Genomic DNA, 57,671 nt, shown 5'->3' with positions numbered 1-57,671 from the left:
CGGCATCCACGTGATGTCCCACGACCAGACCTGGTTCGGCGCCGTCGCACAATGACTGGTAACCACCCGGGCCGAGGGCTTGCGCGCACGACCCCGGTGGTGCTGCTGCGAAGCGCTGCGCAGCACGCGGTAAAAGCTCGATTCCGACGCGACATACACGCCGCGATCCGCCAGACTCGGCACGATCTGGCTGGGTGGCAGGCTGGCAAACTCCGCACAGTTTGCGACCTCCAGAATCTGCTGCCGTTCGGCCTCACTCAGTTTGTTTCGCGGCGGCGGCCGCCCGGTCATCGTGCGGCCATCGGCGAGCACCGCGTCGCCGTTACCCACCCAGCGCTGGAACGTGCGCAGGCTCAGGCCCAGCTCGTTGCAGGCCTGCTCCAGCCGGCAGCCTGACTGCGCCGCCTCGCGTATCAACGATACACATAACAGGCGATCCGGGACGTTGATCAATCGTCCTCTTTGTCTCCCCAGATCGCCTGGGCTTTTTTTCTCAGAATCAGCAGCGCAGCCGCTTCCGCCAGCGCCTTCTCCTTGCGCTGCAATTCCTTCTCGAGCTGCTGGATGCGCTTTTTGTCGTCCTTCGACTGCTGGCGCTGCTCGCGTGCCTGCTCCGTGGCATTCGCATTGGCCGAACGGCAAGCGGCCCGCCAGGCGGCTATCTGTTCTGGATAAAGACCCTTCCGGCGGCAATACTCGGCCAGCTCCGCTGCATTGAGCGGCGCGCTCTCCAGCACTACTGCAAACTTGTCCTCCGAAGACCATCCTTCGGGATTCTTCCCATCGCCAGGCACGACCAACCCTTGTCCTTTCGCCTGTCGGCGCCACGTGTACAACGTCTGTTCGGTAATTCCCGTTTCCCTGGCCAGCGCCGACACCAGCGCGTTTTCCGGCGGCATCATGCGCCGCACCAGCGCTTCTTTTCTTTCTGCTGAGTAGGCTTTCATTCACCCTGATTTTACCGCCCCCGGACCATGTCTATAGGAATCAGATAACACGACAAGTAGTCTGACGCCGGGGGATGACCGCGAGCTCGTAGCCAAATGTCGGGTCATAGCTGACACAATTGGGTACGCCCGACGCCCACAAAAGGGAATGGCCATCTTCGTGCTGCAGGCCTTCGCCGTTAAGCGTCGTGCGACCTGCCGTGCCGCCAAGCAGGAAGCCGCGTGAGCGCATGTACCGGCCGCCCATGCCAGATCGCCAATGCGTTGAAACCCAAACATCGAGTAAAAGATGTAGAACGGGATCATTATCTCGCCGTGTGTCGAATACGACGTAGCAGCCGCGATCCAGTCTGACATCCCTCCAGCTTCGTTTATTCCTTCCTGCAGAATCTGACCTGTTTCAGATTCACGATAGAACATCAACTGACCAGAGTCTTCAGGCTCATACTTCTGACCGTCCTGATTCCAGATACCAATCTGGCGGAATAAACCTTCCATGCCGAAAGTACGTGACTCGTCTGGCACGATTGGCACCACGCGCTTACCCAGTGCCTTATCTTTCAGAACGATGTTGAGGAAACGCACGAACGCCATTGTGGTGGACATTCCGCGTCCCTCGCCGCTTCCCTTTAAGAGGGCCTCGAAGGTACTCAATGCCGGAGTGGGTAAAGATTCAGCCTTTCTTCGACGCGATGGGAGATAGCCACCCAGGTCGTGACGACGAGCATGCATATACTTGTACTCCTTCGAGTGCTCGTCGAATGTAAGGATGTACTTCATGAACCTCGCTTGGTAGATCGACATGATGGGCCCAAGGCCCATCGACACAGTCGGGAATTGCCAGAAATCTGGCATGAGCCATGGATGCGGATACGATGGCATCCCTTGACCGCCCACTTCCTGCCGGAAATTCTCGAGTTGCGACTCCGTCAGACGGCCCTCAAGAAAGGCGCGCGAATACATCCCAGGCGACGAGTGACCCTGAAAGAAAAGCAGGTCGCCCCCGTGATCATCCGAAGCGGCATGCCAGAAATGATTAAAACCAACGTCATACAAGGTCGCTGCAGATGCGAACGAGGCAATGTGACCGCCCACGTTAGTCTCTTTTCCCGCTCGAAGCACCATCGCTATAGCATTCCAGCGAGTGTATGAGCGAATCGTATGCTCGATGGCCTGGTCGCCCGGAATCTTCTTTTGCATCCCTGTCGGGATGGTGTTGATATAAGGCGTACTGGCGGAAAACGGTAGATATTCACCATTCGCCCGAGCGAATTCGATCTGCTGCTGGATGAGAAAATGTGCGCGATCCATGCCAACGTGTTCGATGACACCGTCAAGAGCACCTAGCCATTCGGCAGTCTCTTGCGGATCATCATCATTCTGCGGGTCACGAACGTACGTCAACACATCATTCACGACTGCGGACATGCTCCCCCCTACACTAAGGAACGCTTTGTAACGGACAATGAAGGTTGATATTCGTGATTGGATAAGCGTTGCTTCTTTAGGTCTCCAGCTATTGAAAACCGCCCACACCATCAACCTGATGACGAGCATGGAAATGGGTTGGGCCCAGCCGGGGAAGCGGCGGAGTTGGCATTCGCCAAGTTATTCTCTTTCGCCTGTTATTACTGAATCGCTGTCTCGATGAGAGCAGCATAGGTTTGGCCGCAAGGCATATCCACTCTTCTAACGGATACGTCGCTGCAGCAATAGCGTTAGCTGCTCATACGGTCGTATAGCAGCGGTGGCCTGCCCCAAGAATTTCGGAAACTCTTCGGTTTGCGCCCGCCGGTTTGTACGAGGCAGGACGTCAATTCGCCTCGACATCCGCAAGGCAGACCATCGAATCAATCGGATATACAAGCGCATGATTTCGGCACGCCCTTTTGAAGGCAACGCCACCCGTTCGCACAGTGGTTTTCAGCGGCTGAACGGTCTACCTTGATTTCACGGCGAGCGTGATCATTTCGAGCGAGACGACCTAGAAGGCGTGCGGTGAATGCAAGGGAAACGGCAGATTCGAGCGCTTGTCCCGAAGGCATGCCGCGACGGGCTCCGCGTCGTACGAGAGTTCCACCAATGGCTGAACTAATTTGAGCGCCCCGCCAACGCCCGACACGCTTTCTGGCAACGATAGCAGCCGCCATGTCAATCCAAAGTTCAAGGGGTATCCCCAATCATGTTCAATATTCTCATCGTTCCGCTGGACGGCTCGCCCCAGAGTACCCACGTCATCGACCTGGTCAGCCGCGTCGCGGCGCCAGGTACGGCAACCGTACATCTTCTATGCGTAGTCGATCCATCCTACGCGTTGCCTCCCGGGTTCGAAAACGGTGTCGCGCCTGACGGCCTGATCTATCCGCCCGCACATGCGCAGACAGCATTCGCACAATCCGTCCTGGCTGCCGCAGCGCAACAGCTTGCCGACCGGGATCTAACGGTGGAGCAACACCTTTGCGCGGGATATCCCGCCGACGTTATCGTCGAACAAGCTCAGTTGCGGACCGCGGAGGTCATCGTGATGGGCCATCACCATTTGTCGCGCATACGCCGATGGGCCCACCCGTCGGCCTCCGGAGAAGTCATCGAACGGTCGCGCTGCGCGGTACTAATCGAAACGCGGGACGAAAGCTAATCCGATGAGCCGAGTTGGTGGTATTTGGGCGAGCTCGCATCAGAGCGATAAGCTCAAGAACACGGCCGGATTGCGAAATATCTTCACGACGAAGTCAACGCGATAGAGATCGCGAACGTGACGACCGACGACACCGTGCCCGCGAGGATGGACGTAGCGGCCTCGCTTCGATAAACACCCGCTTCGTTTGCAAACATCGCGGAAATGGTAGCCGAGGGCAACGCACATAGCAGAATCATCTGCTGAGCGAATTCGCCTTTGACTGAAAATAAAATGGTTGCTCCATACATCAATAGCGGCTGCGCTATGAGCTTGAGACCAAGATTGGCGATGACCTCCCGCGACATGGTGAGCTTCACAGCTGACATGATGACTCCGAGGCATAGCAACGACACGCCTGGCGTTGCCTTTCCTAACAGATCCAGAGCCGATGACAGAATAGCCGGAACCTTTATCCCCAACAGCGACAGCGCTATGCCAAGGGCAGGAGCCCACACGAGCGGCTTGGTAAGCATTTGTCTCAGGCTGCTCATGAAAGCAGCACCACCACTTACCCTTCCTTGCGTCAGAGTCAAAAGCATCGCGGTCAACGGGAGCATCAACAGCGCTGCGATGATATTCAGTACCAGGACGGAATAGATGCTTCCGGGCCGAACATGCTCAGGAGGATCGGGATTCCCATAAAGGCCGCGTCGGGGTAGGCACAAACAAGCGCCTTGATCGTTGCTGAGTCGAGTTTGCGAAGTTGCAACCAACCCAGTGCGAGAACGAGTAGGTACATGCCCATGATCCCTACAAACGTCGCTGCAACGAAATGGTAGTCAAGGATCTGTGCCCTAGGAGTGGTCGCCATTCCGATGAGGAGAAGCGAAGGAAATATCCACGTAAGAATAAGTCTGCTTATCAGAAGACTATCGGCATGACTGAGCCTCCGACGCTTTCCCGCGATGTAGCCCAAGGCGATAATCAACGCGACTGGAAGAAGCGGCCCAACGATTCGCTCGAACATGGATTCGCTTTACTGTAGTGGGCACATTCATCACCTGATCGACGATTTCATGTGCAGATTGATGATTGAGTAGCGGCGCAACATTGATCCTCCGCTTTACATATCATTTTTCAGTCTAGCATGCCGATCGAAAAACCTACTTTTGCATAACGGAAAATATCCACTCTATATTTTTCTACTCCCGCGAAGCTAAGCTGAATTTCCTCGAATAGATAATTAAATCCAGCCTATAGCCTATGAATCAGTCAAATTAGGATTTTCGTTCGTCAGGAAAGATTGCCTTTCCAACGTGAAAAAGATATTCGATCCAACAATTGTCTAGAATTCAAACAGGTGTAGGAGCCTAAAGATCTCTTCATATCGGCATCTACCCGCACCACGAGGTGGTCGAGGCCTCGAGCAATGCCTTGCCATTGCGAATTCCATCAGACAGAAAATCTTGTGACCGCGGTGAACAGCTGGGTGACTTGAAATGAAAATAGAAATGATTGAGACGTTTCCCCTACGTATTCCGTATACGGTTGACGGGAAGTCCGAGCCTGCGGCATGGGGAAGCGGAAATCTCAACGCCACTGACTCTCTTGTCGTGAAGGTAACGACGGACGACGGCATTATTGGCTGGGGAGAAACCTTTGGGTTTACCGCTATCCCTTCAGTGCGAGTGGCTGTCGACAAGATCGTCGGCCCCGAATATATCGGTCGTGACGCGTCCCAGCGTGAACTGGCGATGCTTGAGATTCAGAAAAAACTTCATGTATTCGGCCGTAGCGGCGCGTTGATGTACGCGATGTCGGCAATTGATATAGCACTCTGGGATATTGCAGGAAAGTCGATCGGGCAACCGGTCTATAAGCTGCTGGGTGGCAGTGCTCAGACACACTTGCCATGCTACGCAAGTTTGATTCGATACTCGGACCCCGAACTTGTCGCGCACAACGTAAAGCGTTCAATCGATGCTGGCTACGAACGCCTGAAGCTGCACGAGATTACGGTTGAAGCCGTGGCAGCAGCCAGAGAGGCGGCAGGTCAAGACGTGGAGATAATGCTGGACGTGAACTGTCCCTGGTCGGTACGGGAAGCAATAGACATGGCGGAGAAGTTTCGCCCCTTCAATCTGCGTTGGTTCGAAGAGCCGGTGTGGCCGCCAGAAAATTATTCGGGTCTCGCAATCGTGCGAAAGCAAGGGCGTATCCCTGTGGCCGCTGGGGAGAATGCCTCCACGTTGATGGATTTCCAGCATCTCCTCGAGGCTGATTCGGTTGACTTTATCCAGCCTAGTCCGGCGAAGATGGGCGGAATCACAGAACTGCAAAAGGTGTTTCCGCTGGCGGCAGCCCATAACGCGACCGTGATGGTACATACCTTCTACGACGGTCCCGGCCTGCTCGCGAGCGTTCATGCGAGTGCGGCGCTGGGTGGTGGAAAGTCGCTCATTGAGTGGCGTTCTTTTGACCTGATGGCGCAACTCTACGGCGACGCCATTATCCCGAAGGCAGGACACATTGCCGTGCCTCAGGGACCCGGACTTGGGCTGGAGCCGGATATGGACGTCATCCGCGACTATTCGATCGACCTGTGAGGTTCAAAGCTACCACTACGAGTCCGCGCCTCAACTACATCAATCTCGATCTGAGCGCAGCCCCTGCGCGCAATCGATGCACGTTGCCTTTCTGCGGTAACATCGTCACCACAACCCGGAGGCTCGAATGACGGCGAAACCACTTACGCTTGGGATCGATCACATCGGCTTGACCGTTCGCAATCTGAATCTCACTCGCGATTTTTTCATCAACTGTCTGGGATGGACGCAAATCGGCGAGAGACCGAGCTATCCAGCTGCATTCGTGTCTGACGGGCAGGTGATGCTGACGCTGTGGGAAGTGCAGAATCAATCGGGTCGGGTAGAGTTCGACCGCAAAACAAACGTGGGTCTGCACCACTTGGCATTGCGCGTCGGAAGCGAAACAGCGCTCGAGGACGTATTCTCGAAGGTGTCTAAATGGCCCGGCGTCGAAGTTCAATTTGCACCCGAACTCATGGGAGCCGGCCCAAAGCGGCACGCAATGATTTTTGAACCCGGCGGGATTCGGATTGAGTTTGACTTCGATCCTCGAACCCCTGCCGCTTGAGCACACGCTATTAGCCGGATCTCGCTGGACGATCCTCTTGCCGACCCGGCATGCAGCGCGGACGTTCAGTGAAACTCGGCGATCAAAAAGCATGACTCATCGCAAGCCTCTGGCTTCGAGGTTCCTGCTTGAAACGTGCCGTACAGCGGGTTCAGTGTGGTAAGCGGTCCGTGACTTTCGCCACGCCCGCGGCGGCACACACCTCATCCTTGTCACCGCCGGGCGCCCCGCCGACGCCGAGCGCGCCGACCATCTCTCCCCTCACCTTGAAGGCTACTGCCCCCGGCAACGCCATGACGTTGTGCACGGTTGCGAGTTGCGGCGCGTATGGGCTCGTCTTCATCAAATCGAAGAAGCCACTCGACCGGTCGAAGCCGAACTCCGGACCTAGCGTCACGACGGTGAACGCTTTACGCATGCTCGATTCAGCAGTGTGTACAGTGCTCCTGTCTCCGCGCAGTATCACTTGCGGTACGCCGTCCATATCGAGCACGGTAGCAGTCACCCAGTAATGCTTTGTTTCGCACACGCGAATCGCTTCTTTCGCGGCATCGAGAGCCACGTCGAGCGGCAATGTGTAGTGATAGCCCGGCGCCGGCGGCTCTTGCGCCTGAATTGCCGGTGATATTAACAATGCAACGCACAGCTGCCCGGTCAAACTAAAATTTTTCATGGTTATACCTCGCGGTGCCGCGGTAGACAGTTGCAACCGATCAGTAGGAGGCAGTAACGCGAACATCGACCCGTGCCTATGCAAGCTTCGCCGCGTCAGAGTACGTTTATACACTGCAATGTTCGAATACGGTGCGACCCGACGTCCTCAAGTAGCTGCGTGCGTCGCACGCCACCACCGGACCGAATTTCGTGCCTGTCTACGCTTCAACAATGATCACGTCGTAGTTCTCGTCTTCGAATGCGACGAGAAACTCTTCAGGCATCAGCCATGATTCGACGCTCACCGTCTTCGCGTCGGTGTCAACTTTGACCTTCGCGTCGCTATCGACGGTTCTCATCGCACGTTCGATTCCTGAAACATCGTCTGAGCGGATTTCATTTTCTATCGAGAATTTCATTTGCTACTCCTCCAGTCAAAAACGCTTGAATAAAGCAGAACCCATCGACACCTCAAGGAAACACTCCAATTGGTCGAGGCGCAACAGCAGGAAGCCTCGATTGTCTACAAACGAACCGTACTCGAAGCCTGGCGAGAGGTGAACGACGCTCTCATCGTCTATGACGCAAAACAGCGGCGGCGCGATTGCCCAACAACGATCGTTAGCCTGAACCAGCGCGCGCTGTCGATTGCGCAGCAACGGTCCCTTCGATCAAAGCGTCGGACGGCGCGACCATCCTTGCGGTACTCTTCTCTTCTCCGCGCGACGAGGCCTTCGCGAAAGCAGCTCTTCCCACATGCCCCGATACTTGCTCGCCGAGGGCGACCCGGGAAGGCAGCGCCCGCATCTTTGCCTTCAACGCAGCGAACGGAAGCTTACGCGAATCTCTTCCGAGAAAGCACGAGGCTGCTCCCAGGCCGCAAAGTGTCCACCTTCGGGAAGGCGGTTATAGTGAATCAGATTGGGATACGCCTTCGCCGCCCAGCTTTGCGGGGCAGCGTATATCTCATCCGGAAAGACGCTAACGGCAACCGGAATGACAACGTGCTTCGGGGCAAAGAAGTTGAGCTTGTTTTCCCAATACAAACGAGCCGAAGAAATTGCCGTGCTCGTGAGCCAATAGAGCGTCACGTTGTCGAGAACGTCGTCGCGCGAAAGCCCCTCGGTCTGACCGGCAAACACACGTGCGATAAGTGCCTGGCTGGCGGCGTCGTGATCGAGCATCCACGCGGCGAGGCCGACAGGTGAATCTTCAATTCCGTACAGCGTCTGCGGGCGGTTCGTCATTTCTTGTGCGTAACCGAGACCGTGCTTGTAGAAATAGTCGAGCTGATTGAACGCGTGCTTCTCGTCGGCTGAGAGGCCTGCAGGCGCCGGCTCGCCCAGCTTAAGTACCTCTGCAATATTGTCCGGTACGGTAGCCGGCATGTTGGTATGCATGCCCAGCAGTTCCGGCGGCGCCAGAAGGGACATTTGCTCCGTGACAGCATTTCCCCAATCGCCGCCTTGCGCGACATATCGCGTGTACCCGAGGCGCTTCATCAGTACGACCCATGCACGTGCGATGCGAGCAGGATCCCATCCAGTCGTTACCGGCTTGCCTGAGAACCCGTGACCCGGGAGAGACGGAATCACCACGTCGAAGGCATCCGATCCAGCCGCGCCATGTGCCGTCGGGTTTGTCAGCGGATCGATGATCTTCAACTGCTCAATAATCGAGCCGGGCCACCCGTGCGTGATGATGACCGGCAACGCATCTTTATGCTTCGAACGAACGTGAATGAAATGAATGTCGAGCCCATCGATCTCCGTGACGAACTGCGGCACGGCGTTCAATCTCGCTTCAACTTTGCGCCAGTCATAATCGGTCGCCCAATAACGCAAGAGGTTTTGCATCGTCGCGAGCTGAACGCCTTGCGATGCGTCAGTCACCGTCTCCCGCTCCGGCCACCTTGCCGCCTCAATACGCCTTTTCAGATCGACGAGCTGCGATTCCGGCGCATGTACACGAAGGGCGCGAATAGCGGCCTTGTCACCGTCTGTCGACTGTACGACCTCAGTGATGGATCGATTCGTTGCTGCGAACGCGAACTGACTCAATGAGCCCGTAACGGCGGCCGCTGCTGCCACACGAAGAAAGCGACGGCGCGACGATGTCGGGGGAAGGATGTCGTTTTGCATACAAGCTCCTATTTTCAATAAGTACGAGTCGGGGGGGAGCGATGAATGCCACAGCAACGCAATATCCCGGTTGGACGCTTTCACGATCGCTCAATTGAACAGTCCTTGCTGACGAACGGTAGGTGAGTCTCATATCGTTCCCACCGTGACAGACCACAAGCCGTAGTTCAGGTGGTTGAAGCGATTGTGCGGAAGCAAGCTCTCCGGGTAAACCGCCGGAGTAGAACAACTGTTGTGTCGCCCATGAATAAATCCGTTGTGCCCGGTTTTCTTCCTCCCAATCACAAGTGTTTGTCCAGCCCGAGTATTCAAACTCCAGGTCAAAAAGCCTAGATTGGGCCTCTACGCGAGCCGCAGGCCCAACCGGCAACAGATCCAACTCAATTGATTCGGAGGCTTTACATGAGCACGTCACACAAAGTCGTCGTCGTTACCGGCGCATCGCAAGGCATTGGCGCGGAAATCGTCAAGGCGTTCCGTGAGCTCGACTATCGCGTTGTCGCCACCGCTCGCGGCATCAAACCATCCGAGGATCCCAATGTCCTCACCGTTGCCGGCGACATCGCCGCCCCCGAAACCGCACGCGGGGTGATCAGCGAAGCCATGGTGCAATTCGGCCGTGTCGATACGCTCGTCAACAACGCCGGCATCTTCATCGCCAAGCCTTTTACCGCCTACACCGCGGAAGACTATGCAGCGGTCATTGGCGTGAACCTGAACGGCTTCTTCTACATCACCCAGCTCGCCATTGCAGAAATGGAAAAGCGTTTGAGCGGCCACGTCGTCAACATCACCACCACCCTCGCCGATTCCGCGATCGACGGCGTGCCGTCGGTACTCGCCTCGCTCACCAAGGGAGGCCTGAACGCAGCAACCAGGTCCCTTGCCATCGAATATGCAAAACGCGGCATCCGAGCGAATGCGGTCTCGCCTGGCATCATCAAGTCCCCGATGCATGCGCCGGAAACGCATGCGGCACTCGGCGCGCTCCACCCGCTTGGTCATATGGGCGAAATGAGCGATATCGTCAACGCGATCGTGTATCTGGATTCCGCGCCATTCGTTACCGGCGAGATCCTGCACGTCGACGGCGGCCAGAGCGCTGGGCACTAGGCGCAGCCACACACTACCAGGCAAACATCCCACGCGGCCGGCCGCCACCGCCTGATGGCGTCCGTGTCGTCAATCACGCAAGGAGAGCATCATGCCAATCGTCACGATTCAGGTGACCCGCGAGGGCGCCAAGCCGGGCGTCGACTCGGTCACAGCAGAGAAAAAGGCTGAGCTCATCAAGGGAGTCAGCTACCTGTTACTCGATGTGTTGAAAAAGCCGCTCGAAGCAACCTTCGTGGCTGTCCAGGAGGTGGAAACGGAGAACTGGGGCTGGGGCGGTCTGCCGACTGACCAATATGGCAAGCAGCGAGCCCTGAAATAGGGGTGTTCGCCCAGCGCGTGGCCCCGCGACGCCGTTACCAGTTCTACGCGCTGAGAGCCTCATTGAAACGAAGTAGCATTAATTTTCCTTCATCAACGCCATTGAAGCGATGAGCGCCATGGGCCGGCATAAGCGCCGGGGAGCGGCGCAGACGCCAACGGATCTTGCGTGACTGCGCAGATTCTGGACAGGCCTTCGCAAGGCGGCGCCTCATATCAGGCAGGTGGCCAGCGATGACCTGACAGACCGATCCCGGCGTCACTGCCCCACCGCTTCCAACGGCGAAGGTCGCCAATCGTAGTCTTCCCGATAGCCTTTTTCTGGCAAAAGCGTGGCTGCATCCTTGACGCCACATTGAGTCGACGATCTGAAAAACTGAGTGCAATAATCGACAAATGTCCTGAGCCTCGCGGGCAGCATCTCCCGATGCGAGTAGAACAGGCAGATCTCAACCTTGCTGTCGAATGTAGTGCACCGCGGCAAGATATGCGTAAGCTGGCACGCTTCGATATCTTCGCGCACCATGGATTCAGGCAATGCAGCGACGCCAGCCCCCAATAGCGCCGCCGTCCTGAGCAATATTTCATTCCCGTCCATCGACGACATTGGAGATACTGTTACGCGTGTTTCGCTCTCCAGCAGATCGACAACGTCTACACCTTTCTTCCGTAAACTCGCGTCCAACAGAAGAAAGTGATGGGTCAGGTCGGCGGCGCTTTGCGGAACACCGAACTGCTTCAGATAGGCGGGCGCTGCGACGAAAATGCGCTGTGACTTCGACAACGTCCGGCGAATCACTGCTGACTGCTCGACAAGGTGCGGCGGAAGAATTGCCATGTCAAATCTGCCGTCGTACAGGTTTGCGGCTCCCTCCTGGACGGAAACGATCAGGTTCACATTGGGAGCAATGGCGTGATAGCCCCGCACGAGACGTGAAAATGTTTCGCTCATCAGCATCGGGTGCACGATCAACCGCAGCTTTCCGCCGTCGACTTCACGCTCCCGCGTAATGCGCCGATTCGCCTCGTCGAGTTCCTCGAGCAGGCGGCAGCAACTGTGATAGTAGGTTTGTGCCGCCTCAGTCAAAGAAACAGACCTTGTTGTCCTGAGCAACAGCCTGGTCTGGATGCACTCTTCGAGCTTGGCGATCGCTTTCGATACTGACCCTGTGGTGACATTCAGCGATTCTGCAGCCTTGCTAAAGCTCTGATACCGTGCGGCAGCAACGAATGCACGTAACATGGAAAGCTGGTCCATCTCGCACCTCACTGGTCAATATAGAGTGAATATCCAGGTGCCATGATTCGTCTTTGACGACAAAATCTAAACAGCCGGGAAACGAATGCAGGGTAACCGCGAACGCGGCGTGGTGCCATCGTCCGATAAGGTGTAACGCACCGTGCGCTCGCGTGCGCATCTAATACGATCGGATGCGCGCATCCATTCAGTAGAATTGGACCTTCGAAAACTTTCGTGGTTGCAGGACGCCATCGCCCTTCATCATGGGCTAGCGAGGCGGGTTGGCACTCGGCGAAGGCGCGAATACAAGCCGCATATCGATTGGCGAAACGAAGAGCATCTACATCTGGCTTGTCTCCAGCGGTTCAATCGCGTTGAGGACCGATTCGAGGATCATCGCCCGAGCATTGACCGGTTCAGGTTTGGAGCGCTGCGGATGAAATATGCGGTCACCGCGCCTGATCCGTTGCCCGCTCAACGCGCATATACCTGATACCCTGGCCTTTGCGACCCGCCAGATCTGCGCGCCGTAGAAACAGCTCGTAGAATCGCGCCACGCAATCGTCACGGTTAGCGAGGTGGTTCGCTCAATCAGACTCAGGCGAGGCAACTGACTGGTGCTTGACGTGGCCCCACCGCCATAAAATGTCCCGCGCTTTACCACGGACATCCTATCGGTACCCGCATCTGGACATCGCAGTCCCGATGACAACAGCTGTATCGTCTGAGACCAAGGATCAACTCGGCTAATCAGCATGGCCCCGCTCCTTACGAATAGAACCGTGACGTTTCACTCTCGCCGAGCAGGACACCACGTTGGCACCAGCACTTTCAGCGCACCGAACGGATGCGTGTGACCCACCCGCATCCGGACGGCAGCTTGTGCGTCACGGCGAGATATCCGGTGTTCCACAGCGTCGCAGGTCGTTGGAATGGATGTACAAAACACTTCCATCGCTCAACCTCGTCATACGCTCGCACAAGTCGTTTCAGGTGCTGGCCATGCGTTCAAGGTGTCCGCGTCGCCGGTACCAGTACTGACCTTTTCAATCAGCAATCGACAGCTCGCAGTCTCGTCTTAATCGACACTGCCACATTGAACATGCCACCCGCCGTCATGGGGATATGCGGCAGAATTGATTCGATTTGGGCGACCGTCCCGCGGCTCTCCCTTTAGCTCTCTGCGATATTCGATGCAGCGGCCTGTCCACCTATCGGTTCTCGCGTCTGCGTATTTGCTCCAAGGACATGATAGGGCTACTCAGTTGAGGATAGAACGCGCGTTTAGGAAAAGGGTTCTTTCCGGGACAACACTTCCAGCATGGCCCCATATCCTTCGGTGCTTACATGCGCCCACGCCCAGCGTCGGCACCATCGGATTCTCGCGCGACGTGCCTACCTTCCAGACCCCGTTGGTTCGTTATGCGGCGAGGCGCATGAGCGTTTGTTGAACGCTGGCCGCCGATGTGTATCCCGAGCTGAGCAGCCCTATCTTTCCGTTCAGCTCTGCAAACAGCGAAGGGAAGCCTGACACACCCAGGCGCCGGGTCAGCGCGAAATCCTCACGAGTTACCCGCACCGCTTCCTCAGAAGACCAGACGGAGAGGAACGCATCGGCGTCGACATCAAACCCCACCGCCTTCAACGCCGACGCGCCAATCGCCGCCAGAACCTTAGCGTCGGTGGTATCCAGGCCATCAACATAGAAAGCCCGCTGGAATGCACCGAAGACCGTCAGCAGATTGGCCGAAGGCTCAATCAGACGTGCCGTAACCACAGCACGGCAAACTGGCTCAGTGTCATAGACAAAGTTCTTCCTCGCGAGCAACGCTTCACGATTGAATTGCGCACCGCTGAGTTGCTCGACGCGTGCCCAGTGACCCAAGCGGAACTGCTTACCCGCGTCGTCCAGAACCTGTGTGGAACCCGCGGCCAGGCCGCCCAGCACCACCTGCACTTCAAGGGTAGGCATCGCCTCTGCAATCGTTGTCATCTCCCGTTGGAAGCCATAACACCAGGAGCACATTGGATCGCCTACAAATATAAGTTTCATAACTAATTCCGCAAAATTTCTCTATTGCACAGGCCCATCTCGCCAGTCTTCAAGAAAACCGTGATATGCCTTCGGGTGACGTTCGCTGAGAGGATCATAGAGGTGAAGCGTGGCGCCACGAACCAGGCCAGGCTCAATTCACTTTTTACACCATGTAACCAAGACCAGCAGTATCGGGCGCCATCGCCACGTGATCGCGCATCATGACCAGCGAAGAGTTGAGGTGCGTAGAACCGCGAAATGAGACCAACCGTCAGTTCGTGTTCGCGGAACACGCGACCGCATCCCGAATCCGATCTCAAAGGAATGTCGTGGACTGCCGACTCTGGTTCGCCGAGAGGCGCTCGCATCTATCCATGCGATTTCATTAGAAATTCAAATCAGAGTAACGGTTCTTCCGCCGTGCGGACATGTATCGCCGCCAAAAACACTTGAAACGTCGAACCTCGAATTCAATGCGACGAAGCATCATATGGACACGGCCGAGGAATCCATGGACACGCAAGCTCAGACCCGACACTTTGAACCTACCAACGAGAGTGAATTGATTGCCTCGTCTCCGGGTCGCCCTTGCCGTCGCCTTACTCATCGATCGCTGCGTGCAAATACGTTTCCTGACGCGCTACGTGTATCGACCGGTAACCCGGCGCAGTTGATGCGGTTGCATCAGGTCCGATATAACGCAGCGTCGCAGGAGCCTTCACGATTTCCAGCATCTGCTCCAGCACATAATTCCGCGCACCCTGGTTTTTTGACTCTTCCTGACACCAGACGACGCACTTCAGATTAGGATAGCGCTCCAGCCCCGAACTGATTTGCTTTGCGGGGAACGGATACAACTGCTCAATGCGAATCAGCGCGATATTGTCCCTTTTAACCTTACGCTGACGCCCTAGAAGTTCGAAGTAGACTTTGCCCGAACACAGGATGACCCGGTCGACCCTGGACGCTGCTTCCGTCGTCGGCGGTTCGGCAAGAATTTCGTTGAATCGGCCTTTCGCAAGGTCCTCGAGGCTGCTGATAGCATCCGGGTGGCGCAGAAGGGATTTTGGCGTCATCACAATGAGTGGAACGCGATCGGGGAGCACTGCCTGCATCCGCAGCAGGTGAAAAATCTGCGCCGGTGTCGTGGGCTGAACAACCCTCATGTTGTCCTGCGCACAAAGTTGCAGGTAACGTTCGAGGCGTGCGGACGCGTGTTCCGGACCTTCCCCTTCCTGGCCGTGGGGAAGCAGCATTGTTACACCACTATGCTGCCCCCACTTTGCAGCGCCTGCCGACAGAAAATTGTCGATAACGACCTGCGCCCCGTTCGCAAAGTCGCCAAACTGCGCCTCCCATAATACGAGTGCGTTCTGTCGAACAATCGAGTATCCATACTCGAAGGCCAGGACCGCCGCCTCCGACAGAATCGAGTTAGTAAGCGCAAATCGGCCCTGGTCATCCGACACATTGTGCAGCGGGACGTACGTGCCTTCTCCGCGAATGGACCGCTTCTGATCGTGAATTACCGCGTGACGATGGCTGAACGTACCGCGTTCACTGTCCTGGCCGCTCAAACGCACGTCAATCCCCGCAGACAGAAGAGAGGCAAAGGCCAAATGCTCCGCCATACCCCAGTCCAGCGGACGCTTGCCTTCCGCCATCTCGCGGCGGGCGCTCATCACTTTCCCTACGAGCGGATGCAGTGAATACTGCTCGGGAACGCTTGTAATCTTGAATGCGAGTTTCCGAACGTGGTCCGGCAACGGTGGTGCGTAATAGATACGGCCAACGTTTCCATCGAGCACCTGCGGCCAGGTCACCTCTTCGCTCTTTGTATCGACCGGCTTCTTCTCTTCGTTGGCTTGCGCAGCGTCAAGATGCTCACGGTAATCGTGGACATATCTCTCCACGTCTTCCGTCGTCACGACCCGTTCGTCCACGAGCTTCTTCGCGTAGAGCGTGCGGACACCCGGATGACCTGCAATGGAGCGATACATCAACGGTTGGGTGATGTTCGGCGTGTCCTGTTCCTGGTGACCATGACGGCGGAAGCAGACCAGATCGATAACGACGCTCTTCCTGAACATCACGCGAAAATCGATAGCGAGGCGCGTCGCCGCAACAACCGCCTCAGGGTCATCGCCGTTCACGTGCAGGATCGGCGCCTCGATCATCTTGGCGATGTCGGTGCAATAGAACGACGACCGGACATCGCGCGGATCGGACGTGGTGAAGCCGACCTGGTTATTCACCACCACATGGATCGTGCCGCCGGTGCCGTAGCCTCTGGTATTCGACAGGTTCATCGTCTCCATGACGATACCTTGCCCCGAAATCGCGGCGTCCCCGTGAATCTCCACTGGCAGGACCGCAGCCGCGCCTTGCCCCAATACTTCGGCGCGCGCGCGAGCGATCCCTTGAATAACCGGGTTTACAATTTCGAGGTGCGAAGGGTTGAACGCGAGTGTGACTTCCGCTGGCCCGGTTGCAGTCGGGAGCAGGCCGGTAAAGCCCTTGTGATATTTGACGTCACCCGCCGGCAGAAGATGCGCGGTTTTTCCGTCGAACTCGTCGAACAACGCAGCCGGCGGCTTTCCGACAATATTGACGAGAACGTTCAGTCGCCCACGGTGGGCCATGCTGAGAATCGAGCTCTTGATGCCCTTGGTGGCGCCGTATGCAACCAGCTCATCCAGCAGCACGATGAGCGACTCGCCACCCTCGAGCGAAAAGCGTTTCTGACCGACGTAGCGGGCATGGAGGTATTTTTCAAGGCCCTCGGCCGCTGTCAACCGTTCGAGGATGTGCAGCTTGTCACCGGTGTCCAGGGTCGCCTTCGTACGCGAAGATTCGAGACGCATTTGCCACCAGCCTCGCTGATCGGGATCGGCAAGATGCATGAACTCGCCGCCCAGCGTCCCGCAATACGTTTCTGTCAGCGCCTGCACCAGATCGCCGAGCGTCGCGTCGTCGTCGGAAAAGTAAGTGCCCGACGTGCTGAACTTCGTATTCATGTCCGCGTGGGACAGATCGTAGTAACTCGGGTTTAATTCAGGCACCGGCACCGGCACGGCCCAACGTAGCGGATCCAGATGAGCATTGCGGGTGCCAACCATGCGATAGGCTGAAACCAGGGCCTGCACGGCGACCTGCTTCCGGGCGAAACGGAGCACGTCGCCCTCCGAGGGTCCTCGGGTTCGCGCCTGCCGGGCCAACTCGATAAAGCGCGACACGACGGGCGCGTGCGCGACATCACCCGAGTCTGATCCATCAGCCGCCGGCACTTCCTGCAACGCGTCGAAATAGCCACGCCATTCCTCCGACACCGTGTTCACGTCGGCAAGGTATGCCTCGTATTGCTCCTCGACATAAGGAGCATTGCCTCCAAACAGGAAGGAGGTACTCCGACTCCGCATCATCATGATGACCCTGTCCTCAGTCGGGCACATACCCGGTATCCGCCACGAATTTACCCAAGGCAATACCGGTCATCGCCCTGGTCAATCCAACACACCCGCGTGTACTCCACAACAAAGACCCGAATGAGCAAGTGGACTGTGTCCCGGGATGGGCGACTCCTGTGCAAGATCGGACGGCCGTCCCCTTTTGACGCGTGCGCGGGCCGCAGAGCCCCCACCGAAATGAAACTAGGCCTGCAGGAGCTTGATCAGTTCCCTCGCAGCCGGGCCAGATGAGGCAGGGTTCTGACCTGTGATCAGCCGCCCGTCGACGATCGTATAAATCGACCAGTCGGGACCTTTTTCATAGAGACCGCCTAGCCGCTTCAGTTCGTCCTCTACGAGGAACGGCACGACCGTAGTAAGTTGCACGGCTTCCTCCTCGCTATTGCTAAAGCCCGTGACGCGCTTTTCCTTGACGATGGGCTGCCCCTGATAGGTGACGTTTTTAAAGACGGCGGGAGCGTGACAGACGGCGGCCACTGGCTTGCCGGCGTTATAAAACTCCTCGATCAGAGCGATCGATTTCTTGTCGCCAACCAGATCCCACAACGGGCCGTGGCCACCAGGATAGAAGATCGCATCATAGCTGTCCGATGTTACTTCGGAAAGCTTGACGGTATTGGCGAGGACCTTCTGGTTTGCAGGGTCTTTCTTGAAGCGTTCCATCGAGTCGGTCTGGTTGCCCGGCTCGTCGCTTTTTGGATCGATCGGAGGCTGACCGCCTTTGACCGAAGCCACGGTGACCTCTGCACCGGCATCTATGAAGGCATAGTAGGGAGCCGTGAACTCCTCAAGCCAAAAACCCGTCGGCTTGCCGGTGTTTCCAAGCACGTTGTGCGAAGTCAAAACCATCAGAATCTTCATTTTCAGTCTCCGTTCGGTGAGACGAATGCCTGTGAGGGTATGGCTGGGGCACGTTCTAAAAAGATGTCCTCGCCCGGTTATGACGATAGCGGCCTTCACTCAATAAATCGTTTGAGCAGGCGTAATGAACCCTACTTCGAATAGCGTCGGCAGACCATACATCCAAGGGATGCCGGGCAGCCGCACTTCGGTTGCGAAACCCATACCAAGGTGTGGAAGATGCCGCGCGTCCGGACGCTTTCGCTCCTGTATGACGAGGACAGGCCACTGGTATTGACGTCCACGAGGCGGACGTCGGGTCCTATTGGATATGCGGCCGTATGAGTTCCATACGCTTTGTCAGAGGCAGTGCCACCCGTTCGTACAATGGTTTTCCACGGCTGAGCCGTCTACCTTGATCTCATGGCAAACGCGGCCGTCTCGCGTACAGCCGACGAGGAGAACGAGCCGTGAATGCAAAGGAAACGACCTATTCAGTGACGAGTCTGCACGGCGACGCGCTTCCCTTAAGGCCACGCTGGATTCAGGGCGACGCCGGCACGGCGAATGCACTTTCCGAGCGGGTATTCAAAACACTCGTGCTTGTCGTCTGTGCTTGGTCGTTGATTGAAGCACCGCTAGAACTGGGTCAGTCAGAGGTACACGCCGGTCTGCCGGCCTTGCTCCTGTCGAAGCTCGTCGTGGTCGGCACAGGTCTGGCCGCCGTGGCCAAAGCACGCTTTGCTCGCGAGACGTTTGCCTTCCTCTGCGGTGCGAGCGTGTTGGCCATCGCACCCGTACTCCCGACGGAATTCAACCAGTCCTTCGCAATAGCAATTTTCTCGTTGGTCGAATGCTTCATCAAGGCTATATGCGCAGTGGCGTTCGGCATCGCATCGTCGCGAGAAAAGTAGTCGCGCCAGCCACAGCGTCCCTGGTAGCAATCCAGTTGCGCGTCAGCGCATTTGTTTGAGGAGTTGGATATGTCTTACGTATTGCACAACTGGATATTTATTGGCAGTAACGCGTACGACGAGTACACCTTCGTCCCGTGGATCAACAAGAACGTTTATCGCCGGACAGTCGACCTGAGTCGCGTTTGCCTGCAGTAGATCAACGACGCGCAGTCTCCGGGTCGCGCCCGGAATGGACGCAGGAGATCATCGGGAGATGTGACGCCTCTTACGCGGACTGGTTGATTCATCAGTAGAAACGGCGTAATTTTTTTCGGCGATCAGGCGATGAGCTAACGGTATGCCCTCGATCACCATAACAAAGGGAAGACCGTAAGCAATATGTGGCGATAAGCCCGAGCATTGCTTACTATACGCAGAGTATCGGCGTTATCTTAGCGCAACGAACTTTGCGAAGATCGAGCGATGAAACATGACAACGTTGGGCAAGGAAGTGAATCATTGCCGGACTCGCTCGTTTATGTGGTTGACGATGACGAGTCTGTTCGAGGCGCCCTCACCTCCTTGCTGATGTCCATCGGAATTCAGGTACGGGCGTACGAATCGGCCGACGATTTTCTCGCCGCGGAAATGCCAGACGTGCCGAGTTGCCTCATTCTTGACGTTCGGCTGCGAGGCACGAGTGGCCTGACCCTGCAGCGGGAGCCATTTAAAGAGAGTGTTCGATTTCCGGTCATATTTCTGACCGGGCACGGTGACATTGAGATGTCCGTGAAGGCAATGAAAGCGGGTGCTTTCGATTTCATGACAAAGCCGTTCAGGGAACAGGACCTGATCGATACGATCGCCGCGGCCCTGAAAAGGGATAGTGAATTGAAGTGCCAGGAAAAGATCGTTGCCGGCATCCGCCAAACCTACGATTCGCTGACAGCACGGGAGCGGGAAGTCATCAGCCTGGTCGCCGAAGGGCTGTTGAACAAGCAGATCGCCGACCGCCTGTGTCTTAGCGAAGTGACGGTCAAAATCCATCGCGCGCAGGCGATGCACAAGCTGAAAGCACGCTCGGTGCCCGATGTCGTCAGGATGTTGCAGCAGGTGCTGCCTGTCCACCAGGACGCCAGGTAAAAGCCTTTGCGCTCACTGCGCTGCGGCCGCCGTCTTCAGACCGGAACGTTCCCCGCTAATACGAACTATCACTAAGATCACTCTAAGGTCTTATTGTCGCCTCGTCCGTTGGCCTGTAATTTGCCTAGAGGATTCGGCCTTTCTGAATCCCTTCGCTGACCCGCGGACTCGAGATGACATCAAAGGGCTCTCCAGCAGTTATTGGGGTGGTGGACGACGACGAATCCGTCCGGATGGCCACATCCAGCCTGCTTCGCTCGGCAAACTGGAAGGTCGTTGCCTATGAGTCCGCCAACCATCTTCTAGGTGATATGCGCCGGACAGAGCTGAAACTCGTTGTCGCGGATATTCACATGCCAGGCATGGACGGCTTTGCGCTGCTCGAGTCGATCAAGCTATGGCAACGGCCAATCCCTGTCATTTTCATTACCGCCTACGCGACGCAGCAACTTCTCGAGCAAGCCGAAGCCGGAGGAGCCGCTGGGTTCTTCTCGAAGCCGTTGGACGACGCGCGACTGCTAGCGCTGATTGGCGAAATATTGCGAGAGTGACTGGATCGAAGCCTGGCCGGTTGAGTGGCGTAAATCACGATCGCCTGCCTGATTGACGCCTGGCTGCGGTACGTTGCCTTACGCAAGCAACGTGAACTGAACCATCGCGCCCCCAAAGAAATGCGACGTCACCCATAATCGTCATCCGCGATGTTTCCACCGTCGAATGCCGTCTCAGCCGAGTCTAAATCCATGCGCCGAACCGTTCAGCGGGAACGGAAGTCGAAGGCGGTTCGCGATAGCCGCCGTGCGCCCGTTCAATTCCCCTTCGCCACTTTCATCGCAACCGGTTGATGGCAGGCAACTCTCAAGCCGTCACCGGGCATCTGATATGTTTGCGTCATCCGACAGCCTGGTCGAAAGCGCGGTCGTCACATCTCGTTGGCCGAGCCATCGAAAATGCCATCATGACTTCGACACCAATGACTTGCGATGTACGGTGACGGCGGTTGTCAACGTACTTGTCGCGTCACTTCATGCGGACTGCTTTAGTTCTTCCGGCTGCATGCGCTCCGGATTGAGCCAGACTTCATCCTTCAATTTCCAGTTGCGCGTCGATCGGGACCAACGCCGTGGATTGCGCTGCCTGGCCTGTGCATAAACGGCCTCACGTTGCGCAAGCACTGCAGTCGCCACGCCGTTATGGCGCTGCACCGGCGTGACGAATTTCAGGCCGCTGTGTTTGTGCTCATGGTTGTACCAGCGCACAAACTGCTGCGTCCAGGCCCGTGCCTCATCCACGTTGCCGAACGGCTTGCGTGGGTAGTCGGGCCGGTACTTGCAGGTCCGGAACAGCGACTCCGCGTACGGGTTGTCGTTACTCACACGCGGCCGGCTAAACGAGGCCACGACCCCCAGGTTTTCCAGGGTGGCGAGCATCGTCGCACCCTTCATCGGGCTGCCGTTATCCGAGTGCAGCACCAGAGGACGTCCTGCCAGGCCCTCGGCCAGACTGGCACGCCGCATCAGCAACGCGGCCAGTTCCGCCGATTCGGCTTCATGCACTTCGTGAGCAACAATCTTGCGGCTGAACACGTCCAGCATCATGTACCAGTAGTAGTACTGGCCCTTGACCGCCGCCGGCATCCACGTGATGTCCCACGACCAGACCTGGTTCGGCGCCGTCGCACAATGACTGGTAACCACCCGGGCCGAGGGCTTGCGCGCACGACCCCGGTGGTGCTGCTGCGAAGCGCTGCGCAGCACGCGGTAAAAGCTCGATTCCGACGCGACATACACGCCGCGATCCGCCAGACTCGGCACGATCTGGCTGGGTGGCAGGCTGGCAAACTCCGCACAGTTTGCGACCTCCAGAATCTGCTGCCGTTCGGCCTCACTCAGTTTGTTTCGCGGCGGCGGCCGCCCGGTCATCGTGCGGCCATCGGCGAGCACCGCGTCGCCGTTACCCACCCAGCGCTGGAACGTGCGCAGGCTCAGGCCCAGCTCGTTGCAGGCCTGCTCCAGCCGGCAGCCTGACTGCGCCGCCTCGCGTATCAACGATACACATAACAGGCGATCCGGGACGTTGATCAATCGTCCTCTTTGTCTCCCCAGATCGCCTGGGCTTTTTTTCTCAGAATCAGCAGCGCAGCCGCTTCCGCCAGCGCCTTCTCCTTGCGCTGCAATTCCTTCTCGAGCTGCTGGATGCGCTTTTTGTCGTCCTTCGACTGCTGGCGCTGCTCGCGTGCCTGCTCCGTGGCATTCGCATTGGCCGAACGGCAAGCGGCCCGCCAGGCGGCTATCTGTTCTGGATAAAGACCCTTCCGGCGGCAATACTCGGCCAGCTCCGCTGCATTGAGCGGCGCGCTCTCCAGCACTACTGCAAACTTGTCCTCCGAAGACCATCCTTCGGGATTCTTCCCATCGCCAGGCACGACCAACCCTTGTCCTTTCGCCTGTCGGCGCCACGTGTACAACGTCTGTTCGGTAATTCCCGTTTCCCTGGCCAGCGCCGACACCAGCGCGTTTTCCGGCGGCATCATGCGCCGCACCAGCGCTTCTTTTCTTTCTGCTGAGTAGGCTTTCATTCACCCTGATTTTACCGCCCCCGGACCATGTCTATAGGAATCAGATAACACGACAAGTAGTCTGACGCCGGGGGGTGACTACGACCAACTGGCGTGATGTGTTCATGGTTCCCTTCGGACATTGGTCGTTCGGCTTCAACGCCGATCGGGCCGTCGGCCCCGATGGAGGCAAATATAGGCGCATTGACCTGGATTTCGGATCTCCGCACCGGCCAAATGATCTTGCGCAAGAAGAACACATCGCAATTCTGCGGTAGCGCTCGCCAGCCCAACCTTTGCGGTGATGTGATGTGCGCTGGAATCACGCGCACTGAACCAGATATTGACTGGCCGCCGCCCGTTCAACGGTTCCGATCCGATGGAATAGGTGCATTGTCATACTGCAAGACTGCTTATCGACAGACGAGCGTCACACGTTTGCGCCTGAACTTCTACAATCTTTTAGATCACAGCGACCGTGGCATAGCGGTATATGGTGCGTACAGGCCCGATCGGCAAGACCGACCCGTACGTGAGAAAGAGAAGGACGTACTCGCACGCGACAGCGTGGCCGCCGCTTGTCCGGCAGCGCTCGTCGGCGTCGAAAACGGTGTGGACCGTCGCGCATTAGAACTCGTTTCAGTCTTGAATGACCAATGTGCCGCGGACTGCCCCTTCAGTTCTACGACTGCACGTTACTCACGCAATCCGGCGCGCTGCACACTCAAGAACCCTCAAGATTGTCATCACACGGGCGCTCTGAGCGCTTCAATGCGGTGGCGCTTCGACGTCGAACGCAATCCGTCCTGAGACGATGAGCCGGGGCTCGCGACACAGCGACGACGATGCAGAAGTTCGAAACTGCCACTGATGATGCGAGCATGGAGCTTGAGTCCGATCCGCACGCTCGTTCACGTTCCTGATTAGCGGACCGATCCCCTCGTTGACCGATTGGACCGAGGCAAACCGCTGATGACACACGCGCCATGATCCAGCGTTCGGCCACCTGGATCACAACCTCCATGTCCGGTCATCTGCGGCAGCGCACCGTAGAAGGTCAACGCACGCGAGATGCCCCCGGCGTCAGACTACTTGTCGTGTTATCTGATTCCTATAGACATGGTCCGGGGGCGGTAAAATCAGGGTGAATGAAAGCCTACTCAGCAGAAAGAAAAGAAGCGCTGGTGCGGCGCATGATGCCGCCGGAAAACGCGCTGGTGTCGGCGCTGGCCAGGGAAACGGGAATTACCGAACAGACGTTGTACACGTGGCGCCGACAGGCGAAAGGACAAGGGTTGGTCGTGCCTGGCGATGGGAAGAATCCCGAAGGATGGTCTTCGGAGGACAAGTTTGCAGTAGTGCTGGAGAGCGCGCCGCTCAATGCAGCGGAGCTGGCCGAGTATTGCCGCCGGAAGGGTCTTTATCCAGAACAGATAGCCGCCTGGCGGGCCGCTTGCCGTTCGGCCAATGCGAATGCCACGGAGCAGGCACGCGAGCAGCGCCAGCAGTCGAAGGACGACAAAAAGCGCATCCAGCAGCTCGAGAAGGAATTGCAGCGCAAGGAGAAGGCGCTGGCGGAAGCGGCTGCGCTGCTGATTCTGAGAAAAAAAGCCCAGGCGATCTGGGGAGACAAAGAGGACGATTGATCAACGTCCCGGATCGCCTGTTATGTGTATCGTTGATACGCGAGGCGGCGCAGTCAGGCTGCCGGCTGGAGCAGGCCTGCAACGAGCTGGGCCTGAGCCTGCGCACGTTCCAGCGCTGGGTGGGTAACGGCGACGCGGTGCTCGCCGATGGCCGCACGATGACCGGGCGGCCGCCGCCGCGAAACAAACTGAGTGAGGCCGAACGGCAGCAGATTCTGGAGGTCGCAAACTGTGCGGAGTTTGCCAGCCTGCCACCCAGCCAGATCGTGCCGAGTCTGGCGGATCGCGGCGTGTATGTCGCGTCGGAATCGAGCTTTTACCGCGTGCTGCGCAGCGCTTCGCAGCAGCACCACCGGGGTCGTGCGCGCAAGCCCTCGGCCCGGGTGGTTACCAGTCATTGTGCGACGGCGCCGAACCAGGTCTGGTCGTGGGACATCACGTGGATGCCGGCGGCGGTCAAGGGCCAGTACTACTACTGGTACATGATGCTGGACGTGTTCAGCCGCAAGATTGTTGCTCACGAAGTGCATGAAGCCGAATCGGCGGAACTGGCCGCGTTGCTGATGCGGCGTGCCAGTCTGGCCGAGGGCCTGGCAGGACGTCCTCTGGTGCTGCACTCGGATAACGGCAGCCCGATGAAGGGTGCGACGATGCTCGCCACCCTGGAAAACCTGGGGGTCGTGGCCTCGTTTAGCCGGCCGCGTGTGAGTAACGACAACCCGTACGCGGAGTCGCTGTTCCGGACCTGCAAGTACCGGCCCGACTACCCACGCAAGCCGTTCGGCAACGTGGATGAGGCACGGGCCTGGACGCAGCAGTTTGTGCGCTGGTACAACCATGAGCACAAACACAGCGGCCTGAAATTCGTCACGCCGGTGCAGCGCCATAACGGCGTGGCGACTGCAGTGCTTGCGCAACGTGAGGCCGTTTATGCACAGGCCAGGCAGCGCAATCCACGGCGTTGGTCCCGATCGACGCGCAACTGGAAATTGAAGGATGAAGTCTGGCTCAATCCGGAGCGCATGCAGCCGGAAGAACTAAAGCAGTCCGCATGAAGTGACGCGACAAGTACGTTGACAACCGCCGGATGCCGCCCAGCCAGTCCGCCCTCGTTTCACTCGCGCCGTTAGCGGGACCCGTGGCGGTCACAAAGAGATACGCGGCGACCCGGTGGTCAGCGGCAACATAGGAGCGGCAAACTAGACAACCAGCGTGTTGCCAGCGCGGCGGATCTGACGTATCGAGCGCTTCAGTCTTTCGTCAACGCCTTGTCGTTTTCGCAGAACTACGTATAGCGGTAGGCGTGGTCCAGCTCACCGGCTTCGCAAGCACTCACGATTGGCTACGAACCGTCCGCGCTGTGAAAGCTACCCGAATGTGCGTGGCGCCAAATTCCGCAGAGCGCGTTAAGCTTATGTGGATGTCAGTCGCAATTGCTCCGCAGGCCCCGATGTTCCCAATATCCAGGAGTGCCAGAGATTGTGACGCTGTTCGTGGATGGCTGGCGTTTCAACTATCGCGCCCCAACGGTACGAGCATGCCCAATGTCCGCACAGAGCATCCGCGCCAAGGATGATGCGGCGCATACGGCAATACACTATCAAACTGGCTATTGGAAAAGGCAGATCGGATGTCGCGAAGCGGGCCCGATTGCGGTGATCTCCAGTCGAATGGCACTGGCTGGCTACCGCGAGGGATCCTTGCTATCGGAGACGGCTTGCGTGATCGACGACTGGTCGAAGCTGGCGGTGCTCACCTAGGAGAAATCCTCTTGCGGATCGGGCGTGCACCAGCCACTCTACCCTTGAGTGTTTCTTCCGGTAAAGCGTCACGCGACGCGAATCTTTTCGACAGGAGTTACTTTCCACTTCTCGGATGCGGGCCGGAATGTGTCTACATCTGACACATTTGCAGCAACGAGCCGAGGCTCCTCCGAACATCAGCGCGTCTAACGAATTGATCATAGGATTGCCCACGATTGCAGCATTTCGGGAATCGGGTTCTTTCTCTATGAAAGAAACGGTTTCTCCTCCTGACAACACGGGGGCTCTCAATGGCAGAGGATTCCGGGTACTTGCTGGCGCCGATTCGAGAATCGGCGGACTTCACGCTCTACCGCGGCAGGGAGCTCGGCAACCAGATGCAGGTTTTGGCGTTGGCGGTCGCCTCGGAGCAGCCGTCCCCTACGAGCATTCGGCGGCTCGAACACGAATGGTCGCTTGCGTCGAAACTCGATGATGCGTGGTCAGCTCAGCCACTCGAACTGACCCGCCATCAAGGTCGCGCGACCCTCATTCTCAAGGATCCGGGCGGCGAACCCCTGGACCACATCATCGAGCAGCACAAGGAACATCCGCTCGAACCGATCTGTTTTTTGCGCATCGCCATTGGTCTTGCGGCAGCGGTTGGCGAGGCCCACCGGCGCGGGCTCATCCATAGGGACGTCAAACCTGCCAACGCACTGGTTGACCATGCCGGCCACGTGTGGCTTACCGGCTTTGGCATCGCCTCCCAGTTGCCCCGTGAACGCCTGCCGCCCGAGCCCCCCGAGATCATTGCCGGCACCCTGGCTTACATGTCACCCGAACAGACAGGGCGTATGAACCGATCGGTCGATTCCCGCAGCGATCTCTATTCGCTCGGTATCACGCTGTACGAAGTATTGACCGGCACCCTTCCTTTCACGGGTGCCGATCCGATGGAATGGGTGCACTGTCATATCGCACGTAAGCCGCTCGCGCCGAACCAGCGGTTCACCGACATACCCACGCCTGTGTCGGATATTGTTATGAAGCTTCTCGCGAAGACGGCGGAGGAGCGCTACCAGACAGCGGTTGGACTGGTGCAGGATCTGCGTGAGTGTGTGATTCAGTGGGAAAGCCGGCAGCGCATCAAGCCCTTCGCCCTCGCTCGACGCGAGCCGCCCGGGCGGCTTTTGATTCCCGAGAAACTGTACGGACGCGCGCGCGAAATCGCCGCATTGCACAATGCCTTTGACAGCATAGTCGAATGCCCGACGACGGCATTGATTCTCGTGTCGGGCTATACGGGAATTGGCAAGTCGTCGTTGGTCAATGAACTTCACAAGGCTCTGGTTCCGCCCCGCGGTCTATTTGCATCGGGCAAGTTCGACCAATACAAGCGCGACATTCCGTATGCAACTTTTGCGCAGGCCTTTCAACGGTTGATCCGTCCTGTTCTCGGCAAGAGTGAAGCCGAATTCGACCAGTGGCGGGAGAAGTTGCGCGATGCACTTGGGTCGCAAGCGGGCCTTATCGTCGATCTGGTTCCGGAACTCAAGCTCATCATCGGAGAGCAGGAGCCGGTTCCTGAGTTGGCGGCGGTCGATGCCCAACGACGCTTTCAATCGCTACTGCGGCGTTTCATTGGTGTCTTCGCGCGCCCTGAGCATCCGCTCGCCCTGTTCTTCGACGACCTGCAGTGGCTCGACACAGCTACTCTGGATCTGCTCGAGGATCTCCTCACCCACGACTGCCTCCCACACCTGCTTCTCATTGGCGCCTATCGCGACAACGAGGTGGACGCCTCGCATCCGCTGATGCGTAAGCTCGACGCGATCAAAACAGCTGGCGTGTCCACCGTCGAGGAGATCACGCTGGGCACACTCGATGCCGAGCACGTTTCCCAGTTGATCGCGGACGCGTTGCATTGTGAAGCGCATAGAACAACCGATCTGGCCCAGCTGATTCTGCAAAAGACCGGTGGCAACCCCTTCTTCGTCAATCAGTTCCTGTCGGCCTTGACGGACGAAGGTTTGATAGCGTTCGATGCCGCGCATTCGCGCTGGTTTTGGGATATCGAACGCATCAACGCAAAGGGTTACACCGACAATGTGGTCGACCTGATGATAGACAAGCTGGTCCGGCTCCCCGCCGCGACCCAGCAGGCACTGCAACAACTGGCCTGTCTGGGCAACATCGCGACTACCGCGATGTTGGCGATGGTTCACGACATGACCGAGCAGGAGTTGCACGCGAACTTCGTTGAGGCACGTCGTCAGGAGTTGGTCGATTTCCTCGAAAACTCGTACCGGTTCGTTCACGATCGCGTCCACGAGGCTGCTTATGCGCTGATTCCCACCGAGCGGCGCGCCGCCATGCATCTGCGCGTTGGCAGGATGCTCGTCGCCCATACGCCCCCCGGTTTGCTGGACGAAGCCCTCTTCGATATCGTCAATCAGCTCAACCGCGCGTCGTCCCTAATGACGGCGCCGCGAGAGCGCGAGCGGCTGGCAGAATTCAATCTGCTTGCCGGCAAGCGTGCCCAAGCCTCGTCTGCCTCTATATCCGCATTGAACTACTTGACCGCAGGATCCGCATTGCTCACGGAGGATAGCTGGCAGCAGCGTCGTGAACTCATCTTTGCGCTGGAGTTGAGCACCGCGCAGTGCGAGTTTGCGTCCGGTGCGATCGCGAAAGCCGAAGAGCGTCTGCGCGGCCTTGCCATTCGTGCCGTCACAGCCGGAGAGCGCGCCGCGGTGGCCTGCGTGCAAGTTGATCTCTATCAGGCAATCGATCGTAACGGTGATGCGGTCGCAGTGGGTTTGCTTGCGTTACAACACCTCGGCGTCGACATTCCCGAGCATCCGACGCAAGCCGACGCTCGACAGGCGTACGACGGTATCTGGAGCCGGTTAGGTACTCGCACCATCGAAGACCTTGTCGATCTGCCGCTCGCGAGCGATCCGGACGCATTGGCCGCTCTGGATCTTCTGATCCGGGTTGCAGTCCCAGGGCATCACTTCGAATCCATTCATCTGCTCGCCGTGATCGTTTGTACGGCTGTTGGCTTAGGACTTGAGCGAGGTCACAGCGATGCTTCGTGTATCGCCTACGCGCAGGTGGGTTATCTGGCAGGACCGGTCTTCGGCCAATTCGACGCGGGTTACCGCTTCGGCCGGCTGGGATGCGATCTGGTCGGACGACCGGGGTTCCGGCGCTATCAAGCGAGAACATTCGAGGCATTTGGTTTCATCATAGCCTGGACTCAGCATGTCCGAAATGGGCGGGCGTTCCTGTTTCGTGCCTTCGACCTCGCCAGCCAAAGTGGTGAGATAAGTTACGCGGGATACGCGTGTGGCCAGATCAATACCAACTATCTCATGGCCGGCGACCCGTTGGCCGAGACTCAGAAGCAAGCTGAATCCGCACTGGTGTTCGCTCGTAAAGTCCGCATCGGAACAGCCGAGGCATGGATCTCGAGCCAACTCGGTCTCATTCGCAGCCTGCGGGGATTGACCGCCCGCCTTGGCTCTTTCAACGACGCCGGGTTCAGTGAACCCGATTTTGAGCGCAAGCTGGCTGACGCACCCACGCTGACATTCCCGATATTCTGGTACTACATTTGCAAGCTGCAGGCACGTTTCCTTGCGGGCGATTACGAGGACGCTTTGCAAGCGGCTTCAAAGGCGCAGCCATTGCTGTGGAATTTCGTGTTTTCCCTCGAGACCGTCGAGTACCGCTTTTACGCCGCGCTAAGCCATGCGGCCGTTCATGATCTCGCCGCGTCCGGGAATCGCACATTTCATCGCGCGAGGTTGGCGGAACATCTGGAAAAGCTCAACATATGGGCACTGAATTGCCCCGAGAATTTTGCCAGCCGGGCGGCACTGGTCGCGGCGGAGCTGGCGCGCATCGAAGGGCGGGCGCTCGACGCAGAAGGGCTGTACGAGCGCGCCATCAGTTCAGCACACGCCGCAGGCCTCGTCCACAACGAAGCCACCGCCAACGAGATCACTGCTCGCTTTTATCTGGCACGCGGCTTTGCACGCATCGCGCATGCTTATTTCCGGGACGCCCGGGACTGCTATCTACGCTGGGGTGCGAACGCGAAGGTGCGGCAGATCGAGGAGCGACATCCGCAGTTTAGAGCAGAGAATACGTCGTCCGACACGAGCACGATTCTCGCCCCCGTCGAACAGTTCGATCTGGCGACAGTCATCCGCGTATCTGAGGCCGTATCGGGCGAGATCGAGCACGAAAAGCTGATCGATACGCTCATGCGCACGGCCATTGAATATGCCGGCGCCGAACGTGGAATATTGATTCTGCCGCGCGCGAAAGAATATCGGATCGAAGCGGAGGCCACAACCGGCGTAGATGGGCTGATCGTTGCGCTGCGCCAGGCGACCATAACTGGCGCGGATCTTCCGGCATCCGTCTTCCAGTTCGTTTTGCGGACCAAGGAGAGTTTGCTCCTGCACGACGCCGCAGCCGACAGTGCCTTCTCGACCGACGAATACATTCGTCAGCGCGGTGCCCGGTCCATGCTGTGTCTGCCGATCATCAAGCAGAAGAAGCTTGTCGGCGCACTCTATCTGGAGAACAACCTGGCGCCGGGCGTCTTCACGTCGGACCGGGTTGCGGTACTGCGGTTGCTGGCTTCGCAAGCGGCTATTTCGCTGGCCAATGCCGCTCTTTTTACCGACCTGCAACGCAGCGAAGCCTTCCTGGCCGAAGGGCAAAGGATCAGTCACACAGGCAGCTTCGGCTGGAACATTGCAAGCGGAGAGCATTACTGGTCGGAGGAAGGTTACAACATACTTGAATATGATCGCGGAGTTACGCCCTCCGTCAACCTCGCAGTACAACGCATGCACCCCGAAGACCGGGACGCTGTTCGCCGAACGCTTGAAGCGGCCATCACCGAGAAGAAAGATTTCGACAGCGAACATCGTTTCGTCATGCCGGACGGGAGAATCAAGCATGTCCATGCCACGGGCCGGGCGGTCAATATCGGCAACCTTGAATTTATCGGAGCCGTTCGTGACATCACGGAACGCAAGCGGGCAGAAGAGGTCTTGCGCCAGGCGCTGACCGATCTGGCGCGCATCAACCGGGCGACAACCATGGGAGAACTCACCGCTTCCCTGGCACACGAGCTCAATCAACCGATTACTGCTGCTATCGCCTATGCGAACGCTTGCCTGCGATGGCTTGATCGTGACATGCCGAATCTCGATGAAGCGCGGGCGGCCGCCACCAGAATCGTCAGTGACGAACAACGCGCAGCCCAGATTATCGGCAGGATTCGCACACAATTCGAAAAAGGCGCGCTAAATCGCGAGGTTGTCGACATAAGCGAAATCATCCGGGAAACTGCCGCCCTTCTGCGCGGCGAGGCAGCGCGATACGACATATCGGTCCGCACTGAACTGCCCGCAGGGCTTCCTCCTATCATTGGCGATCGGGTGCAGTTGCAGCAGGTCGCGATGAATCTGATCGTCAACAGCATCGAAGCCATGAAGGAAGTCGATGGAATGCGTCAGATGGCGATCAGGTCGCGGCGCGCCGAAAACGACCAGATTCTGGTTTCAGTCAGTGACACCGGCATAGGGGTTCCGCCGCTGCTTGCGGAACAGATTTTCGACCCGTTCTTTACAACCAAATCCCACGGCACCGGCATGGGGCTTCGTATCAGCCGTTCGATTGTCGAATCGCATGGCGGGCGCTTGTGGGTCGCCGAAGTCACTGGACGAGGCGCGACTTTTCAATTCACGTTGCCCGCGATCGTTGCGGACCGTCGATGAAGTCTTGACTCGTTACGCTCGCGGACAAAACCCTCAAACAGCAGGAGACATGAAATGGCAAACTCCTCTCGTTGCGGCCTTTTCGTGACCGCTTGTGCTTTCGCCCCGGCGATTCTGACGGCCGCGTTACTCGTGGCTTCTACTGAGGCGCTGGGGCAAAAAGTGGTTGTTGGAGAAGTGACCAGCCTGAATATCGAATACTTCTCTAACTGGGACCGCGGCGCACGTTCCGCCGCCGATGCGCTGGGCATCGAATATCGGGCGTTGACCAACGAAGGCGATCCCACCAAACAACTCCAGAACTATGAGTCGCAACTTCAGGCAGGGACGAAGCTGTTCTTTGGCAACGCACAGAACATCGGCAACATTCCTGCGTTCGTCAGCAAGGTCCGTGACGCCGGCGGATATTACGTTGGTGTCTGGGATACCGTGCCGTGGTATCACCCTCTCGACGTCCCGAACCACGCCTATGCCGGCTTCTTCGAACCCGACGACGACGCCAATGCCTATCAGATCGCCAAGCTTCTCTTTCAGAAGATGGGCGGAAAAGGCAACGTTGTCCAGATTACCGGCTACCCGGGGTCATCAGCCGTGATGGTCAGAAACACCGGGTTCGACCGCGCGTTGAAAGAGTTCCCAGCCATCAAGGTCGTTGCTTCGCAGTCCGGCAACTGGAACCAGATCGACTCGCGCAAAGTAATGGAAGATGCCATCGTCGCGCATCCGAAGATCGATGGCGTCTTCGCCGAAAATGATTCAGAGGCCATTGGCGTATTGCAGGCGAACGAGGAAGCAGGCCTGAAAGTTCCTATCATCGGCTTTGACGGCAGCGTGGAGACCATCAAACTGATCAGGGAGGGCCGCATTCTCGCCACCATAAGCAGCCTGCCCGCGTGGCAATCCGGCTATGCAATGGTTTGGGCGTACGACGTAGCGCATGGATGGAAGCCCAGCCCGACCGAGTCGATGATGTATACCGGCGCGGTGCTCATCAGCTCAAACAATGTGGACGCCTATGAGAAGGTTTTCAATAGCGGGAAGCTTCCGTATGACTGGCGAAAAATGTCACACGTTCTGCACCCGAACGACTGGGACCCGCAAAACTCCATGTGGCCGATGGATCCCGTGAAGATATGGGGCTACGCAAAAACGCCGCGGCCGGCAGGATATCAGCTACCGGCAGCCTACCAGGACGCGATCAAGAACCATGACGACCAGAAGATCCGCGCGGAATACGCAGATCACTATAAACAGAAACTCACTTTCTGAGTCCATGTAAACCGTGTCGACATCGATCACATCGCTACGCAGTCGCACCAGGGCGACAAGAGTCGCGCCGACGGTCGTACTGCTAGCTCTTTACGCCGCATTCTCGTTAAAGAGCCGGGAATTTTTGAGTATTGCGAACCTCAGCAACATTGTTCTGTACGCCGCAATTCTGCTAACAGTTGCGTCGTCAAGCGCATTTGTCGTGCTTCTTGGATGCATTGACCTGTCCGTGGGCGCTGTAGCGACGGTTGCTGGAATTATCACAGCGATGCTCGTTCCTCAACTCGGCATCGCGGCCGTTCTGGCAGGCGTGCTTGTGGGCGCCATATTGGGATCGGCAAACGGCGTTGTCCACGTCGGATTGCGCATCCCATCATTTCTTGGCACGCTAGGAATGATGACCTCGCTGAGTGGCGTCGCGCTGATGCTGACGAACGGCTCACCGATTCGTGTCATCGATGAAAACTTTCAGCAGCTGGCACGAGGGCAACTGGTCTACGGCTTGCCAAACCTTGGTCTGTGCGCGTTGATCGTGTATCTCGTTTTGGGTTGGCTGAATACGAGGACTCTATTTGGCCGTCACGTAATGGCCGTCGGAGGCAACGAACGTATAGCGGCGCTGTTGGGTGTGCGCGTGGGTCGATGCAAGATCCTGGTCTTTGCGCTGTCCGGTGCGGTGGCCGGCCTGGCGGGAGCACTAATGACGGCACGCCTGGGCACGGCGACTGTATCCATGGGGGATTCACTTACGCTTCAAGTGATTGCCGCTATCGTCCTCGGAGGAATATTTGTCACCGGCGGCGTCGGCAGTGTATGGCGCGTGTTGGTCGGCACACTGATCATTGCCCTTGTAGCCAACGGCTTGGACCTCCTGGCAGTTCAACCGTATTTACAAACGATCATCAAGGGGGCGATGGTTTTGATCGCGGTGATTCTGATGAACGATCGTCGCGCGGGGTTGGTGAAATGAACGGCGTGAAGTCTGTCGAACCGGTTATCGACGCGGTGAAGCGTGATTCGACCCGTCTCGTAGCCGATCGCGTCAGTAAAGCCTATGCGGGCATTCCAGTGCTCAGATCGGTGAGCCTGCACGTCGAGGCGGGGGAGATTCTGGGGATCGCGGGTGAGAACGGCGCGGGCAAGTCCACTACGCTGAAGGTGCTGGGCGGAATTGTCCGGCCGGACTCAGGTACGCTCACGCTCGATGCGAACCCGTACGCGCCACAAGGCTACCGCGCATCGGTCAGGGCCGGAATCTCGATGGTGTTTCAGGACCAGGCACTCGTGCAAAACCTCGCCGTGTACGAGAACATTTTTCTGGCCCACGAGAGCGCATTCAAGAGTGCATTTGGGCGAAACAACCGCAAGGGTGCGATCGACGCCGCCAGCAAGGCCTTGGTGGACCTGGACCTCGAACATATCAGTCCCACGGTTCTGGTCGGCTCGTTGGGCTTCGAGGATCGCCAGATGATCGAGATTGCGCGAGCGTTCGCATTGGCGGCTCTTTATCGAAAGGAGTCACCCATCATTCTGCTCGATGAGCCATCAGCGGCGATTAGCGAACATGGGGCTGAGTCATTGTTCAAACGCGTCAATGCCCTCAGGCACCGGGCCTCCTTTGTTCTGGTTACCCATCGCCTGCATGAGTACACGGAACACTGCGATCGCCTGTACGTGCTCAAGGACGGTGAAAACGTCGCCGAACTGATGAAGCCGGAGATGACGGAGAAACGGCTGCACGAACTGATGGTCGGCCGCAAGCGTGCAGCAAACTACTACAAGGAGGAACGACAAGGCCTACGGGCCAATAACGTGTTGGCGCAGCCCATTCTGGAAATCGACGGGATATCCGGCAACGGCGTTGTCGACGTCTCGTTTTCTCTGCGATGCGGTGAGGTGCTGGGAATTGGCGGCCTTCTGGGTTGTGGCAAGGAAGCCGTTGGACGCGCCATTGCGGGAGCGTGGCCCTATCCGCGTCATGGCTCGGTACGTGTTGCGGGTCAAACGCTGCACGATCGCGATCGCGCACGCTCTTCGATTGCCGCTGGCGTCGCCTATGTTCCACGTGAGCGAAAGACTGAAGGCGTAATACTGTACCTTCCCGTGCGCTCAAACGTCAGTCTGGTCGCCTTGCCGAAGATGCGGGTCTTCGGTCTGCCGCTCGTTCCTGTAGCCAGAGAAAATAGGGAGGTTCGAGCCAGGATCGAGCGGCTGCGGATCAAATGCGCCAGTGCAACACAACTTTGCGTGCATCTAAGTGGCGGCAATCAACAAAAGGTCGTGCTTGCCAAATGGCTTTTGGCAAATCCCAAAGTCCTGGTGATGGACAATCCAACAAGAGGCATCGACGTCGGCGTAAAAGAGGAGATTTACTCGCTCATACGCGACCTCGCCGACGAGGGAATGGCAATCCTGATCATTTCCGACGATCTACCTGAACTGATCGGGTTGAGTGACCGCGTCCTGGTGATGCGCGAAGGTCGCGTTGTAAAAGAGTACCTGGCCCCGCCCCACGCCAAACCAACCGAAGAGCAACTGGTTGCTCATATGGTGTGAAACTGACAGCCGTAGGGGCGCCTACGGAAACGTTCTTTTCAATGGAGACCAGGTCGTGCCCAACATCTCTATAGATAATCCCATTAGCACCCGGCTCCGAGTGTTCAGGCAACAAGCATTGTTAGTGACCGTGTTCCCCGTCACACTATTGTTGATAGAGGTGCTTGTCTTTGGCCTTGCCAACGAACGCTTCCTGTCAATTCCGAACCTCTTCAATGTGATCAGACAATCGGCAATCGTGTTACTGGTCGCTACAGGGTCGAGCTTTGTCATTCTCACGGGTTCGATCGATCTATCCGTGGGAGCGGTCGCCACACTCTCGGCAATCGCAACGGCACTTCTTGTTCGGGACCATTCATTAGGATTGTGGGCACTTCCGGTGACGATGCTCCTCGGACTTGTGGCCGGCGCATTCAATGCGGCGGCGCATCTCGTGGGGCGTATCCCGTCGTTCCTGACCACGCTCGGCACTATGAGTATTTTCACGGGTGTGTCTAGCTGGCTTTGTGGCGGAGCGAATATCGTTTTCGACGACGAGAAAATTGCGTGGCTGGCGTCCGGCCACCTGCTAAATGGAATTCCGAACGTGGGCCTTTGCTCAATCGCGGTGTTTCTGCTGTGTGGGTTCGTTGGAGCCTGTACGCACTTTGGTCGGAACCTGGTAACGGTTGGCGGCGGAGAGGCGGTCGCGAAGCTATCGGGCGTGAACGTGTCAGCGGTGAAGACTGGGGCGTTTCTCATGAGCGGGCTGCTCGCGAGTATGGCCGGATTCTTACTGGTTGCACGTACCAGTACGGGAACAACCCGTATGGGCGATGACTTGATGCTCGACGCGATCGTCGCTGCCGTCATCGGCGGCACCGCGCTCTCGGGTGGTGTCGGGGGCGTATCCAGAGCGCTTTTTGGCGTGCTGGTGATGACGGTAATGAGCAACGGACTTGACGTGAGCGGGGTCAATTCATTTACACAGATCGCGATCAAGGGTGTGCTCGTCGTGCTCGCGACGGCCTTGCTGCTCGACCGGTCAAAAACAGAATTCGTCAAATAGCAACGCCGTTCGCTGACATCGATACCCGACGTCGCGGTCGCTGCTCGTCCGGTCGGCGGGTGGGCAACTGCAGCCGTCGCTGACCGCGCAAACCGAAAACATCAGTCGGTTTTGCCGGTCAACGCGCGGCGCGCGACTTCCCCTTCATCGCGTGAAGCGGAATAAAACACGCGTGCCCGGCCAATGATGATTTTCAACATGGCGATCACCGGCACCGCCAGAAAGATGCCCGCCACGCCGCCCAGCTGATCGCCGGCCAGCAATCCGACAATGACGAGAAACGGACTGACCTCCACGCCTTCGCTCATCAGATAAGGATTGAGCACGTAGTCCTGGAACAGCCGGTACAGCGCGATAAAGATCACCAGCCAGAGCAGATGCGCATAGCCGCTGAACACGGCCACCACCAACGTGATGGCCACGGCGCCGAGCGGCCCGGCAAACGGCACGAACTCCAGCAAGCCCGCGCTCACCGCCAGCAGGAAAGCGTACGGCACGCCGAGCAGCGAGAACGCCACGCCGTAACAGATCAGCGTGGCCAACGACAGGAACAACATCGCACGCACATATTTCGACAGCAGCACGTTCAGATCGGTCACGATCTCCGCCCACAACGTGCGGTGCCGATCCGTCAGCAGGTCCAGAAACGCGTCGCGCATTTGCGGACCTTCCTTGATCAACAGGAAGCTCAGGATCGGAATCAGCACGAGGTAGATCAGATTGCTCGCCGCATGCACCACGCCGAGGCCGACGCTGCGCGCCATCGGCACGGCCTTGTCGGAGCCGGTTTCAATCTGGCTGCGCACGAAATCCACGATCCGCTCGCGCAACGGTTCGAGAAAATGCGGCAATGGAAAGCGATTGGGTACGTCGGACTTCATCAAGGCCGGCAACTGCGCGAACAGATGCGACGCCTGATCCTGCAACTGCACGCCGAACAGCGACCCGGCCACCGCGATCACTGCGACCACCACCACGAACACCAGCGCGATCGACGCCACTCGCGGCACACGGCGCGGCCGGATGCGCTCGACCAGCTCGACCATCGGGTAGATGAGATAACTGAAGAAGACGGCGAACACCACCACCAGCACAGTGGACGACGCCATATAGATGCAGAAGAACAGCAGCGCGATAAGAAACGCGGTCCAGACCTTTCTGGCCGTGCTTACGTCGAATCCCAGCATGAACCTTCCTCGAATAGACGATGAGATCCGGCGCCTCTAACGCGCCGGGAACATCGGACGGACATCGGATAACCAAGGCACCCGCGGGCCCAACGACACGCGCCGGCGCCCGGGTGGCGAATGCACCGGGCGGCGCCGAGCGTGACAGATTTACATCAGCTTGCCCAACAGAAATCCGACACCGAGCGCAATCAGCAGCGCGCCGAGCGGATTGTTGCGAGCCGTTTCGGCGACCTGATCGACGCTGTCGCCGTATTTCGCCTGCGCCTTGCCGGCAAGCTGGCGGACCTTGCCTTCGGCCTGGAGGTCCACATCGCCCGTCAAGCCGCCGACGGCATCCTGAACCTTGCCGGCCACATCTTTCACAGAACCTTCGAACTGGTTTGAATTCATCGTGATCCTCCTTGAACAGGGGGTCAGGCAGTCGCCGGCGGAAGCCGGCGCTCTATCGTGACCGCCTTCGCTACCGTTACCGCTTCACGCGGTTGCGTACCGCATCCGCGGCTTCACCGACCTTCGACTGCACCTTGCCGGCCAGTTTCTCAGCCGCGCCTTCGGCCTGAGCCGTCCGGTTGCCGGTGACCTTGCCAATCGCTTCCTTCACGGAACCCTTGACCTGTTTCGCTGCACCTTCCACACGATTCTTGTCCATGACGGCTTCCTTTAAAAAGGTTGAGTTGCACAGAAGACGCCGAGCTCACCATACGTGGGAAAGCGTGACCGCCTCCACACCTGGCACTCGACCCAGGATTGCATTGTCCCGGCTCAGCCCGCCTGCCGACAGTCGCGAATGCACGTGATCGCCTGGTGCATTTGAACGCGTCCCGGCATGCATCCATTCGCGGAACGACGCCTTGCTTCGCGTCGCCCCCTTCCGGCCAGCCGGACTTCATCAGCACGGTTCGTTCCCGGCCGCCCTCACCGGTCGACGAGTCCGCCAGGACGACCGCACGCTCATGCCGGTTTCGGTCCTTTGCGGCGCGGCGCGCTGCCGGGTTCGAGGCCGAAATGGCCACGCGCGCGCGCCCACACGATTGCCTCGGCACGACTGTGCACGTCGAGCTTCGCGTAGATCGTGGCGACGTGATTGCGCACCGTGTTTGGCGCCAGCCCGAGTTCGCGGGCGATCTCCTTGTCGGCGAGGCCACCGCACAGGCAGGCGAACACGTCGCGCTCGCGCGCGGTCAGATCGGCGAGATGGCCGCCCGCGTCGGGCGCGTTCGCGCGCCGCACGTTGACCAGCTTTTCGATCAGCGTCTGGCTGAACCACGAGGCGTCCTGCATGACGGTTTCGATCGCTGTCACCAGCTCCATTTCGGAGCGTTTGCGATCGGTAATGTCGAGCAAGGTCATCAACACGCAATCCTTGCCGTGGATGCTGACCGCCTCGGCGGAAACGAGGCAATTCAGCGCTTCGCCGGCATGGCTGTTCACGAGGAACTCCATGTTGCGCAGGCTGCCGCTCTCCTCCAGCGCCGCGCTGATCCGCGCGCAGGCGTCGTCGGTCCACAGGCGGCTCTGATCGAGCGGTTTGCCCAGCAACTCCTCGGGTGTGAAGCCGGTAGTCGCGGTGAAGGCGTCGTTGATATCGAGCGTGGTGTAGTCGTCGGCCGCGAAGAGCGCGGTGGACACGGGCGTCATCCTGAACGACTTCTCGAAGCGTTCCTCGCTCTGGCGCAGCGCGCTCTCGGCGCGTTTGCGCGGCTCCAGATCCATGAAGGTGAACAGCATGCAGGCCTCTTCACCGATATCGATCGGCTGGCCCGCCACCACCACGAATTTCGTGCCGCCTTCGGGCAAGCGCAGCAAGGCTTCCATCTGCGGAATGGTCGCGCCTTCGCTCAGCCGTTCGACCGCGAGTTCGCGCCGCTCGGCGCCTTCGAACACGTCGAGCTCGTACACCGAGCGGCCGATCACGTCCTCGCGTACATAGCCGGTCATCTCGAGAAAGCCCTGATTGACCTTGATATAACGCTGGTCGCTCAGGCGGCAGATCACGGCCGGCGCGGGATTGGCGTTGAAGGTCTTCTCGAAACGCTTCTCGGCACTTGCCCATTCGCTGGCGTCGTGCAGGATCAGCGCGAGACAGTCGGGCTCGCCGCGCGCGTTGGTCAGCACGAGGCTGCGCACGCGATGCACCCAGTTCACCTCGTCGTCGTGCGCCGGGAAGACTTCGACCACCACGTCGCTGAAGCACTCGCCCGCGACCACGCGTTCGATCGGGTAACTGCCTTCCGGCAGCGGATGGTTGTTGCGATAGCGCAGACGAAAGCGCTCGCGGTATTCGGTGACGTCGGCGCCCAATTGCGCGACTTCGGTGATGCCGTGCATGTCGAGCGCGGCCTGATTCGCCCAGACGATCGTCTGGTCCGGCTCGACGAGAATCACGCCCTCGGTCAGCCCGGTGATGATCTGCTGCAACTGGCGACGGTCGGTCTGCGAACGGAGCACCTTGTCGTCGGCGGGCGGAGCGTCGTCCGGATCGTTGGATTGCACCACGGTAAAGGGTGCAGCGGAGTGTGTTGTCGTCATTGTGGGTGATGAGCGCGAGCGGCGCGCGCGAAAGCCTGTCCAGCACGGAGAATCGCCGAAATCGCGGCAGAGCGCCAATCGCCAATGCACCAGGCCGACTGGTGCATGCGCACCAGGTGCAGGCGGCGAGGCGGCAGCGGGAGGCTTTGGTTGCCGGACTTTCGGGCTCGTCGAAACGAACTGCGCCGGCGGCAAGCGCCAGCACATGCAAAACCCGGGCAAAACCGATTATCGTTACAAATAGTGTGAATTTACCGTTTCACACCATCATTTTGACTCATTTTTTCGTTTCGATTTGTATCCGATATGGCCTATTATTAGAACTCAAACGAGTCAAACTGACGCAATATCGGTGGAGAGGTAGGAGCATGACGCCATCCGCTACGAGATCGCCGGCGCTGCCGATCACGCTCGGCCTGGCAGGTGCGATTCCCTTTGTCGCACTGGCCGTGCTGGTCAATACAGTCGGCGCGCACGAGGACTTTTTACGCCACGCCATGCTGGCGTACGGCGCGTGCATTGTGTCGTTCGTGGGCGCGGTGCATTGGGGAATCTGGCTGGCGGCAGCCGATCCGCCACCGCATTCGGGAATGGCGCTGAGTTGGAGTGTCCTGCCGGCCATCGCCGCATGGGCGTTGCTGGCAATCGGCACGCGCTACGCGTTTCCTGGCATGGCGGCGCTGCTCGCGACCTGTCTGCTGGTCGATCTGGCGCTCTGGCGAATCGATGCGCTGCCGACCTGGTATCTGCGCATGCGCGCGTTGCTGACCACCATCGGCGCGCTGTGTCTGTTGGCGGCTATGCAGTGACGCGGCGGTGCGCCAGCACGGCACGGCATGCCGCGCTAGCGCACGCCTTTCTTCAGCCCTGCTCTGCGCCCAACGCGGCGAGCGGATGCGACTCCCGCTTCCACGGCGAGGCAAGGAAGTGCCTGACGCGTTCGGGCCGCACTTCGGCGAGCGCGGCGGGGGCCCAGCGGGCCTTGCGATCCTTGTCGATCAACTGGGCTCGCACGCCCTCGCAGAAGTCGCCCTCCTCGATCACGCGTTTAACAATGCCCAACTCCATGCGGAAGCACTCCGCCAAAGTCATCTGCCGGCCGCGCAAAAGCGCCTCGCGGGTAACGTAAAGCATGGTGGGCGAATGGCCGGTCAGTGCGTCGTACGTGGACTGCAACCATTGCTTCACCTCGCGCGGCGGCTCGCGCTCCAGGTCATGGCGCACGGTCGCGACCATCCGTTCGATACTCGAGCGCCGATCGAAGTGCCGCAGGATCAGTTGCGTAAACGGCCCCAATGCCGCGTGCGGAACAATGTTGCACGGCGGCTCGAACACGCCGCGCAAGGCGGCCATCAGGTCGCCTTCCAACGACATGCGTTGCAAACGCTCTTCAAAGCTGGCGAGCCATTCGGCCGGCACGCACAGATCCGCCAGATGCAGGCGCAACGCATCGGCACCGGACAAGGTAGCGCCAGTCAGCCCGACATACAACTCGAGTTCCGCCGGCATCACGCTCAGAAAGCGCGTCGCGCCGACGTCCGGCAGAAAGCCGATGCGCGTCTCCGGCATGGCGATCTTGCTGCGCTCGGTCACGATGCGCAGCCGCGCCGCCTGCCCGAGCCCCATGCCACCGCCCATCACAATGCCATCGAGCAGCGCGACCACCGGCTTCGGAAACGTGTGCAGCGCGTAGTCGAGCCGGTATTCGTCGACGAAGAACGCGAGCCAGCGGCTGTCGCCGTTCTTCGCGAGCCGCTGCACTTCGCGCACGTCGCCGCCGGCGCAGAAGCCTTTGGTGCCCGCGCCTTTCAGCACGAGCGCGACGATGCCGTCGTCGGTGCGGCAATGTTCGACCAGCACGGCAAGCTCGCGCACCATGGCGTGCGAAAGCGCGTTGAGCGCGGCCGGCCGGTTCAGCGTGATGATCGCCACACGGTTGATGACGCGAAACAGAATCTCGCGCTCCACTTCGAGACTCGTATCGGGTGCCACGCTTTGCAAGGCGCTCATCAACGCGTCTCCTGATCGGCCTGCGTGGCCTGTGTGGCCTGCGTCACCTGCCAGCGTGGCGCGCGCTTTTCGAGGAACGCATTGACGCCTTCGCGCTGATCGGCGCCGTCGAACAGGTCGACGAAGCGCTCGCGCTCCAGCGCCAGCGCCGCCGTGCGTGGCACGCCGTTGCGGGCCTGATGAATCAGCGTCTTGCTGAAGCCGACCGCCTGCGGGCTCAACGTGGCGACACGCGCGGCCATGGTCAGCGCGGCCTCGCGCGCCGCGCCCTTCTCCACCACCTCTTCGACGAGACCGATGCGCAACGCCGTCGTTGCGTCGACGCGCTCGCCGGTCAGAATCATCCGCTTGGCCCAGCCTTCGCCGACCAGCCATGGCAGCGTCTGCGTGCCGCAACCACACGGCAGCAAGCCGACCGCGGTCTCGGGCAACGCCAGCAACGCATGCTGTTCCGCAATGCGGATATCGCACGCCAGCGCGCATTCGAGCCCGCCGCCCATCGCATAGCCGTTGATCGCCGCGATCACCACAGGCCGCGCGTTCTGCAAGGTTTCGAACGCCGCGCCAAAGCGCGCCGCCGCCGTGCGTGCGACTTCGCGATTGCCGTCGGCGAACGTGTTCAAATCGGCGCCCGCGCTGAAGAACTTGGGGCCGTCGCCGGTAATCACGATCGCCCTCACGCGCGCTTCGCCGTTCAGTCGTTCCACCGTCTGTTGCAGTTGCAACAAACCCTCGGGCGTGAACGCGTTGGCGGGCGGCCGCTTGAGCGTGAGTTGCGCGACGGCGCCGTCGTGCACGTAGTCCAGTTCGATCATGACGCGCCTCCGTCTTTGCCGTCCTGACGATAGAGCTTGATGACCGCCGAAAAGTCGAGGCGTCCCGCGCCTTTCGTGCTCATCGTCTGATAAAGCTGTTGCGCCAATGCGCCGAGATAGACCGGCTGACGCGCGGCTTTCGCGGCGTCGGTGGCGAGGCCCAGATCTTTGAGCATCAGATCCGTGCCGAAGCCGCCGGTATAACCACGGGTGGACGGCGCCGTCTCGATCACGCCGGGCATCGGGTTGTAGGTATCCGAACTCCAGCAGCGTCCCGTCGACGTATTGATGATGCCGCCCAGCACTTTCGCGTCGATGCCGAGCGCCTCGCCGAGCGACATGGCCTCGGCCACGCCCGCCATCGTGATGCCGAGCACCAGGTTGTTGCAGATCTTCGCGACCTGGCCGGTGCCAGTGTCGCCGCAATGCACGATGTTCTTGCCCATTGCCGAGAGCACCGGCTTGACCTGCTCGAACGCGCTCGCGCTGCCGCCGACCATGAAGGTCAGCGTGCCCGCCGCCGCGCCGCCGGTGCCACCCGAGACGGGCGCATCGACAAAGCTGTTGCCGTGTTGCTGCGCGAGTTCGGCGAACGCCTTGACGCTCACGGGGTCGATCGTGCTCGAATCGATGATGGTCACGCCGCTGGCAATGCCGGCGAAGATGCCGTCGTCCGCCGTCAGCACGCTGCGCACGTGCGCCGCGGCGGGCAGCATGGTGATCACGCATTCCACGTCGGTGACGGCCGCTTTCGGCGAAGCGGCGGCTTTCGCGCCTGCATCGACGAGTGCCTGCACGGCTTGCGCGCTGAGGTCGAACACATTGACCGCGTGGCCCGCCTTGAGCAGGTTGTGCGCCATCGGCGCGCCCATGTTGCCGAGTCCGATAAAGCCTATTTTCATGATGTCGTTCTCCGTGTGTCCGCTCGCTCGGGACGCGCTCAGCGCAGGCTGATAGTCGTGTTGACGCCGTCGTTCACGGTGTCGTCGTCAAACCAGCGGGCGGTGACGGTCTTGGTCTGCGTGTAGAACTGCACGACCTGTTTGCCGTAGGGGCCGAGATCGCCGAGCTTCGAGCCACGCGAGCCGGTAAAGCTGAAGGACGGCACCGGCACCGGAATCGGAATGTTGATGCCGACCTGGCCGATATCGATCTCGCTCTGGAACTTGCGCGCCGCCGCGCCGCTCTGCGTGAAGAGGCCCACGCCGTTGCCGAACGGATTGCGGTTGACGAGTTCGATCGCGTCGTCGAGCGTCGCTACGTTGAGCACCACGAGCACCGGGCCGAAGATTTCCTGGCGGTAGATTTCCATCCCGGTCGTGACGTCGGTGAAGACCGTCGGGCCGATGAAATTGCCTTGCTCGTAGCCCGGCACTTTCACATCGCGGCCATCCAGCGCCAGCGTGGCGCCTTCTTTCACGCCCGTTTCGATCAAGCCGAGAATGCGTTGCTTCGCGGCACGCGAGACTACCGGGCCGATGTCCGTGTTCGGTTCGTTGCCCGCGTTGACCTTCAGCGTCTTCGCCTTCGCCACCAGGTCCGGCAGCCATTGCTGCGCGGCGCCGACCAGCACGACCACCGAGGTCGCCATGCAACGCTGTCCGGCTGCGCCGAATCCCGCGCCGGCCAGTGCATTCAGCGTTTGCTCGCGGTTCGCATCGGGCAGCACGACCGCGTGATTTTTCGCGCCCATCATCGATTGAACGCGCTTGCCATGCTCGCTGCCGAGGCGGTACACATGCGTGCCCACGGCCGTCGAGCCCACGAACGAAATAGCCTTGATGAGTTCGTGCGTGCAGAGCGCGTCGACCACGTCCTTGCCGCCATGCACCACGTTCAGCACGCCCTTCGGCACGCCGGCTTCGAGCGCGAGTTCGACCAGTTGCATGGTCGAGAGCGGATCCTGCTCCGAGGGCTTCAGCACGAACGTATTGCCGCACACGATCGCCATCGGGAACATCCACAGCGGGATCATCGCCGGGAAATTGAACGGCGTAATGCCCGCGCACACGCCGATCGGCTGACGCAACGTGTAGGTGTCCACGCCACCCGCCACGTTCTCCGCAAATTCGCCCTGCTGCAGCGTGCCGATCGAACACGCATGCTCGACCACTTCGAGGCCGCGGAAGATATCGCCTTCGGCGTCGGGAATCGTCTTGCCCTGCTCGGCGCTCAGGGTCTTCGCGATACGCGGCATATGCTCGCGGATCAGTGCCTGGTACTTCAGCATGATGCGCATGCGCGCGCCGATCGGCGTGTCCTTCCAGGTCTTGAAGGCGGTGTGGGCGGAACGGATCGCTTCGTTGACCTCATCGGCGGTGGCGAACGGTACGCGCGCCAGCACCTCCTGCGTGGCGGGGTTGACGATGTCGCGCCATTCGGTGGTCTTCGATTCGACGAACTCGCCGTTGATCAACAGTTTGACGGTGGCAATGGCCGCAGTTGCGCTCATGCTGAAGCTCCTGTGCAGTGGCCGCGAGGCGGCCGGGCAGTGACTGGGAATAAAAAGAATCAACGCAGATCCGGGAAGTCCTCTTCCCAATACTCGCCGGGCAGGCGCGCGGGCTCGGCCGCGCGTTCCATTTCGCGGCGCCGCAATTCGACGCGGCGGATCTTGCCGGAGATGGTCTTGGGCAGTTCGCTGAATTGCAGGCGGCGAATCCGCTTGTACGGTGCGAGCTTTTCGCGCGAAAACGCGAACACGGCGCGCGCGAGTTCAGGCCCGGCTTCGAAGCCATGGCGCACGGTGACGAACGCCTTGGGCACCGACAGACGCAGCGCGTCCGCGCTCGGCACCACGGCGGCTTCGCCGATCGCTTCGTGCTCGATCAGCACGCTTTCGAGTTCGAACGGACTCAGGCGGTAATCGGACGACTTGAACACATCGTCGGCGCGGCCGACGTAGATGTAGTAACCGTCATCGCGGCGCAGCGCGACGTCGGACGTGCGGTAGAAACCGTTGCGCATGGCCTGCGCGGTGGCATTGGCATTGTTCGCATAGCCGGTCATCAAGCCGAGCGGACGCTCGTCCAGCGGCAACGCGATTTCGCCTTCGGTGACGGGCTGATCGTCCGCATCCAGAAGCTCGATCCTGTAGCCCGGCAGCGGACGTCCCATCGAACCGGGCACGACCGGCTGCCCCGGCGAATTGCCGATCTGGCAGGTAGTCTCGGTCTGGCCGAAGCCATCGCGAATCGTAATGCCCCACGCATGCTTCACGCGCTCGATGATCTCGGGATTCAACGGCTCGCCCGCGCCGACGATTTCGCGCAGCTTGACCGGATACTCGGTGAGGTGCTCCTGCACGAGCATGCGCCACACGGTCGGCGGTGCGCACAGCGTGGTGACGTTGAAACGCACCAGCACGTTCAGCGTGTCTTTCGGCACGAAGCGCGGGAAGTTGAACACGAACACGCAGGCCTGAGCATTCCACGGCGCGAAGAAGCAGCTCCACGCGTGCTTGGCCCAGCCCGGCGAGCTGATATTCCAATGGATGTCGTTCGGCTGCAGGCCGATCCAGTACATCGTCGACAGATGGCCGACCGGGTAGCTTTGATGCGTGTGTTCGACGAGCTTGGGTTTGGAGGTCGTCCCCGACGTGAAGTACAGCAGCATCGGGTCGGTGGCATGCGTCACGCCTTGCGGCGTGAATTGCGGCGATGCGTCATAGGCTGCGGCCAGATCGATCCAGCCGTCGCACGGCGTGCCAACGGACAGGCGCGTGAGCGGCGTCTCCAGCGTATCGAATTTGGCCAGCTCCGCGCTATCGACCACCACGAACTTCGCGCCGCCGATCTGCACGCGGTCGCGCACGTCGTCGGCGGAAAGCTGGGTGGTGGCGGGCAGCACGATTGCGCCGAGCTTCATGGCCGCGAGCATCACGTCCCAGAGTTCGACGCGGTTCGGCAGCATCAACAGCACACGGTCGCCGCGACCCACGCCGACACCGCGCAGGAAATTCGCCATGCGCGCCGAACGCTCCGACATCTGCGCGTACGACAGGCGCAGACCGTCGCTGGCCGGATCGTCGACGATCCACAGCGCGGGATTGTCGTTATTGCGCGCGATCACGTCGAAGTAGTCGAGCGCCCAGTTGAACTCGCCGAGTGCCGGCCACGCGAATTCGCTGTAGGCGCGGTCGTAGTCGGTTCGATGGCGCAGTAACAGATCGCGCGCTTCGAAAAAGCCTTTCGCTGCAGTCATCGTCGTCTCCAGATGGCGCGGTATGCGCTCCGTTTTTTGTCCCACTGCTGCACTACTTGTTGCCTCGACGGGCAAGCTATTTTGCGCTCAAACGCAAGCTCGTCCGCATCGCGCCGCAATTACACATGGCGCGCAATCACCATGCGTTGCACTTCACTCGTCCCTTCGTAAATCTGCGTGATGCGCGCATCGCGATAGTGCCGCTCCACCGCATAGTCCTCCAGATAACCGTACCCGCCGTGAATCTGGATGGCGTTCGAGCAGATTTCCTCCGCCAGCTCCGACGCGAACAGCTTCGCCTGCGAAGCCTCCGACAAACACGGCTTGCCCGCCGTGCGCAACCGCGCCGCGTGATGCACGAGCAGGCGCGCGGCGTTCAGGCGCGTGGCCATGTCGGCAAGCATGTTGGCGATGGTCTGATGCTCCTTTAACGCCTTGCCGAACTGGATGCGTTCGCTTGCATAGAGACGCGCGGCATCGAACGCGGCCCGGGCGATGCCGACCGCCTGCGCGGCAATGCCGATGCGGCCGCCTTCAAGATTCGACAGCGCGATGCGCAAGCCCTCGCCCGGCTGGCCGAGCAGGTTCGCTTCGGGCACGGCGCAGTCGTCGAGCGAGATGGGGCAGGTGTCGGAGGCGCGAATGCCGAGCTTGTGTTCCGGCTTGCCGACGTTGAATCCCGGCGTATCCGTCGGCACGATGAAGGCCGACAGACCACGCTTGCCGCGCTCGGGATCGGTGACGGCGAACACGATCGCGAGGTCGGCGCGAGAACCGTTGGTCACGAACTGCTTGCTGCCGTTGAGAATCCACTTGCCGTCGCGCAACACGGCGCGGGTGCGCAGATTGTTCGCCTCGGAGCCTGCCTGCGGCTCGGTCAGGCAGAACGCGCCGATGCGGCGGCCGGCCGCCAGATCCTGCAGATAGCGGTCTTTTTGCGCGTCCGTGCCGAAGTTGAGGATCGGCCCGCAGCCGACCGAGTTATGCACGCTCATCAGCGTGGCGCAGGCGGCACAGCCCGCGGCGATCTCTTCGAGCGCGAGCGCGTAAGCCACGTAGTCGGTGTAGGAGCCGCCCCACTCCGCCGGCACGATCATGCCGAGAAAGCCCAGTTCGCCCATTTGCGTGACGACCTCGGCGGGCAGTTGCGCGTCGCGGTCCCATTGACCCGCGTACGGGGCGAGCCGCTCGGTGGCAAAGTCGCGCGCCGCGTCGCGGATCATGCGTTGTTCGTCGGTGTAGAAGCTGTCCATAGCGCTCGATCCTGTGCTGTGCGTCTGATCGCGGTGGTTGCCCAAGGCAGCCTGCGCGCGATCGGTTCGGACCCAGTGTAGGCAAGCCACGGTGCAGGTTCGATGCTCAGCCCGATCAATCTGACTGAGCGCATTTGCCATACTGGTACGATGGGAAGCTGACTCCACCCGCAATTTCAAGGACTTGGCGAAGCGTCAGAAGCAAAATGTTGAGCGCTTTTGCCAGATCGCCCCAATCAGCCGGACACGCATGAAATACGATAAAGGCACGATTTCCGTCAGCATGGTCGAGGAAACCCTCGCGCTGGCGCGCTCGCGCGGCCTCGACGCGCTGCCGCTTGCCGAAGCCGCCGGCATCGCGGCGCCGATGCTGGCGTCGCCGAAAAGCCGCGTGTCGTCGGCGCAGTACGGCGCGCTGTGGGCCGCGATTGCCCGCGCGCTGGACGACGAGTTCTTCGGCCAGGATTCGCATCGCATGAAAAGCGGCAGCTTCATCGCCATGACGCAAACCGCGCTGACCGCGCGCAACGGCGCGCAGGCGCTGGCGCGCGCGGTCGGCTTCATGCGGCTGGTGCTGGACGATCTCGGCACGCAGATTGAAACAGACGCGCAGCGCGTGAGGCTGCGCTTCGTGGAGAACCCCGCTGCGCGAGCGCCGGGCATGTTCGCCTATGCGACCTACTTTATCCTCGTGTACGGCCTGCTGTGCTGGCTGGTCGGGCGGCGCATTCCGTTGCTCGAAGCGCGCTTTCGCTGCGCCGAGCCGCCCGCCGCGCACGAATACCGCCTGATGTTCTGCGATCACATGTGCTTCGACCAGGCCGAGTCGTACGTCGATCTCGCACCCGTGTTTCTGGAACTCCCCGTGATCCAGACCACCAAGTCGGTCAAGCCTTTCCTGCGCGATGCGCCGGGCAGCTTCATCGTCAAATATCGCAATCCCGGCTCGCTCGCGGCGCGCGTGCGCAGGATGCTGCGCGCCATGCCGATGGCCGGCTGGCCTGCCGCCGATCAGATGGCCGAACGGCTGCATGTGGCCGAGGCCACCATGCGGCGGCGTTTGAAACAGGAAGGCTACACGTACCAGTCGATCAAGGACGACCTGCGGCGCGACATCGCTATCGGCGAGTTGCAGGACACCAACCGCACCATCGCCGACATTGCTACCTCGGTGGGCTTTGCCGAACCGAGCGCGTTTCATCGCGCGTTCCGCAAATGGACCGGCATGCGGCCGACCGATTACCGGCCGGCGCGGGCGGATTTCACGCACCGGGCGGAATCGGACTAAGCTGTAAGGAGCAGGCCAGCCTTCTTGTGGGGTATCGGCCCGCGCCAGTCGATACGCTTCGACCGGGCGCGGCAGCCGTCAGCGATGAGCACGTATCCGCGTCTCCCGTTCCGGCAGTCTGGCTCGCGCTTCTCGCTTATCCGTGGCGATATCGTGGGCCGGTTGGTGCGCGGCATGACCGTGCTCGGCATGCTATTGGCGATCGGGTTCGCGTCGTGCGAATCGAATGTGCCGCTTCGCGCCGCCGTCGCGCCCAACGGCGTGGTGGTCATTCCGGTCGACGGGGCGATCAGTCCTGCGAGTGCCGACTTTATCGTGCGCAGCCTGCAGCGCGCCGCCGACGAGCACGCGCAACTCGCCGTGCTGCAACTCGATACGCCGGGCGGCCTCGATACGTCGATGCGGCAGATCATCAAGGCGATCCTCGCCTCGCCGGTGCCGGTCGCCACCTTCATCGCGCCGAGCGGCGCGCGTGCGGCGAGCGCCGGCACTTACATCGTCTATGCGAGCCATATCGCGGCGATGGCGCCGGGCACCAATCTCGGCGCGGCGACGCCGATCCAGATGGGCATCGGCGGCGCCGAGCCGCCGGCGGGCGGTGGAGCGCCGGGTTTGCCCGGCGTCGGCGGCGGTGCCGGCGGGTCGTCCCAACCCTCGGCTTCGGCGCCCACCCGTTCGGCCAGCGCCTTGCCGCTCGACACCCAATCGACCGAGATGCGCAAGCAGGTTCACGACGCCGCCGCCTATATCCGCGGCCTCGCGCAAATGCGCGGGCGCAACGCCGACTGGGCCGAGCGCGCGGTGCGCGAAGCCGTGAGCCTGTCGGCGGCGGACGCGCTCGCGCAGCACGTCGTCGATCTGAATGCGCGCGACGTACCCGACCTGCTGCGCCAGGTGGACGGCCGCACGATCGTCACGAGCGCCGGCAATGTCACGCTCGGCACGGCCGGCGCGCCGGTCGTCACGCTCGAAGCCGACTGGCGCAGCCATTTCCTCGCCGTGATCACCGATCCCAACGTCGCGCTGATTCTGCTCATGATCGGCATGTACGGCCTGTTCTTCGAGTTCGCCAATCCGGGCTTCCTGCTGCCCGGCGTGGTCGGCGCAATCAGCCTGCTGCTCGGCCTCTTCGCCATGCAGATGATGCCGATCAACTACGTCGGCCTCGGTCTGATCTTTCTCGGCATAGCTTTCCTGATCGGCGAGGCGTTTCTACCCACTTTCGGCTCGCTCGGCTTCGGCGGCGTGGTCGCGTTCGTGATCGGCGCGCTGATGCTGATCGACACCGACGTGCCCGGCTACGGCATCCCGCTGCCGATGATCGCCGCCGTGGTCGTCTTCAGCGTGCTGTTCGTGCTGGGCGTGTCGAGACTCGCGCTGCGCGCGCGGCGCCGGCCGGTGGTGACGGGCTCGGAAGCGCTGATCGGCAGTGTCGGCGTGGTGCTCGACGGCGGCCTGCTGCCTGAGACCGCCGCTGCGGACCCCGCGGCCGGTGGCGCGCTGGCCGGCTGGGCGCGCGTGCATGGGGAACGCTGGCGGGTGTCCAGCATGGCCCCGGTTGCGGCAGGGCACGCGGTGCGCGTCACCGCGCGGCGCGGCCTGACGTTGACCGTGGTGCCCACGGAAGTACGACAACAAGGAGAAATTTCATGATCGGTTTTACATTCGGCTTCAGCAGCATTCTGATTCTGCTGGTGGCCGCGCTGATTGCTTCGTCGATACGGATTTTTCGGGAATATGAACGCGGCGTCGTGTTCATGCTCGGGCGCTTCTGGAAGGTCAAGGGGCCGGGGCTCGTGCTGATCATTCCGATCGTGCAGCAGGTCGTGCGCATGGATCTGCGCACCGTTGTGTTCGACGTGCCGCCGCAGGACGTGATTACGCGCGACAACGTCTCGGTGAAGGTCAACGCGGTGGTGTATTTCCGCGTGGTCGATCCGGAGAAAGCGGTGATTCAGGTGGCGCGCTACTTCGAGGCGACCAGCCAGTTATCGCAGACCACTTTGCGCGCGGTGCTCGGCAAACACGAACTCGACGAACTGCTGGCCGATCGCGAGCAGTTGAACGCCGATATCCAGAAAGTGCTCGACGCTCAGACCGACGCGTGGGGCATCAAGGTATCGATCGTGGAAATCAAGCATGTGGATATCAACGAAACGATGATCCGTGCGATTGCCCGCCAGGCCGAAGCCGAGCGCGAGCGGCGCGCCAAGGTGATTCACGCGGAAGGCGAATTGCAGGCCTCGCAGCACCTGCTGGAAGCGGCGCAAACGCTGTCGCGCCAGCCCCAGGCCATGCAGTTGCGCTACCTGCAAACCCTGACGACGATTGCCGCCGACAAGAATTCGACGATCGTTTTCCCGCTGCCGATCGATCTGCTGAGCGCCGTGCTGGACCGCTTTGGCAAGCCTTCGGCGCCCTGAACCTCAGGTTTGCCCAGTTGGGTTTGGTTCACTGGGTGAAATGGTGCATTGCCTTCAATCGCCTTACTCGAAATGCCTGTGAAAACTAGAATCTCGAGGTCGTTTTTAACCGCTCCATAGGAGCTCGTCATGAAAATCGTTTCTACTGTTGGACTCGGCGCGCTGTTGGCCGCCGTGAGCATGAGCACCGCGTTTGCGCAGACTTCGGCGCGGCCTTACGACCCGTCGGCGCCGAAAACGCGCGCCGAAGTGCGGGCCGATCTGGCCGACTGGCGTGCCGCCGGCTACGATCCGCTCGACTGGATCGACTATCCGCAGAATGCTCAGCGCGCGGGCAGCATCGTCGCGGCGCGGCGGGCGCAGCAATCCGGCGCGACGATGACACAGTAAGCGCGAGCCACACCGCGCGGCATGCGGCGCCGCCTGCGACTGCAATGGTCGTGGGCGAGGTTGGCTCCGCATGCCGTTCCGATTTGCTGCGTTCTGCGGTGCTTTACCGCTTTACCGTTTCAACGCCTTAGCGCTTTAGCGCCTCGCCGCCTCGCCGCCTCGCCCCCTTCACCCGCCTCGCAAATTCACTTGCCGCGCCGCCCTTTGCGCTGGCAAGGTATCATCTCGCCCCTTCGACAACCCCGCTGCCGGAATCCGAACCATGCCAATCTGGGTTGACGCCGACGCCTGTCCGGTCGTGATCAAGGACATGCTCTACCGTGCCGCGCGCCGCACCGGCATGACGCTGACGCTGGTCGCCAATTCGTTTCTGCGCGTGCCGCCCTCGCCGCTGATCCGCGCAATCCAGGTGCCGGCCGGTTTCGACGCCGCCGACGATCTGATCGCCGAACGAGTCGCCGCGGGCGACCTCGTGATCACCGCCGACATCCCGCTCGCCGCCGCCGTGCTGGCCAAGAACGCTCAGGCGCTCGATCCGCGCGGCAACTGGTACACGCCCGGTACGATCGAAGAACGGCTGCGCATGCGCTCCATGCTCGACCAGTTGCGCAGCAGCGGCGTCGATACCGGCGGCCCGGCCGCCTTCAGCGCGCGCGACAGCAAAAGCTTCGCGGGTGAGCTGGACCGCTGGCTGGCACGGCAACGGCCGCAGTCTGATGCGCCGGCGCCACAGTCTCCCGGCGAACCGCCCATCGCATGAGCTTTACGCGGCGGCTCGCCCACACGAAGCGGCACGCCGCCGCCAATCCTGACTACAATCCGCCCGTAACGCCGGCGGCGACGCCGCGCAAGCACCGCTCCAACCACAAAAAAGCTTTCTGAACGACGAGAGACCCGCCTCATGGACTCCATAAAACGCTACTTCGGCTTCGAAGCCGCCGGCACCAACCTGCGCACCGAAGTGCTCGCTGGGCTGACCACCTTCCTCACGATGGCCTACATCATCTTCGTGAATCCGGCGATTCTCGGCGACGCCGGCATGCCGAAGGACTCGGTGTTCGTCGCGACCTGCATCGTGGCGGCGCTCGCCTCGCTGATCATGGGTCTGTACGCGAACTATCCGATCGCGCTCGCGCCGGGCATGGGCCTGAACGCGTACTTCGCGTACACCGTCGTCAAGGGAATGGGCTTCACCTGGCAGGCCGCGCTCGGCGCGGTGTTCATCTCCGGCTGCCTGTTCATGATCGTCACGCTGTTCCGCGTGCGCGAAGTGATCGTCAACGGCATTCCGCATTCGATACGCATTGCCATTACCGGCGGTATCGGCCTCTTTCTCGCGATCATTTCATTGAAGTCGGCCGGCGTGGTGGTCGGCAATCCGGCCACGCTCGTGACGCTCGGCGACCTGCACAATCCGCACGTGATTCTCGCCGTGATCGGCTTCTTCGCGATCGTCACGCTGGACCACCTGCGGGTGCGCGGCGCGATCCTGATCGGCATTGTCGGCGTGACGGTGCTCAGCTTTTTCTTCGGCGGCAACCAGTTTCACGGCATCGTCTCGGCGCCGCCGTCCATCGCGCCGACACTGTTTCAACTCGACATTCGCGGCGCGCTGTCGGGCGGCGTGCTGAACGTGATCCTCGTGTTTTTCCTCGTCGAATTGTTCGACGCGACCGGCACGCTGATGGGCGTCGCCAATCGCGCCGGGTTGCTGGTGGAAGGCAAGATGCACCGGCTCAACCGCGCGCTGCTCGCCGACAGCACGGCGATTCTGGCAGGCTCGATGTTGGGCACCTCGTCGACCACCGCGTACATCGAAAGCGCTTCGGGTGTGCAGGCAGGCGGACGCACGGGCGTGACCGCCATCACCGTGGCCGTGCTGTTCCTTGCAGCGCTCTTTTTCGCGCCGCTGGCGGGCGTGGTGCCAGGCTACGCGACGGCGCCGGCGCTGCTCTACGTGTCGTGCCTGATGCTGCGCGAAATGCTCGACCTGCCGTGGGACGACGCCACCGAGGTGGTGCCGGCCGCGCTCACCGCGCTTCTGATGCCGTTCACCTATTCGATTGCCAATGGCGTCGCGTTCGGCTTCATCTCGTATGCGGGCCTGAAACTGCTCACCGGCCAGGCGCGCAAGGTGAAGCTGGTGGTTTGGATCATCGCGGCCATTTTCCTGTTCCGCTATTTCTATCTCGGCAGCGAGTAAGCTCCGCGCCGCACGCTCTCGCCTGGATCGATCACGATTTTATTGATGGTGCCATTCCGGTCAGGCACCGTTTATCATCTGATGATTCATAAAAACGATCGACCAGGTCTCGGGAGCCCCCTTCATGTCTTACAGCCGCACCTCGGAGCGCTACACGCCGCCCGCCATTTTCTTCCACTGGGTTATGTTTCTGCTGATCGCGCTGGCCTACCTGGCAATCGAGATTCGCGGACCCAAGGGCAGCGACAGTCGCGCGTTCTGGAGTAGCGTGCATTTCTGGTGCGGCACGCTCGTGCTGGGGCTCGCCGCTCTGCGTTTGCTGTGGCGCTTGTGGGCCGGCGCGCCCGCCGAAGTGGATAGCAACCGCGTGCTCGCATTCCTCGCGCGCGCCACGCATCTCGCGCTATACGTTTTTTTCTTCGCGCAGCCGTTGCTCGGCATTCTGATGATCAACACCGGCGGACATCCTGTCACGCTCGCGTGGCTCAATATCAATTACACGCTGGTCGGCGCCGATCCTGTCGCGCGGCCATTGCTCAAGGCCGCGCATGAATGGCTCGGCAACGCATTTTATTGGGTGATCGGCCTGCACACATTGGCGGCGCTCGGGCATCACGTGGTGTTCAAGGATCGCACGCTGCGGCGAATGGTTTGAGCGCACTCAGCCACTCGCGCTACAACGTGGGCGCGTTCTGAGCTTTGCGTGTTTCGTGCTTTGCGAGTTTCGTGCCGATACCGGCGGCACGCATGGCGTGCAGGCAATTTCGAATGATCGATTAATGCCGCGCGGGTTTCCACACCTTCTGATTCTTGCGCGGCTTTCGATCTGCTTCCGGCGTTGGCCCTAACGTCAGCCGGAAACGCGCTCGATCAATTGCGCCAGTTGGCCTCGTAGAAGCGCACATAGCCGCTTCTGAGCACGAGACATTGCGCCCTCGTTTCCGAGAGCAAACGCCGCGTGGCGGCTTCGATCCGGGCGCGATGCGTGTCGAATGCGCCGACCATGTCTTCCAGGCGCGGCGAGGCGGCGCCGAAGTGGTCTTCCAGTGCCTCAGCCGTGATCATGCATTCCACCCTCTGCCCATCGACCATCGCGGGGAAAGCCAAGGTGAGTTCGCGACCTGAATATTCAGGAGTTTCTTTCGGGAAAAGGATCTGCATGGGAGTTCACCTGGAAGGTAGGTGCTGCGCATGGTCTAGCCGGGTAATGCGCACGCCGGTTGCAACTGGTCGCGTCTCTAGCGCCAACCTCCTTGTCCAATGCTGACGACGCGGGCTCGTCACCTCGCGGCTGCGACGCTGTAGTTCGCGGCCCGCGGAGGTGATTTGATTCACTTTAGACGAGTTCGGGCGCGGCGCAAGTTTTCCTTTTGGTTTGCCTGATTTTGGTGCCCTCCGCGTTTTTTTGAGGCGAGACGTGTGCGCCGCCTCCGTTTTTTCCCTGCCGCGCGCTGCGCGTTTCGTCCTGTAAGATCGGTGTTCGACCGTCTGCGCAGATGTTGCGCTGCGGCATCGAGCGGAGGGCAACGTACCCGCCGTGTCCGTTTCACCGGAGACATGCCTTGACCCAACGTTCTGCCACGCCGCCCGCCGTGGGTCGGCCTGATGTCATCGCGCAGGCGCACGCCCGCTCGCTCGAACTCGGGCTGCGCGCGTCCGAAACGCCGGACTTTCATCCGCTGCGCCGGCCCGCGTTGCGTGAGCTCGTCGATCGCAATCAATCGCTTTATACGCATGCGCTTCCCGTCATGGAAACGCTGCATGCGCAGATTGTCGATACGCAAAGCATGGTGCTGCTCACCGACAATCATGGCGTGATCCTTCACAGCCTCGGCGACAGCGACTTCGTCGAAAAAGCCAATCGCGTCGCGCTGTGTCCGGGCGTCTCGTGGGCCGAGGCGGATCGCGGCACCAATGCGATCGGCACCGCGCTAGTCGACGGACAGCCCACTGTCGTGCATGCGGGAGAACACTTCCTGCACGCCAACCGCATTCTCACCTGCTCGTGCGCACCGATTGCCGATCCGTTCGGGCGCACCATCGGCGCGCTCGACGTGAGCGGCGACACGCGCGGCTTTCACAAGCACACGCTTGCGCTCGTCAGGATGTCGGCGCAGATGATCGAAAATCATCTGTTCTCCAATCAATTCGTCGACGCGATCCGCGTTC

48 protein-coding genes and 3 pseudogenes (2 of these 51 only partly in view) are annotated in these 57,671 nt (G+C 60.0%); 26 read left to right on the top strand and 25 right to left on the bottom strand.

Going from position 1 to position 57,671, the window contains the following annotated elements; genetic code table 11:
• The 3 genes and pseudogenes from BLW71_RS34940 to BLW71_RS43000 form a co-directional block, all read right to left on the bottom strand.
• Positions 1 to 947, bottom strand: a protein-coding gene (locus BLW71_RS34940) for an IS3 family transposase (protein ID WP_286161968.1) whose coding sequence is annotated in 2 segments (ribosomal slippage) — positions 1 to 485 and positions 485 to 947 — 1,554 coding nt in all (it extends 606 nt beyond the left edge of the window). Because the reading frame shifts where the segments join, the coding sequence is not laid out codon by codon here.
• A gap of 73 nt (positions 948 to 1,020) precedes the next feature.
• Positions 1,021 to 2,147, bottom strand: a pseudogene (locus BLW71_RS34935) (hypothetical protein); the annotation flags it as partial.
• 54 nt (positions 2,148 to 2,201) lie between these two features.
• Positions 2,202 to 2,375: pseudogene (locus BLW71_RS43000) on the bottom strand (pyruvate dehydrogenase E1 component-related protein); the annotation flags it as partial.
• 754 nt (positions 2,376 to 3,129) lie between these two features.
• Between BLW71_RS43000 and BLW71_RS34930 the strand changes: the two are divergent.
• Entirely contained in the window at positions 3,130 to 3,585 is a 456-nt protein-coding gene (locus BLW71_RS34930; protein ID WP_091807826.1) for a universal stress protein, read from the top strand.
• An 83-nt stretch (positions 3,586 to 3,668) separates the two neighbouring features.
• On the opposite strand, the gene BLW71_RS42475 is transcribed toward BLW71_RS34930, so the two are convergent.
• Both BLW71_RS42475 and BLW71_RS42470 read right to left on the bottom strand, forming a co-directional pair.
• Positions 3,669 to 4,118 (bottom strand): AEC family transporter, encoded by a 450-nt coding sequence (locus BLW71_RS42475; protein ID WP_286162190.1) that lies wholly within the window; start codon positions 4,116 to 4,118, stop codon positions 3,669 to 3,671.
• An 86-nt stretch (positions 4,119 to 4,204) separates the two neighbouring features.
• A complete protein-coding gene (locus tag BLW71_RS42470; protein WP_286162189.1) occupies positions 4,205 to 4,594 on the bottom strand; it encodes an AEC family transporter in 390 nt (129 codons plus the stop codon).
• 472 nt (positions 4,595 to 5,066) lie between these two features.
• Between BLW71_RS42470 and BLW71_RS34920 the strand changes: the two genes are divergently transcribed.
• On the top strand, positions 5,067 to 6,173 hold the full coding sequence (locus BLW71_RS34920; protein WP_091807824.1) for a mandelate racemase/muconate lactonizing enzyme family protein: 1,107 nt from the start codon (positions 5,067 to 5,069) through the stop codon (positions 6,171 to 6,173).
• 127 nt (positions 6,174 to 6,300) lie between these two features.
• The gene (locus tag BLW71_RS34915) at positions 6,301 to 6,723 is read left to right on the top strand and encodes a VOC family protein (RefSeq protein WP_091807822.1); all 423 of its coding nucleotides are present in this window, start codon (positions 6,301 to 6,303) and stop codon (positions 6,721 to 6,723) included.
• A gap of 151 nt (positions 6,724 to 6,874) precedes the next feature.
• Here the strand turns inward: BLW71_RS34915 and BLW71_RS34910 are convergent, their stop codons facing one another.
• Both BLW71_RS34910 and BLW71_RS34905 read right to left on the bottom strand, forming a co-directional pair.
• Positions 6,875 to 7,462 carry a GlcG/HbpS family heme-binding protein gene (locus tag BLW71_RS34910; protein ID WP_286162188.1) on the bottom strand — a complete coding sequence of 196 codons (588 nt, stop codon included), beginning with the start codon at positions 7,460 to 7,462 and terminating at the stop codon, positions 6,875 to 6,877.
• A 133-nt stretch (positions 7,463 to 7,595) separates the two neighbouring features.
• Positions 7,596 to 7,796, bottom strand: a complete 201-nt coding sequence (locus tag BLW71_RS34905) for a hypothetical protein (protein ID WP_091807818.1) — start codon at positions 7,794 to 7,796, stop codon at positions 7,596 to 7,598.
• Between the two features lie 51 nt (positions 7,797 to 7,847).
• On the opposite strand from BLW71_RS34905, the pseudogene BLW71_RS42465 reads away from it, so the two are divergent.
• A pseudogene (locus BLW71_RS42465) lies at positions 7,848 to 8,039 on the top strand (efflux transporter outer membrane subunit); the annotation flags it as partial.
• Positions 8,040 to 8,192: 153 nt separating this feature from the next.
• Here BLW71_RS42465 and BLW71_RS34895 read toward each other — a convergent pair.
• Positions 8,193 to 9,518: an epoxide hydrolase family protein gene (locus BLW71_RS34895; protein ID WP_091807816.1), complete on the bottom strand. Its 1,326-nt coding sequence runs from the start codon at positions 9,516 to 9,518 to the stop codon at positions 8,193 to 8,195.
• Positions 9,519 to 9,920: 402 nt separating this feature from the next.
• Between BLW71_RS34895 and BLW71_RS34890 the strand changes: the two genes are divergently transcribed.
• Together BLW71_RS34890 and BLW71_RS34885 are read left to right on the top strand one after the other, a co-directional pair.
• Positions 9,921 to 10,631 (top strand): SDR family NAD(P)-dependent oxidoreductase, encoded by a 711-nt coding sequence (locus BLW71_RS34890; RefSeq protein ID WP_091807814.1) that lies wholly within the window; start codon positions 9,921 to 9,923, stop codon positions 10,629 to 10,631.
• Positions 10,632 to 10,722: 91 nt separating this feature from the next.
• Positions 10,723 to 10,953 (top strand): tautomerase family protein, encoded by a 231-nt coding sequence (locus BLW71_RS34885; RefSeq protein WP_091807811.1) that lies wholly within the window; start codon positions 10,723 to 10,725, stop codon positions 10,951 to 10,953.
• A 258-nt stretch (positions 10,954 to 11,211) separates the two neighbouring features.
• Here BLW71_RS34885 and BLW71_RS34880 read toward each other — a convergent pair whose 3' ends face one another.
• The 5 genes from BLW71_RS34880 to BLW71_RS34860 form a co-directional block, all read right to left on the bottom strand.
• The gene (locus BLW71_RS34880) at positions 11,212 to 12,210 is read right to left on the bottom strand and encodes a LysR family transcriptional regulator (RefSeq protein ID WP_091807809.1); all 999 of its coding nucleotides are present in this window, start codon (positions 12,208 to 12,210) and stop codon (positions 11,212 to 11,214) included.
• Positions 12,211 to 12,532: 322 nt separating this feature from the next.
• The gene (locus BLW71_RS34875) at positions 12,533 to 12,862 is read right to left on the bottom strand and encodes a DUF3331 domain-containing protein (protein WP_286162234.1); all 330 of its coding nucleotides are present in this window, start codon (positions 12,860 to 12,862) and stop codon (positions 12,533 to 12,535) included.
• A gap of 750 nt (positions 12,863 to 13,612) precedes the next feature.
• The gene (locus BLW71_RS34870; protein ID WP_091807805.1) at positions 13,613 to 14,245 is read right to left on the bottom strand and encodes a DsbA family protein; all 633 of its coding nucleotides are present in this window, start codon (positions 14,243 to 14,245) and stop codon (positions 13,613 to 13,615) included.
• Positions 14,246 to 14,826: 581 nt separating this feature from the next.
• Positions 14,827 to 17,652: a 2-oxoglutarate dehydrogenase E1 component gene (locus tag BLW71_RS34865; RefSeq protein ID WP_091807803.1), complete on the bottom strand. Its 2,826-nt coding sequence runs from the start codon at positions 17,650 to 17,652 to the stop codon at positions 14,827 to 14,829.
• A gap of 225 nt (positions 17,653 to 17,877) precedes the next feature.
• Positions 17,878 to 18,555, bottom strand: coding sequence for a type 1 glutamine amidotransferase domain-containing protein (locus tag BLW71_RS34860; RefSeq protein WP_091807801.1), 678 nt, complete (start codon positions 18,553 to 18,555; stop codon positions 17,878 to 17,880).
• Positions 18,556 to 19,031: 476 nt separating this feature from the next.
• On the opposite strand from BLW71_RS34860, the gene BLW71_RS34855 reads away from it, so the two are divergent.
• The 4 genes from BLW71_RS34855 to BLW71_RS34845 all read left to right on the top strand — a co-directional run bounded on the left by BLW71_RS34855 (position 19,032) and on the right by BLW71_RS34845 (position 21,124).
• Positions 19,032 to 19,448 (top strand): hypothetical protein, encoded by a 417-nt coding sequence (locus tag BLW71_RS34855; protein ID WP_286162187.1) that lies wholly within the window; start codon positions 19,032 to 19,034, stop codon positions 19,446 to 19,448.
• 69 nt (positions 19,449 to 19,517) lie between these two features.
• The gene (locus tag BLW71_RS42460; protein ID WP_286162186.1) at positions 19,518 to 19,646 is read left to right on the top strand and encodes a hypothetical protein; all 129 of its coding nucleotides are present in this window, start codon (positions 19,518 to 19,520) and stop codon (positions 19,644 to 19,646) included.
• A 267-nt stretch (positions 19,647 to 19,913) separates the two neighbouring features.
• A complete protein-coding gene (locus BLW71_RS34850; protein ID WP_091807796.1) occupies positions 19,914 to 20,573 on the top strand; it encodes a response regulator transcription factor in 660 nt (219 codons plus the stop codon).
• A gap of 173 nt (positions 20,574 to 20,746) precedes the next feature.
• Positions 20,747 to 21,124: a response regulator gene (locus tag BLW71_RS34845; RefSeq protein WP_091807794.1), complete on the top strand. Its 378-nt coding sequence runs from the start codon at positions 20,747 to 20,749 to the stop codon at positions 21,122 to 21,124.
• A 474-nt stretch (positions 21,125 to 21,598) separates the two neighbouring features.
• Here the strand turns inward: BLW71_RS34845 and BLW71_RS34840 are convergent.
• Positions 21,599 to 23,151, bottom strand: a protein-coding gene (locus tag BLW71_RS34840; RefSeq protein ID WP_286161968.1) for an IS3 family transposase whose coding sequence is annotated in 2 segments (ribosomal slippage) — positions 21,599 to 22,689 and positions 22,689 to 23,151 — 1,554 coding nt in all. Because the reading frame shifts where the segments join, the coding sequence is not laid out codon by codon here.
• Positions 23,152 to 24,278: 1,127 nt separating this feature from the next.
• Here BLW71_RS34840 and BLW71_RS34835 point away from each other — a divergent pair.
• The 7 genes from BLW71_RS34835 (at position 24,279) to BLW71_RS34805 (ending at position 37,198) form a co-directional block, all read left to right on the top strand.
• A protein-coding gene (locus BLW71_RS34835) for an IS3 family transposase (RefSeq protein WP_286161968.1) occupies positions 24,279 to 25,831 on the top strand; the annotation gives its coding sequence in 2 pieces (ribosomal slippage) (positions 24,279 to 24,741 and positions 24,741 to 25,831; 1,554 coding nt in all).
• A gap of 489 nt (positions 25,832 to 26,320) precedes the next feature.
• Positions 26,321 to 26,536 carry a hypothetical protein gene (locus tag BLW71_RS34830; protein WP_091807792.1) on the top strand — a complete coding sequence of 72 codons (216 nt, stop codon included), beginning with the start codon at positions 26,321 to 26,323 and terminating at the stop codon, positions 26,534 to 26,536.
• Positions 26,537 to 26,829: 293 nt separating this feature from the next.
• Positions 26,830 to 32,325, top strand: a complete 5,496-nt coding sequence (locus BLW71_RS34825) for an ATP-binding sensor histidine kinase (RefSeq protein ID WP_218157141.1) — start codon at positions 26,830 to 26,832, stop codon at positions 32,323 to 32,325.
• 54 nt (positions 32,326 to 32,379) lie between these two features.
• Positions 32,380 to 33,594: a sugar ABC transporter substrate-binding protein gene (locus BLW71_RS34820; protein WP_091807790.1), complete on the top strand. Its 1,215-nt coding sequence runs from the start codon at positions 32,380 to 32,382 to the stop codon at positions 33,592 to 33,594.
• A gap of 124 nt (positions 33,595 to 33,718) precedes the next feature.
• Positions 33,719 to 34,564, top strand: coding sequence for an ABC transporter permease (locus BLW71_RS34815; RefSeq protein WP_177205164.1), 846 nt, complete (start codon positions 33,719 to 33,721; stop codon positions 34,562 to 34,564).
• Complete coding sequence (locus BLW71_RS34810; protein ID WP_091807786.1) at positions 34,561 to 36,150, top strand: sugar ABC transporter ATP-binding protein; 1,590 nt, start codon at positions 34,561 to 34,563, stop codon at positions 36,148 to 36,150. Before BLW71_RS34815 ends, BLW71_RS34810 begins: the two co-directional genes overlap by 4 nt.
• 55 nt (positions 36,151 to 36,205) lie before the next feature.
• Entirely contained in the window at positions 36,206 to 37,198 is a 993-nt protein-coding gene (locus BLW71_RS34805) for an ABC transporter permease (protein ID WP_177205163.1), read from the top strand.
• A 101-nt stretch (positions 37,199 to 37,299) separates the two neighbouring features.
• Here the strand turns inward: BLW71_RS34805 and BLW71_RS34800 are convergent, their stop codons facing one another.
• The 4 genes from BLW71_RS34800 to BLW71_RS34785 all read right to left on the bottom strand — a co-directional run bounded on the left by BLW71_RS34800 (position 37,300) and on the right by BLW71_RS34785 (position 40,917).
• Positions 37,300 to 38,385, bottom strand: coding sequence for an AI-2E family transporter (locus BLW71_RS34800; protein WP_091807782.1), 1,086 nt, complete (start codon positions 38,383 to 38,385; stop codon positions 37,300 to 37,302).
• 150 nt (positions 38,386 to 38,535) lie between these two features.
• Positions 38,536 to 38,778, bottom strand: coding sequence for a CsbD family protein (locus BLW71_RS34795; RefSeq protein WP_091807780.1), 243 nt, complete (start codon positions 38,776 to 38,778; stop codon positions 38,536 to 38,538).
• Positions 38,779 to 38,854: 76 nt separating this feature from the next.
• On the bottom strand, positions 38,855 to 39,037 hold the full coding sequence (locus BLW71_RS34790) for a CsbD family protein (protein ID WP_091807777.1): 183 nt from the start codon (positions 39,035 to 39,037) through the stop codon (positions 38,855 to 38,857).
• A 302-nt stretch (positions 39,038 to 39,339) separates the two neighbouring features.
• Positions 39,340 to 40,917, bottom strand: coding sequence for a helix-turn-helix transcriptional regulator (locus BLW71_RS34785; protein ID WP_091807775.1), 1,578 nt, complete (start codon positions 40,915 to 40,917; stop codon positions 39,340 to 39,342).
• Between the two features lie 368 nt (positions 40,918 to 41,285).
• Between BLW71_RS34785 and BLW71_RS34780 the strand changes: the two genes are divergently transcribed.
• Entirely contained in the window at positions 41,286 to 41,726 is a 441-nt protein-coding gene (locus BLW71_RS34780) for a DUF3429 domain-containing protein (protein ID WP_091807774.1), read from the top strand.
• Positions 41,727 to 41,778: 52 nt separating this feature from the next.
• Here BLW71_RS34780 and BLW71_RS34775 read toward each other — a convergent pair whose 3' ends face one another.
• The 6 genes from BLW71_RS34775 to BLW71_RS34750 form a co-directional block, all read right to left on the bottom strand.
• On the bottom strand, positions 41,779 to 42,927 hold the full coding sequence (locus BLW71_RS34775) for an enoyl-CoA hydratase/isomerase family protein (protein WP_091807771.1): 1,149 nt from the start codon (positions 42,925 to 42,927) through the stop codon (positions 41,779 to 41,781).
• A complete protein-coding gene (locus BLW71_RS34770) occupies positions 42,927 to 43,742 on the bottom strand; it encodes an enoyl-CoA hydratase (protein ID WP_091807769.1) in 816 nt (271 codons plus the stop codon). Before BLW71_RS34770 ends, BLW71_RS34775 begins: the two co-directional genes overlap by 1 nt.
• Complete coding sequence (mmsB, locus tag BLW71_RS34765; protein ID WP_091807767.1) at positions 43,739 to 44,644, bottom strand: 3-hydroxyisobutyrate dehydrogenase; 906 nt, start codon at positions 44,642 to 44,644, stop codon at positions 43,739 to 43,741. Before mmsB ends, BLW71_RS34770 begins: the two co-directional genes overlap by 4 nt.
• A 38-nt stretch (positions 44,645 to 44,682) precedes the next feature.
• Positions 44,683 to 46,194: a CoA-acylating methylmalonate-semialdehyde dehydrogenase gene (locus tag BLW71_RS34760; RefSeq protein ID WP_091807765.1), complete on the bottom strand. Its 1,512-nt coding sequence runs from the start codon at positions 46,192 to 46,194 to the stop codon at positions 44,683 to 44,685.
• A gap of 59 nt (positions 46,195 to 46,253) precedes the next feature.
• Entirely contained in the window at positions 46,254 to 47,945 is a 1,692-nt protein-coding gene (locus tag BLW71_RS34755) for an AMP-binding protein (RefSeq protein WP_091807763.1), read from the bottom strand.
• Between the two features lie 119 nt (positions 47,946 to 48,064).
• The gene (locus BLW71_RS34750) at positions 48,065 to 49,198 is read right to left on the bottom strand and encodes an acyl-CoA dehydrogenase (protein ID WP_091807760.1); all 1,134 of its coding nucleotides are present in this window, start codon (positions 49,196 to 49,198) and stop codon (positions 48,065 to 48,067) included.
• 250 nt (positions 49,199 to 49,448) lie between these two features.
• Here BLW71_RS34750 and BLW71_RS34745 point away from each other — a divergent pair, with 250 nt between their 5' ends.
• From BLW71_RS34745 to BLW71_RS34715, 7 genes are all read left to right on the top strand, one after another.
• Complete coding sequence (locus BLW71_RS34745; protein ID WP_091807757.1) at positions 49,449 to 50,486, top strand: AraC family transcriptional regulator; 1,038 nt, start codon at positions 49,449 to 49,451, stop codon at positions 50,484 to 50,486.
• Positions 50,487 to 50,570: 84 nt separating this feature from the next.
• Positions 50,571 to 52,139, top strand: a complete 1,569-nt coding sequence (locus tag BLW71_RS34740) for an NfeD family protein (RefSeq protein ID WP_091809235.1) — start codon at positions 50,571 to 50,573, stop codon at positions 52,137 to 52,139.
• Complete coding sequence (locus BLW71_RS34735; protein WP_091807755.1) at positions 52,136 to 52,909, top strand: slipin family protein; 774 nt, start codon at positions 52,136 to 52,138, stop codon at positions 52,907 to 52,909. The genes BLW71_RS34740 and BLW71_RS34735 overlap by 4 nt, the downstream gene beginning before the upstream one ends.
• Positions 52,910 to 53,038: 129 nt before the next feature.
• Positions 53,039 to 53,299 (top strand): DUF4148 domain-containing protein, encoded by a 261-nt coding sequence (locus tag BLW71_RS34730; protein ID WP_091807754.1) that lies wholly within the window; start codon positions 53,039 to 53,041, stop codon positions 53,297 to 53,299.
• A 262-nt stretch (positions 53,300 to 53,561) separates the two neighbouring features.
• The gene (locus BLW71_RS34725) at positions 53,562 to 54,059 is read left to right on the top strand and encodes a YaiI/YqxD family protein (RefSeq protein WP_091807752.1); all 498 of its coding nucleotides are present in this window, start codon (positions 53,562 to 53,564) and stop codon (positions 54,057 to 54,059) included.
• 141 nt (positions 54,060 to 54,200) lie between these two features.
• Entirely contained in the window at positions 54,201 to 55,502 is a 1,302-nt protein-coding gene (locus tag BLW71_RS34720; protein ID WP_091807750.1) for an NCS2 family permease, read from the top strand.
• 124 nt (positions 55,503 to 55,626) lie between these two features.
• The gene (locus BLW71_RS34715; RefSeq protein ID WP_091807748.1) at positions 55,627 to 56,157 is read left to right on the top strand and encodes a cytochrome b; all 531 of its coding nucleotides are present in this window, start codon (positions 55,627 to 55,629) and stop codon (positions 56,155 to 56,157) included.
• A gap of 215 nt (positions 56,158 to 56,372) precedes the next feature.
• Here BLW71_RS34715 and BLW71_RS34710 read toward each other — a convergent pair whose 3' ends face one another.
• Complete coding sequence (locus tag BLW71_RS34710) at positions 56,373 to 56,663, bottom strand: DUF1488 family protein (protein ID WP_091807746.1); 291 nt, start codon at positions 56,661 to 56,663, stop codon at positions 56,373 to 56,375.
• A 401-nt stretch (positions 56,664 to 57,064) separates the two neighbouring features.
• Here BLW71_RS34710 and BLW71_RS34705 point away from each other — a divergent pair, with 401 nt between their 5' ends.
• A protein-coding gene (locus tag BLW71_RS34705; RefSeq protein ID WP_091807744.1) for a sigma-54-dependent Fis family transcriptional regulator crosses the window boundary here: on the top strand, positions 57,065 to 57,671 show its 5' end (the start). It continues 1,382 nt past the right edge of the window; 607 of the gene's 1,989 nt are visible here — the first part of the coding sequence; its start codon is at positions 57,065 to 57,067; its stop codon lies off the right edge, out of view.

The sequence above is a fragment of the Burkholderia sp. WP9 genome, assembly GCF_900104795.1.
Taxonomy (GTDB): Bacteria; Pseudomonadota; Gammaproteobacteria; order Burkholderiales; family Burkholderiaceae; genus Paraburkholderia.
This window is presented reverse-complemented; position numbering and strand designations above follow the sequence as displayed.

Coding starts and splice junctions, on each gene's coding strand:
- BLW71_RS34795 (WP_091807780.1), bottom strand. CDS start 38,778: ATGAATTCAAACCAGTTCGAAGGTTCTGTGAAAGATGTGGCCGGCAAG.
- BLW71_RS34920 (WP_091807824.1), top strand. CDS start 5,067: ATGAAAATAGAAATGATTGAGACGTTTCCCCTACGTATTCCGTATACG.
- BLW71_RS34720 (WP_091807750.1), top strand. CDS start 54,201: ATGGACTCCATAAAACGCTACTTCGGCTTCGAAGCCGCCGGCACCAAC.
- BLW71_RS34785 (WP_091807775.1), bottom strand. CDS start 40,917: ATGACGACAACACACTCCGCTGCACCCTTTACCGTGGTGCAATCCAAC.
- BLW71_RS34715 (WP_091807748.1), top strand. CDS start 55,627: ATGTCTTACAGCCGCACCTCGGAGCGCTACACGCCGCCCGCCATTTTC.
- BLW71_RS34735 (WP_091807755.1), top strand. CDS start 52,136: ATGATCGGTTTTACATTCGGCTTCAGCAGCATTCTGATTCTGCTGGTG.
- BLW71_RS34895 (WP_091807816.1), bottom strand. CDS start 9,518: ATGCAAAACGACATCCTTCCCCCGACATCGTCGCGCCGTCGCTTTCTT.
- BLW71_RS34775 (WP_091807771.1), bottom strand. CDS start 42,927: ATGAGCGCCTTGCAAAGCGTGGCACCCGATACGAGTCTCGAAGTGGAG.
- BLW71_RS34875 (WP_286162234.1), bottom strand. CDS start 12,862: ATGTCCGTGGTAAAGCGCGGGACATTTTATGGCGGTGGGGCCACGTCA.
- BLW71_RS34930 (WP_091807826.1), top strand. CDS start 3,130: ATGTTCAATATTCTCATCGTTCCGCTGGACGGCTCGCCCCAGAGTACC.
- BLW71_RS34810 (WP_091807786.1), top strand. CDS start 34,561: ATGAACGGCGTGAAGTCTGTCGAACCGGTTATCGACGCGGTGAAGCGT.
- BLW71_RS34760 (WP_091807765.1), bottom strand. CDS start 46,194: ATGAGCGCAACTGCGGCCATTGCCACCGTCAAACTGTTGATCAACGGC.
- BLW71_RS34825 (WP_218157141.1), top strand. CDS start 26,830: ATGGCAGAGGATTCCGGGTACTTGCTGGCGCCGATTCGAGAATCGGCG.
- BLW71_RS34725 (WP_091807752.1), top strand. CDS start 53,562: ATGCCAATCTGGGTTGACGCCGACGCCTGTCCGGTCGTGATCAAGGAC.
- BLW71_RS34745 (WP_091807757.1), top strand. CDS start 49,449: ATGAAATACGATAAAGGCACGATTTCCGTCAGCATGGTCGAGGAAACC.
- BLW71_RS42470 (WP_286162189.1), bottom strand. CDS start 4,594: ATGTTCGAGCGAATCGTTGGGCCGCTTCTTCCAGTCGCGTTGATTATC.
- BLW71_RS34790 (WP_091807777.1), bottom strand. CDS start 39,037: ATGGACAAGAATCGTGTGGAAGGTGCAGCGAAACAGGTCAAGGGTTCC.
- BLW71_RS34710 (WP_091807746.1), bottom strand. CDS start 56,663: ATGCAGATCCTTTTCCCGAAAGAAACTCCTGAATATTCAGGTCGCGAA.
- BLW71_RS34830 (WP_091807792.1), top strand. CDS start 26,321: ATGTCCGCACAGAGCATCCGCGCCAAGGATGATGCGGCGCATACGGCA.
- BLW71_RS34865 (WP_091807803.1), bottom strand. CDS start 17,652: ATGATGATGCGGAGTCGGAGTACCTCCTTCCTGTTTGGAGGCAATGCT.
- BLW71_RS34870 (WP_091807805.1), bottom strand. CDS start 14,245: ATGAAACTTATATTTGTAGGCGATCCAATGTGCTCCTGGTGTTATGGC.
- BLW71_RS34800 (WP_091807782.1), bottom strand. CDS start 38,385: ATGCTGGGATTCGACGTAAGCACGGCCAGAAAGGTCTGGACCGCGTTT.
- BLW71_RS42475 (WP_286162190.1), bottom strand. CDS start 4,118: ATGAGCAGCCTGAGACAAATGCTTACCAAGCCGCTCGTGTGGGCTCCT.
- BLW71_RS42460 (WP_286162186.1), top strand. CDS start 19,518: ATGTCTTACGTATTGCACAACTGGATATTTATTGGCAGTAACGCGTAC.
- BLW71_RS34740 (WP_091809235.1), top strand. CDS start 50,571: ATGAGCACGTATCCGCGTCTCCCGTTCCGGCAGTCTGGCTCGCGCTTC.
- BLW71_RS34905 (WP_091807818.1), bottom strand. CDS start 7,796: ATGAAATTCTCGATAGAAAATGAAATCCGCTCAGACGATGTTTCAGGA.
- BLW71_RS34750 (WP_091807760.1), bottom strand. CDS start 49,198: ATGGACAGCTTCTACACCGACGAACAACGCATGATCCGCGACGCGGCG.
- BLW71_RS34860 (WP_091807801.1), bottom strand. CDS start 18,555: ATGAAGATTCTGATGGTTTTGACTTCGCACAACGTGCTTGGAAACACC.
- BLW71_RS34880 (WP_091807809.1), bottom strand. CDS start 12,210: ATGGACCAGCTTTCCATGTTACGTGCATTCGTTGCTGCCGCACGGTAT.
- BLW71_RS34910 (WP_286162188.1), bottom strand. CDS start 7,462: ATGTTCGCGTTACTGCCTCCTACTGATCGGTTGCAACTGTCTACCGCG.
- BLW71_RS34850 (WP_091807796.1), top strand. CDS start 19,914: ATGAAACATGACAACGTTGGGCAAGGAAGTGAATCATTGCCGGACTCG.
- BLW71_RS34885 (WP_091807811.1), top strand. CDS start 10,723: ATGCCAATCGTCACGATTCAGGTGACCCGCGAGGGCGCCAAGCCGGGC.
- BLW71_RS34915 (WP_091807822.1), top strand. CDS start 6,301: ATGACGGCGAAACCACTTACGCTTGGGATCGATCACATCGGCTTGACC.
- mmsB (WP_091807767.1), bottom strand. CDS start 44,644: ATGAAAATAGGCTTTATCGGACTCGGCAACATGGGCGCGCCGATGGCG.
- BLW71_RS34890 (WP_091807814.1), top strand. CDS start 9,921: ATGAGCACGTCACACAAAGTCGTCGTCGTTACCGGCGCATCGCAAGGC.
- BLW71_RS34755 (WP_091807763.1), bottom strand. CDS start 47,945: ATGACTGCAGCGAAAGGCTTTTTCGAAGCGCGCGATCTGTTACTGCGC.
- BLW71_RS34780 (WP_091807774.1), top strand. CDS start 41,286: ATGACGCCATCCGCTACGAGATCGCCGGCGCTGCCGATCACGCTCGGC.
- BLW71_RS34770 (WP_091807769.1), bottom strand. CDS start 43,742: ATGATCGAACTGGACTACGTGCACGACGGCGCCGTCGCGCAACTCACG.
- BLW71_RS34845 (WP_091807794.1), top strand. CDS start 20,747: ATGACATCAAAGGGCTCTCCAGCAGTTATTGGGGTGGTGGACGACGAC.
- BLW71_RS34730 (WP_091807754.1), top strand. CDS start 53,039: ATGAAAATCGTTTCTACTGTTGGACTCGGCGCGCTGTTGGCCGCCGTG.
- BLW71_RS34820 (WP_091807790.1), top strand. CDS start 32,380: ATGGCAAACTCCTCTCGTTGCGGCCTTTTCGTGACCGCTTGTGCTTTC.